Origin of the sequence: Streptomyces sp. NPDC102462, from assembly GCF_044765425.1 — a bacterium.
Classification (GTDB): domain Bacteria; phylum Actinomycetota; class Actinomycetes; order Streptomycetales; family Streptomycetaceae; genus Streptomyces.
Genome location: NZ_JBIWKB010000008.1, coordinates 113,808 through 171,478 on the forward strand (window position 1 = coordinate 113,808; position 57,671 = coordinate 171,478).

Consider the following 57,671-nt stretch of genomic DNA (forward strand, 5'->3'; position numbering starts at 1 on the left):
GTGGTGGCGTCCGTGCTGGACCCGATCACCGCCAGGACGTCCGGGTCGTCGACGAGCCGCTGGGCCGCCGCCGCGGCGCGCTCGGCCCGGCCCCCGTCGTCGGAGGTCGTCAGGTGTAGCGTGAACGGCCGGCCGAGGCGCGCGTTGAACTCCTCCACCGCGATCCGCGCCCCCTGCTCCTGCGCCCGCCCGGCCGCCTTCCCCGGGCCGCTCAGATCGGCCTGCACACCGATGGCCCAGCCGGGCCGGGCCGACGTGTGCCTGCCGGAGCCGTCGTGCAGCGCGGCCCAGGCGGCGGCACCGCCGCCCATGGCGAGGACGGCCGCACCCCCCGCGGCGACCGCGAGGAACCCGCGCCGCGACGGGCCGCGGTCCCGCACCGGCCCCTCGATGATCGTGGCCCCGATCTCCGGCAGGGACAGCATCTCGGCCGACCGGTCGGCGACCATGCGCACGACGGCGGCGGGCAGCCAGTCGACGGTCCCCGACGGCACGTCCTCCACCAGAGCGGCGTCCAACTCCTCCGGAGCGGGCCGGTCCGCCGGATCCTTGGCGAGGCAGCGCCGCAGCACGGCCGCCAACTCCTCGTCCACCTCGTCCAGGCCGTCGAGATCGGGCTCGTCGTGCACGGTCCGGTAGAGCAGGGCGTCCACCGCGCCGCCGCCGAACGGGGGCCGGCCCGTCGCCGCGTACGCCAGCACACAGCCCAGCGAGAACACATCGCCGGCCGGCCCGACCCGGTCGCCGTCCCCCGCCGCCTGCTCGGGGGCGAGGAACCCGGGCGTGCCGACCACCAGTCCGGTCGCGGTCAGCGCGGTCGCGTCGAGGGAGCGGGCGATGCCGAAGTCGATCAGCCGGGGGCCGTCAGCGGCGAGCAGGATGTTGCCCGGCTTCACGTCCCGGTGCACGAGCCCCGCCCCGTGCACCGCGGCCAGCGCGCGGGCCAGCGCCTTGCCCAGCACCCGCACCGCCCGCACGGGCAGCGGGCCGTGCCGGCCGACGGCCTCGGCGAGCGAGGGACCGGGCTCGAAGACCGTGGCGAGCCAGGGCGGCGCGGCGTCCGGGTCGGCGCCGGTGACCTTGACCACCCAGGGGCAGTCCACGCGCCGGGCGGCGTCCGCCTCACGGCGGAAACGGGTACGGAAGTCGTCGTCCAGCGCGTACTCGGCCCGGATCACCTTCACGGCGGCGAGCGCACCCGAGTCGGTCCGGCCGAGATAGACGACGCCCATGCCGCCCTCGCCGAGCCGGGCCAGCAGCCGGTGCCCGCCGACGAAGGACGGGTCGCCGGGGCGCAGCGAGCGGTCGATCACTTGCCGGCCCCCAGTTCGCTGCGCACCTTGGTCTCCATGGCGGCCACCGCCCGCGCCTGCGCGGTCAGCAGATCGCCCTGCGCGTACCCCTTGCCGCCCTCGACGACGACGGCGATCGTCACCGGCCCGAGCCGTACCTGGTCCCAGAAGTAGGGCGTGGCCTCCTTGCCGAGGCCGGGATTCAGATACTCGCCCATCTCCAGCAGCACATCGTCGGCGGAGGTGTTCCCGTTCGTTCCGTAACCGGAGCCGATCGAGTTCAGGCCGCGGATCCGCTCGGTGGCCCGCAGTTGCTGGTCGGGGCAGCGCAGCGCCTCCTCCAGCGTCTCGGCCATCTCCCCGTCGGCCTGGGCTGCGGTGCGGTGCACGGTGACGGTCGCGGCGGCGCGCACCTCGCCCCTGCCCCCGCCGGCCGGGAGCCGGGCATAACGGGTGAGGCTGCCGAGTACGTCGGCGGGCAGCGACGCCTGCCGCCAGACACAGTCGGGGCCCAGCACCGGCCAGTCGGCCGGATCGCTCTCGTACGGGGTGCGGCGCTCGTAGCCCGGCCCGTAACTGTCCGGCCCTGCGGTGACGGTACGCAGCAGCCGCAGCGCCTGCGACCGGGTCTCGGGCAGCCGCGCGGCATCGGCCCGGAACCGCGAACCGGCCGCATCCGCACCCGTGCCCGACTGGCCGGCCTGTGCGCCGGCATCGGTGCCGCGGTTGGCCGCGCCGCCGTTGGCCGTGCTGCCGTCGGTGGTGCTGCCATTGGCCGTGTCGCCATTGGCTGTGCCGCCGTTGGCCGGGCCGGAGCCCGCCGAGCCGTCGCCCGTCGCGGACGGCGTGGCGGCACCGGGACCGGCCCCGTTCCCCGCTTCCCCCGAACACCCGGCCAGCAGCGCCAACGCCGCACAGACCAGCACCGCAGATGCCCGTCTTCCGCGCCTGAGCGCCCCTGCGTACGTCACAATCCTCCCTCCCGCGCCGCCAAGCCCCGGCCCGCACACGGCACCGCCCGGGGTTCGCGGGCATCGATCAACTCATCTTGGCGCATGGGGAGACGGCGATGCGACGCACGAAGCATCGGGCCGGCAACAGGCGTGTAACCCTTGGACAGCGGATCTTCACAGCTGCTTCATGAGTGTCACGGGTACCACGTCGAGCACGATGAGCACCAACGCGCCCTGCGCGGGACACACTTGAACACACGCCGGGTTCGGCCCGTTGTACTCCAGCCGGAGGCGGGCCCGGTGTACGACACCCACGACGACGCTCTCGCACCCGGCGCCGCGTTCTCCGCCGACGACAGCCAGGCCGCGGCCCCCGACGCCGCCCACGGCACCCGGCTGCGCAACACCGACGACCTGTCCGACGCGGCGAATGCCTACCCGCTGCTCCCGTCCGGCGCGGCCGCCTTCAGCGGCGACGGAAAGTACGTAGCCCGCGACGCCGCCGCCACCGGCTCCACGCCCGACGGCTCCCGCCTCTTCGCGGTCACCACAACGTGGCCGGCGGCCAGTTCTCGCTGCACATCTTCCGGCCGCCAGCGGTGCACCACGACCCCCGGCGACCTGACCCACCGCACCGCCGAGGACATCACCCACACCGTGCCCTGCCGGACCGCGCCGTGCTCAAGGGCGTATGGACCGACCGGTTAGGCACCGGCACCCTGTCGTCGGTGACGGTCGCCGCGGACGCACTCCCGACCGCGCCGGCAACGATCCGCATCACACGCTGATCCCGCCGACCCTGCTGATCCCGACGGGCATCGGCTCGGGCGCCCTGCCACGTATGGGACGCCCGAGCCGACCCTTCGCGCAGGGGCGGACCCGCAACGGGGGGTGAAACAAGCCCGCCCTGCACACCGGCGCCCGCGAGCCTCCCCCCGGAGTGCAGGCGCCCGACCCCGCACGGGGGTCACTTAGTCCAGCGCGACGCGCGAAGGCCGCGTCACGGGCGCGAGCGAAAAGTCGCAGGAAACCCACCCATGTGAAGCCCACCACGCACGACACCCACGCCCCCTCACCGCCAACCCCACGACCCACGACCACTGGGACGACGCCAACCACCGCGCGCCCACGGTCCCTTGGATCACGGCCCACACGATCTCCACGAATTCTCCGCATCCCCTACAGCCGCGCCCCGTGGGCACTACAGTCACCCGTGTGCGGCTCGTCACATAGTGCTGCACATCAGGCAACTGGGGCGGGGGCGCTCTCACGCCCGGTGTGCATCGTGTTGGGGGGGCTTTATGCGGGAGATGGTCAAGGGCTCGAACGTATCTCTGTCAGCCCTGAGCGAGAACGTCGGTTCGGTGATCGTCGGGCTGGGCTGGCGGAGCCCGACCGGAGAAGGGGATGCCGACGTATCCGTCCTGTTGCTGGACGCGAACGGCAAGGTCCGCAGCGACGCGGACTTCTGCTTCTACAACAACCCGGTCGCCGCCGACGGGAGCGTGCAGCTTCTGGGCAAGACACCGACGGCCGACGGCAGCGAGGACGGGATCAGCTTCGACCTGACCGCGGTCCCGTCCGGGATCGACCGCATCGTCGTGGCCGCCAGCCGGTACGAGGGCGCCCGCTTCGCAGAACTGGAGGGCGTCAGGCTGTCGTTGGCGGACGGTGGCGGTGAGGAACTGCTCCGCTTCTCCATCGAGGGCGCCGACGCGATGAGCGCGATCATCTTCGGCGAACTGTACCGGCGCGGGCAGGAGTGGAAGTTCCGCGCGGTCGGCCAGGGCTACGACACCGGCCTCGCCGGTCTGGCGACGGACTTCGGGGTCGACATCGAGGACGACGCGGCGGTCGATATCGAGGACGGCGCGGCGGCAGAAGAGGCACCGGCCGACGCCGCCGTAGACGAGCAGGTGGGCACGACGGCACCGGCACCGACGCCGGCCGACGGGCCGACACCGCCGGGGCCCCTGGAGGCGGCGGTCCCCGCTCCGCGCCGCCCCGAGAGCGAGTCCGGACCGAGGAAGCCGACCGCACGGCCTCGTACCGCGAAGAAGAAGGTCACCCTGCCCAAGGCGGCCAAGAAGACGCTGGCGGAGAACGAGTCGTGGAAGGAGGCCAGACTCTTCCCCGTCTCGGTCCTCAAGAGCGACCGGGACCGTGAAATGCGAGCGACCTCGGTGCTGTTGTCGGTCATGGCGCAGGTACCGGAGTTCGGCAGGAGGCTCACCGCCGCGTTCGGGGCACCGGCCGGTCGTACGGAAACCTTCACGGAGGTCACGCTTCCGCACGGTGACACCCCGCGGCGCCCCGACGGGGTGATCCGGGTCGAGCGGGCCGGCAAGCTGTGGACGGCGCTGGTCGAGACGAAGACCAACGGCAATGCCCTCAAGGCCGATCAGGTACAGGCGTACGCGGACATCGCCGCGCGCCGTGGCTACGAGGCCGTGATCACCTTGTCGAACGACGTCGCGTTGGAGGGCGGCCCGCTCGTCGACGTGAAGATCGACGGACGGCGCAAGCACAAGGTGGCCCTCTGGCACCTGTCATGGGCCGAAGTCGCCCATCAGGCCCAGATGTTGATCCGGCACGAGGGCGTAGGCAACGCGGCGCACGCATGGCTGCTCCAGGAACTGCTGCACTACGTGCAGCACGAGAACTCCGGCTGCCACGGATTCCAGAACATGGGCCCGGCCTGGGTTCCGGTACGCAACGGAATCGACGACGAGACCCTGTGCCAGGGAGACCCCCGCGCACTGGAGGTCGTCGAAAGCTGGGAACGGCTCATTCGCCAGGTCTGTCTCCGGCTGGGCGGCGAACTGGGCCAGAAGGTACTGCCCGTCCAACGCGCCGGACGCGGAACCGACCCGAAGGCGCTGCGGGACCGCCTCGCCGATCAGCTCTGTCTCGAAGGGAAGCTCGAAGCGAAGCTGCGCATCGAGGGCATGCCCGGCGTCCTGGCGATCAGCGCCGACCTGCGTACGGGCAAGCTCCGCACCTTCACCGAGATCCCCGTACCCGAGCAGGGTTACCCCCTGGCATGGGCGAAGCGGCTCGTCCGCCGCCTGGCCGAGGCACCGGCGGACCTCCACATCGAAACCCTCGTCGAAGGAGAGACGGGCGGCCCACGCGGAACGCTCGAACGGCTCCGCCCCGAACCCGCGGACATGCTGCCCAAGGACAACGGCACCCAGATCACCGGCTTCCGCCTGTCCCTCTTCAGGGGAATGGGAAGCAGCCGCGGCAACGCGGAATCCGGCTTCATCCGCAGCGTCGACGACGCGGTACACCGCTTCTACACCACAGTGGTCGCCCACTTGGACGGCCCCACCCCCCACCGAACACCCACCAGAAAACCCACGACAACAACCTGAACCCACCACCGATCCCGGCTGACGAGCGGCCGGGATGGGGACGCCTTCAGCCGGTGGTCGTCCTGGTCGTGTCGGACCGCGGGACGGGCGGGGCGGATTCGGCGCCGGAGCCGGACTGCGCGCTGGACTGGGATTCCGCGCCGGAGTCGGATTCCGCCCTTGACTCGGATTCCGCGTCGGAGCCGGATTGCGCGTCGGAGCCGGGCGGGGCCGGTTGGGCCAGGGTGCCGGCGACGAGGAGGACGCCCAGGATGAGCAGCAGCGGCACCACCATGGCCGCCCGGTAGGAGACGGCCGCCCCGACGGCCCCGACCAGGGGCGGCCCGATCAGGAAGCCCACGTAGTTGAAGAGGTTGACGCGGGCCACGGCGCTGTCCACCGTCCCCGGCAGCCGCTGCGCACCGACCACGAAGAGCTGGGGCATGATCACGGACAACCCCGCGCCGAGAACGGCGAAACCGAACGCACCGGTCACGGGTTCCGGTGCGGCGGCGATGACGGCGAACCCCACCGCGGAGAGCAGGACACCCGCCCGTACCACGGCCACCGCTCCCCACCGCTGCACCCAGCCGTCCCCGAGACCACGGCCCACCAGGGTGGCCGCCATGTAGAGGGCGTACGGCACGGTCGCCATCGCCTCCGAACTGTGCAGGGTGTCCTCAAGGAACTTGGCGCTCCAGTTGGTGGCGGTGGAGTCGGCGACGACGGCCACGGTCATGATCAGGCAGAGCGGCAGCAGCGGCTTCCAGGGGACTCCGCGTGGCCGAGCGGACCGCGCGGCCGGTTCAGCCGCGGCACGGCCGCCCGCCACCGCGCCCGGCCCGCCCGGCTGCCGGGTCAGACGCGGTCCGGCCGACACCGCGAACGGCAGCAGCAGGGCGACCGAACCGGCGAAGAGGACGAACAGCGAGAGGTGCCAGTGGGCTCCGGCCCAGGCGAGCAGGGCGCCGACGATGCCGCCGAGGCTGGCGGAACCGTGGAAGCCCAGCATGATGCTGCGACCGTAGCCGCGCTGGATCCCCACGCCCGTCATGTTCAGGCTCGCCTCCATGGCACCCACCAGCAGCCCGAACACGCCCAGACAGGCCACGAGTTGCCAGACGGCCTCGCCCGCCCCGACCCCGACCAGACACAGACAGATCAGGGGCTGGAGGACGCGTACCACCACGGGGGCGGGAACCCGGCGTACCACGCGCGAGACGGTGACGCTGCCGACACCGGCCAGGACCGGCACGGCCGCGAGGAACAACGGGAGCGCGGCGTCGCTGAGCCCGTACCGGTCCTGGACCGCCGGGATGCGGGTGACCAGCAGGGCGAAGACCGCGCCGTGGACGAGAAAGACCAGGAGCAGCGCGGCGCGCGCCTGCCGCAGCCGTACCGGGATCTCCATGGCACCCCCTTAGGTGTTCGCCACCACTCACCCGAGGGCAGCACCGACGTGACCATAGGGACCACCGCTGAAGCGCCACTTGAGCGGCAAGACCGTCAGGTCCGCCGCCCCCACACGGATCTCGAAGTCGGGACGCGCCTTGAGAGCCCGATAGCCGCAGCACGGGCACGCGAGAAGGGCGCCCTCCATACCCGGCGGCGGTTCGACGGCGCCCCGAAGGGGCGCGGGGAACTGCGCGACCAGCCACGACGGTGCCGCAGACGACCGACGGCCCATCGCGGCACATCCAGCGGAGCGCCTAGGCTGATGTCCAGTCAAGTACGCAACCCGAGCAGGCGGAAACCGTGGAAAGTCTCACCGAGGCCAACCTCAGGGCGCTGGCCGGTGCCCGTTCCTTCGAGCGCGGGCTCGGATACCTGGACGCGGTGTCCGGAGTCGAGGTCGGCGACGGCCGGATCACCGCGACCGTTCACGGCACGGAGCGGTACGAGGCGGAGCTGACCCTGGACGGCCCCGGCGGCCTGGCAGGCACGTGCGACTGCCCGTACGGCCTGGAAGGCAACTTCTGCAAGCACCTTGTGGCCCTCGGCCTGACGGCGCTCGCCCAGCGGGCGAGCCTGCCGCGGCAGCGCAAGGCGGCCCGGAAGCGCACGCAGGATCTCGACGGCTGGCTGTCCGCCCTGTCCAAGGACGAGTTGCTCACTCTGCTGCGGCAACAGATGGACGAGGACCGGCAGTTGCGGCGACGCCTGGAACTGCGGGCAGCGAGCGCCCGCGGAGACCTGGCCACGGTCCGGGCCCGCATCCGCGACCTGCTCGACATCGGCCCCTTCACGCAGTACGGGTACGTCGAGTACGCCGACGCCCGCGCCTACGCCGACCAGGCCAAGCAGGCCGTGTCCGCGATCGGCGCGCTGACCGGCTCGGGCCGGGCCGCCGAGGCGATCACCCTGGTCCGGGAGGCGATGCGGCTGCTGGCGGAGGCGGCGGAGAGCGTGGACGACTCCGACGGCCGGCTCGGGCAGATCGGCGCCGACCTCGCCGATGCCCACCTCGACGCATGCCGTGCGGCGCGCCCCGACCCCGGGGAACTCGCGCGCTGGCTGGTCGGCCATGCGCTCGGCGACTTGGACGACGGCCTGACCGACATCGATCCGCTCGACTACGAGGACGTACTCGGCGCAGAGGGAATGGCCGTCCTGCGGGAGTCGGCGGTCGAGGCATGGCGGCGCAACCGTACCGGCTGGGCCGAGAAGTACCTGATGGAACGCCTGGCCAAGGCGGGCGGGGATGTCGACACGGTAATCGCCGTCCAGGCGGCCGACCTCGCACCGAACGGCCACACGCACCTGCTCATCGCTCGTGAGCTGGATACCGCCCGACGCCCGGACGAGGCGCTGCGCTGGGCGGAACGCGGCATCCGGGAAACCCGGGACCTCGCCGCCGTCGACACCGCACTGGTCGACTACCTCTGCGGCCGCTACGCCCAGGCGGACCGGCTGTCGGACGCCCTCACCGTGCGCCGCGACCACTTCGGCGCCCGCCGCTCCCTGCTGGCGTACCAGCAACTGCGGTCCGCCGCGCAGGCCGCGCACTGCTGGCCGGCCGAGCGCGAGCGGGCGCTGACCCTGCTGCGCGCCGATGCGGAGCAGCGGAAGGCGGGCCGGTACGACGGCCCGGTCCTGGTCGACGCGCTGCTCGATGACAAGGACGTAGACGCCGCTTGGCGGGCCGCCGCCCGGACCGGCGCCCAGGACCGGCAGTGGCTCGCCCTCGCCGACCAGGCGCGCGCCGACCGTCCCGCCGACGCGCTCGGTGTCTACCTGCGCCTGGCCGAACCGCTGGCCAACCAGACCGGAAACCCGGTCTACGAGCAGTTGGTCGACCTCCTGCTGAGCATCCGAGACTGCCACCGCCGCCTGGGCACGCCGGAGGAGTTCACCGCGTACGTCACGGCCCTGCGCACGGCCCAGAAACGCAAACGGAACCTGATGCGCCGCATGGACGACCACGCCCTGTGAGCCCGGAGTATCCGGAATCAGTGGAACACCACGGCGTGACCACCGGCGACGCTCGCCAGGCAAGCCTGGCGGAGCTGGCCCCAGGCCCACTTCTCCGGTCCGAACGGATCGTCGTCCGAGAGACCGACGGATACGTCCTGTGCAACGGGCTCCGGATGCGAGGAGTGTGCGTCGGCGAGGCGGATACCCAACGCAGGCGCGAGGCCGTTCAGTTCGGTCAGGAGCAGTTGGCTGGAGCCGACCATCCCGGCGCCGGCGACCCCTGACTCCGGTGGGAGGAAGAGCGGATCGGCGAAGTCGACGGGGACGTAATAGCCGGCGTTGTCCGCGTGACACAGCAGGTGGGAGACGAGCAACGAGGTCTCGTCGTCGATCCTCGCAAGGTCACGGTGCCATGCCTCGCTGTCGGACTGCGGGACGGGAACCACGGGCTCTCCCCGGCCGGCGAGGACAAGGACGCGACGCAGCCGGGTCAGATACCCATACGGGAACCCGCCGGAGAAGACATGAGGGCTCGGCGGAGCAACGACCTCCGGTTCCGCCCACTGCACCCGCTCAGCACGCAACGCCCGACCAAGCCGGACGAAGCCACGACGGTGGTACTCATACCCTTCCGGGTCGTTACGCGCCTGGTCATAAAGCAACCCAACGGAGATCGAAAGTCCCATGCCCGAAGCGTAGTGACCGGGCGTGACAATGCGAGACGGCGAAGACCACCAGGGTGTCCTCACCCCAGGCCCCGGCCGCCCTCTGCCGCGAGCCTCTTGGAGGCCCTGGGCACGATGAACCTGGGTCGCTGATCCTGAGCGCTGCACCGCCGGTACGGACCGTGGCGCCGGGCCACGGTCCGAAGGCCTGCTTGCCGGGCCGTGCGCTGTACTCGTCCGGGCCGCCGGGGGCTTCGTCGCGTACCAGCCGCCCGCCCTCGGCATCTGGTTGCTGGTAGCACCTGCCGCGTCGAGTTCCGTTTCGCCAGTGGTCGGCTGCCACATGTGTCTCGTCCGATTCGCGCTCTACGCATGTGCCGCCGAGCGGAGCGGCAGTTGCAGGCTGACCCCGAGCCGCCAGAGCCCCCGGAGGAATGGCCGGATGCGGGGTAAGGGCCCATGCTTCCGTAACAGCTCACCGAGTGGGGAAGGCGAGTCGCAGAACGATCTCGCCGTCGTCGATCTCCCCGGTGGGCTCGAACCCGAACTTCTGATAGAAGGGCCACGGTTCGCCGTCGCCGGGCTCGTAGCTGGTCAGTAGCTCGGTGGCGCCGTCCGCACGAACCAGGGCGGCGATCTGCGTGAGCGTCTCTCGGCCGACCCCCCGCCCCTGGTGCCGTTTGTCGACGAGGAGGCGCCAGATGAAGTGCCGCCCCTTGTAGGGACCAGCCGGCGGCTTCCACGAGAGCATGACGAACCCGACTGGCTCGTCGCCGCGGTACACGGCGCGGTACCAGGGATTGGTCTCCGGTTTCTTGGTCGCCTCCTTGAGCGACTTGGACACGGAGGCGACGAACTGCTTCTGATCACGTCGGACGCGGAGGGCACGAACAGCATCCCGGTTGTCGTCGGTGATCTCCCGCAGATGCACGCCTGGGGACCTCATGCCACACCCTTCCGCATCCGGCAGCTGCGCCATCCGGGCCAACCTGAAGAGCCGCCACAGGGCGGCATTCCCATGCGTCCGCCTTATCGAGGACGCCAGGTTGGACGCCATCGCAGCGTATTGGACACAGGCGATCTGGAGCAGAACTGGCACGCCGGGCTGTGACCGCGTCCAAGGCACCGTCGGCGCGTGATCATTCGACCTGAGTCCGGTTGCGGCGCCCTTCGTCAGCCAGACGGGCTGACCTGGGCAGACGCTCCAAGATCCTGTCCGCAGACAGTCCACAGCCCCCGTCGTAGCGCCGCTCAGCGCTGCATACGCCTGCACATGCAAGCACACCGCGTCCCCAAGCGAGCTAGAATCTAAGTAAGATTCAATCTACGTAACATCGAACATGCGTTTTATGCCGCTGAGAGCGGGTGGCCGATGGAATTCAAGGGCAGGGCAGCCGATCTGGATCTGCTGGCTCGACAGCTGGGCCTGGTGATCGAGGGCGCGGGTGCTACCCGTGGGCAGGCCGTGATCATGACCGGTCGGCGCCGGGTCGGGAAGTCTCGCCTGGTCCAGGAGTTCTGTGACCGGTCGCGGATTCCATATGTGGTCTTCCAGGCGACCCGGGGCCGCAACGCGATGGCCGAGCGGGCGGACTTCGCTGGGGCGCTCGCCCAGTCCGCCCTACCGGGGGCGGAACTGGTGGCCGGGCTGCAGGCCGCGGATTGGAATCAGGCGCTGCGCTCACTGGCCGTCGCGGCTCCGGACGACGCCCCGAGCATCGCGGTGATCGACGAGGTGCCGTGGCTGGTCGAGCAGGACGCGGAGTTCGAGGGGGCTCTGCAGACCGTCTGGGACCGTCACCTGTCCGCCAAGCCGGTCCTGCTCATCCTGGTCGGCAGTGACATGTCGGTGATGGAGGCGCTGCAGTCGTACGGCCGCCCGTTCTTCGGGCGGGCGGCGAAGATGACCGTACGGCCGCTGCACCTGGGCGATGTGCAGGCCATGACCGGGTTGGATGCGGCGGACGCGGTGGACGCGCTGCTGATCACGGGAGGCTTCCCGGAAATCGTTCAGTCGTGGCGGCCAGGGGCCGGCCGGGTGGACTTCCTGCGCGAGGCCGTGGCGAATCCGCTGTCTCCGCTGCTGGTGGCGGGCGAGCTGTCGCTGTTGGGGGAGTTCCCCGAGGCGTCACACTCGCGGGCGGTGCTGGAGGCGGTGGGCAGCGGCGAGCGGACCTTCTCCACGATCGCGGCACAGGCCGGGGGAACAGGTGCCCTGCCATCGGGCACGCTGTCCCCGCTGCTGAACACCCTGCAGGCCAAGCGGGTTCTGGCGGCCGACCTGCCACTGTCCGCGAAGGCCGACACCAAGAACAAGCGCTACCGCATCGCCGATCCGTATCTCCGGTTCTGGCTGGCCTTCCTGCAGCGGGGGATCCCGCTCATCGAGCGCGGCCGGGGCGACCTCGCCCTGGAGCGCATCGAGCGGTCCTGGACCACCTGGCGCGGGCGTGCGGTCGAGCCGCTCATCCGCGAGTCGCTGCTGCGGCTGCTGCCCGACGAGCGCTGGCCGGAGACAGAGGCCGTCGGCGGCTGGTGGAATCGGCAGAACAACCCCGAGATCGACCTGGTGGGCACCGATCGTGAACCCGTGGCAAGCGCGGTGCACTTCGTCGGCTCCATCAAGTGGCTGGAGTCCCAGCCGTTCGGCCGGCGTGAATACGACGCACTGGCTCGGGATGTGCTCGCGGTGCCCGGTGCCGGACCGGACACCCCGCTGGTCGCGGTGTCCCGCAGCGGTGTCGCCGACGGTCTACCGCTCGCGGCCCACTGGGGGCCTGAAGACCTGGTCCGCGCCTGGCAGTAGCGGCGAGACGGGGGTACGCGCCTCAGGATGCCCAGTGCCGGTACGCCTCCACCCGGGCCCACCCCTCGGGCGCGGGTTCGGGCAGCGGTAGGTTGAGAAGGCCGATCGCCTGACGGTGCCGACGGCGTCCGCACAGGGCGACGATGCCGCTGACGGACCGGAGCCGGACGGTGGTGTAACCCGGCCCACCACCTCAAGACACAGCGTCTGCTCCGGCTCACGATCCATCATCCCGGCGGCCAACCACGCCTCAACCGCGAGGACATTCCTGACTTCCAGAGGCTGCTTGCGGCGGCCACGGCTCTTCGGCATGCCATCGAGTCTGGCAGAGCAGAGCAGAGCGGGATGCGGACCGGACGATCGAGGACAGCCCCCGCTGGAGTGACTGCACGGGCGCGCCGCCGAGGTTCCAACGACCGCCGTGGCCTGAATGGCCCTCTTTCGTCATGAAAGCTCTCCCCGCACCCTTCGATCAGGCGCGACACACCCATGCTGCGGGACCGACGGGGGAGCCGTGATGGCCAGAACGGTCTACGTACCGGTACTGCCGACCACCCGAGCCGCCAGGCGGGCCTATGAACATGTGGACGCGACGGTAAGGCGCCGGATCGAGCCGTTGTGGACCTTGGTACCGCGTGTCGGGCCTGAGCGTCTTCGGGACGCACCTCCGGTGTCCGAACCGGAGACCGACGAGACCCTGCTGAGTGACTGGCTCACCCCGCGCGTGAACGACCTCATCGAGACGATGGGCGACAACCCTGGTTGGGTCGACGCGGCCCACGTCGAGCGTTTGATCCACGGGTCCGCGGACAGCCTGTGGCACTTGGCCGTCGGAAGCCGCCTGCGCCTGGTCACCGGGCCCGAGCGCGCCCCAAGGCATCAGCGCTACGCCGCCGACCTCGCTTTCCTCAGTGGTCGCAGCCTCGGTATACGGCTCACGCTCCACGAGCCGCTGGACCCGCACGGCAGCCTCCGCCCGCAGCTCCTCGACCTGATCGACCGCCTCTGCCTGCCACCCTCCCGCCTCGACCTCATTCTGGACCTCGGACCGGTCACGGACGCCGGGGAAGCCGTCAAGACCGCCCTCATCGCGATCGACCTCCTCGGCGCCCTCGTTCCGTGGCGCACGCTCGTCCTCGCCGCCGGCGCCTTCCCCCGGGTCATGGACGACATCGACATGCAACCCACCCGTACCGCCGTGCGCCACGACCGGCGGCTGCACCACCTGGTGCGCACCGCCCGCCCGGAGTTGACGAGGCGGATCGTGTACGGCGACTACTCCGTGGAGCACGCCTGCAGCGCCAACATCGCCCCCGTCCGGCAACCGGGCCCGGGCTGGAGCCTGCTGCGCTACACCACACCGGACGGCTTCCTCATCGCCCGAGCACCGACCAGGGGCCCCGACCACGTCTCCCGGGTACGCGCCCAGGCCCGCTGGATAGTCGAGCACAACGGCTTCCGCGGACTCGGTGATCCGGGCCACGCCGAAGGCGAGCGCTGGCTGCGCGCCTGCGCGTACGGTGACGGCTCGAAAGGCTCCGGCAATGCCGAGACATGGCTCCGGGCGGGGCACACACAGCACATGGACTTCGTCGGCCGGCTGCTGACAGGTGCTTTGTGAGGCACCGAAGCCGCGAAAACGGCCCCGCCACGACGAGCAGGCGTTGCTTTTTGCCTGGGCCAGGGCAGCTCCAGGGGGCATGGCATCGCGTGCACCCGGCAGAGAGGCATCGAGTTGCCCGCGCCTGGCGAGCCAGCCTGGGCAGCCTTCCCCTCCTGCGGGTTTCGGGCGGACAACACGTTTCTGACCTGCGGCGACGCCTGAGAGCAGGATTCGAACCTGCGCACACGGCTCCGGAGGCCAGCAGAGACCGTTGCGCTTTTGGAGCGCTGACCTGCGGGGGAAGCGTGGTCGCGGTCGCTGCTGGCGAAGATCATTACGCCCCTATTACGTGGGCGGCCTGTCGGGCGGTCGGTACGGCCCGTATGGTCGAAGCATGATCTCGGGCAGCAGCGGGGCACCTGACGGCGGCGGCACGGAGTTCACGGCGGAGGGGCTGGCGCCCGTCCTCCGGGAGGCGTGCGCGACGGCCGGACTTGACCACCGCGGCGCCGAGTTGCTGCGGCTCGGTTCGAACGCGGTCTACCGCCTGACGACGTCACCGGTCATCGTCCGCATCGCGCGTGACCCGTCGGTGTTCGCAGAGATGGAACGCGCCGTGGGCGTTGCCCGTTGGCTTGAGTCGCAGGACTTCCCAGCCACGCGCGTGACGGCTTCGGTCGCCCAACCGCTTGTCGTCGGCGGTCTGGTGGTCACCATCTGGGAGAGCGTCCAGGAGAACGAGGAGTACGCGACGGTCGGCGAGTTGGCCGACCTCCTGCGCCGCTTGCACTGGCTCGAAGAACCTGAATCCCTGGGGCTGCCGTACTTCGATCCACTGGCCAAGGTGGCGGCGTCCCTGGAAGGTCTTGACGGCATCCCGGGGGAGGACCGTACGTTCCTGGAGGAGCGAGCGGCGCGTCTCGCCAAGGACTACGACCGGCTGGACTTCGTCCTTCCCTTCGGCCTGATCCACGGCGACGCCAGTATTGGCAACATCCTCCGCCATCGGGACGGGCACGCCGTGCTCATCGATCTGGATGGCTTCGCCCTCGCCCCGCGCGAGTGGGACCTGATCCAGACGGCCATCTTCTACGACCGGTTCGGCTGGCACACAAAGGCAGAGTACGCCGAGTTCGTGCACCGGTACGGCTTCGACCTGATGAACTGGCCGGGGTACGAAACGCTTGCTGACCTGCGTGAGCTGATGATGGTCGCCTGGCTCGGTCATCAGGTCCCGACGAACGAGCGGGCTGGTGCCGAATTCGCTCGGCGAGTGCGGTCTCTCCGTAGAGGGGAGGGCCGTGACGAGTGGGGCCCGTTCTGAACTGAACGCGCGGCGGCCTGCGCTCAAACACCGAAGCGACCGCCCGAGGCAATCCACAGCCTGTGCTCTCTGACTTGCTCGGTGAACGTCTGCACGTGCGCGCTGTCGCCGGCCACTGCGAGATTCCGCCGGAACTCGGCGAGATAACTGACGCATCGGGCCGACTTCAGCTGCTCGCCCAAATCAAGCGCGTCGAGTGCCACGCGGCATGCCTCCTCGACGTCTCCGGCGCGCAGGTGGGCGTCGGCCAGAACCATGGTCGCGAAAAAGTCGCTCCGTACGTGGCTGCCGCTCATGGCGTTCTCGGCGTGGGCGACGGCCTGACGGGCGCTGTTGACGTCTCGGAAGCAGTGGGCGGCCTCGGCGGCAAGCTCGGCTTCGTCGAAGTAGCTGATCCACTCCGGTTCGTCGTCGTTGTTCCGGCTCTCCAGGGCGTTCGTGGCCGCGCTCAGGGCGGCTTCGCAGGCTCCTACGTCCCCCGTTCGGGCGAGAGCACGGGCCTCCATGGCGTGGAACTGGGCGCGCAGCGTCGGCGTGGCCACGGGAGCGATGCCCATGAGCGCCGCGCGGGCGAGGGTGGCCGCCTCGGTGTAGTGCCTGAGAAACGTCGCCTGGTGACTCATGGCCGACAGAATGCTGCCGGCGAGCCGGCGGTCATTGGCGTCCTGGGCCAGTCGAAGGGCCTGGAGAAAATACCGCTGTGCCAAGCCGTGGTAGCAGGCGTCGTAGGACATCCAACCGGCAAGGAGCGTTGCTTCGGCCACGGTGGAGAAAAGCGCCCGGCCAACCTGCTCCGTGTACTGGCCGCGCAGGATCGGCGTCACTTCGGTACTGAGGTACTGGACGGCCGCGTGCCGTGCGTGGTCGCCGCCGAAGCGGTCGTCCAGTTCGGCGAACATATCCGCGGTCGTCTTGATGGCCGCTACGTCCCCGAGACCGACGCGCATTCCGTCTCGGCGCTGCCGGGGAATGCCTGGCTCGGGCGCCACCAGCCAGCGGAGCGAGGCTTCGTTCCATGCGGGTTCGGACGGCTGGGCCTGTAACAGGGGCTCGTAACGGTTGAGGTCGGCGCGCCACAACTGCCCTACGGTCTCGATCGCGCCCTCTGGACTTGCCGGATACGTGACGTCCAACAGCCCTGTCTCGGGTTCGCCCTCGTGGTTCAGCCCGAGTTCGGCAGCGCTGAGGCCGTATACCTCGCACAGCAGCGGGCCATAGAAGTCGTCCGGGACGCTGTGTCCGTTCTCCCAACTGGCGATACGGCGTTTCACACTGGCGTCGGACGGGAGGTGGTGGCCACGACGGGCGGCAGCCTGACGCAATTCGCGTACCAACCGCGGCTGACTCCAGCCCCGATCCATACGGGCCTGCCGTAAACGAATACTGGTGGGCTGCATCGAAGACGTGATGTTCCCTCCTCGCGCGCGCAATCGCGAAACCGGGCCTCACAGCGCTCTGACTTTACAACCGAACGTAAGCGTGGTGCATCGTCGGGCGCTGCAAGTAATCGGCGTACCCCTGACGGCTGCTCGTGACGGGGGATGACGCGTCCACGAATGACGCGTCATCCCCCGTCACCTCTCGTCATCTGCCCTGGTCAGGGTGGTGACCGTGAGGCTGGACACAGGGCGGCAGCGGCCGCAACTGAGTCCGACCGAGGTGAGATGACGTGCAGAGGATGACCAGGAGGGGCGTCGAATGGCTCTCCGCGGCGGCAGACGATCCGGCTGCGTGCAGGGCCACCTGGGAGGATGACCCCCGCTCGCCGTACATGCTGCCGACTGGCCGGTACTTCGACGTGGTGACGGTAGACCAGCGAACGGGAATCGAGACATTCGATCAACTGCTACGCCGGGGCCTTCCGTTCGGCCCTACAGTGCTCGACCACAAGGCACAACGGGTCGGCTTCTTCCTCGGCTCGCAGAGTCAGGAGACCTTCGTCCATCACCTCGAAAGAGAAGCGGGCACGCCACCTGCTTACCGCTACCTGAGCCGAGACTCGGTCGTCGTTGTCCCGGGACCCATGCCCCTGCGCGGCGACCGTTACGAGTGGCTCCGCGCCCCGACCCGGCGACCGATGGCCAACCCGCTCCGCCCGGTGGCCCTGGCGACCATGCTCGTTGCCTCCGCCGAGTTGCTTGCCCGCGTGGACCGCTACGGCGAGCGCTACCCGTCCGCGGCTGCCTTCGCCCTCACCGCCATCGAGAGGGCTGCGACCGATGCGGGATGACCCCACTCACCGGCACGACGCTGCCTCCTGGTCGCCGCTGAACAGCGACGGTTGGTACGCCGCGCGCAATGCCACGACGGCTCTGCGGGATGCCCTGATCCGCGCCGGTCTGGAAAAGGATTTCCCCTATCTCCGGGCCGAATTGAACGCCTTCGGGCATGGCCTGGTCGAACTCGGGCGTGTGTCGCCGGCCACCGCGGAGCGACTGGCGGAACTGCTCCGGCTGGCGCTGACATCGGGGGTGCAACGCCTGGGGGAGAGCCGCGACGAAACCGCCGAACACCGCACAGGAAGGGACTGAGCCATGACCGACCGACGGGGAGCCGTCGCCAAGCGCGCCGAGAACCTGATGCCCGACGTGCCCTACGTCCGCGGCTGGGCGCAGGCTCGACGCAGCGCCGGCATCTTGGCCGAGCAACTGACCGTCCTGGGCCTGGAGGCGGACTTCCCCGGACTCGCGGCCGACGTGAACGTCTCGGGGGACGGCCTGGTACGCCTCGGCACCATCCGCCCGGAAGCGGCGGAGAGTCTGGCCGAACTGATCGTGTCGAGCCTGGCGGTAGAGATGAAGTTGCACGCCGATTCGTTGACGCAGGGGACGGGGACTGCCTATCGCAATGCGTCGGCTGCCTGAACGCTGCGGCTCCGGTACTCCGGCCGATTGCGGTACGAGCCTGCTCCCGCGACCGGTCCGCTCCGCCCCGTACGTCACCGTTCCCCCGGCGGTGATGTACGGGGCTTCTTGCTGCTCGCGCCTTGCTTTCTTCGGCGTCGGTCTGCCGCTTCGGCCGGGACCGGCGCCCCAGCGCCGCAGCCCGGACGAAGCGGCAGACCAAAGGATTCAGGGGATGGCATCCAAGAGCGTGCCCGCCTCCGCATTTGAGGACATCAGCTTGGGAAGCTAGGGGCGCTTAGGGAAGGTTGCCGGTCTGACCTGCGGCTAAGCGGTGTCAGGACTTTGACGTCCGTTGTCCTGATCCCCGGTATTCCCCGTGGTTCCCCGCACGACCTGGCACGGGTCTTGCACGGCCTCTTCGTCCAGCAGTACGGCAAGTTCCCTCAGGTCGTTCGCGACCATGACCTGAGCGAGGCGTCCGGCAACGGCCACGACTTCTGGCCAGACGGATGCCTGGAGACACTCCGTGTCGGTGTCGTTGGGTGCCTCGGCCGCGGCGGTGTTGAGCGCGATGCCGAGCTCTCGCATGAGAGCGACCTCTTCCTCAGTTCTGAGACTGACGCCGAGGTATCGCTCGGGTTCGTCTGCATCGCAGAAGTCGTCGAAGAGCGTGTGGAAGACGTGGTCCATGTTCTCGAACACAGAAGGGTCGAGCCACACGTCCCGCTGCCATGGTGGATTGGCCAGAGCCAGGACCACGGGTACAACGTGGACTCGATGGTTCGCTATGAGACGGGCGTCATCGCTCACGGAGCCGAGCCTAGCGATCGGACCCCGAGGAGGCGTCAGCGTTCTCGGGGAGCTGGCGCTTAGAAGATGCGGGCAAGCCTTGGCAGGTCCACCCGATCGGCCTACGCCGGCACCGTGCAGGGCCGTCAGACGCCACTGCCGTCCGCCGTCGTTGCCGTCAATGCTGTCGTCAGCCGTCGGGGTCTGAGCTGCGCACAGGCACCCGACGAGCCCAGTGCCCGCAGTGACGATCGCAACGAGCACGGCGCTTCGCCACTGGTGGCAGGCCCGGGCCTCTGCGCGGCCTACAGGCCGTTGCAGCGCGCCGACTTGGTCGTAAAGCAGTCGATTTGGCTGACAGGTGAGACAAGTACCCAGGCGGGCCGCTAGCTTCATGCTGTGGATCAGAGCATGCATGGCTTGATCGGCCTCAGTGGCGCGGAGTGGCAGGACCTGTGCACGCGAGTGCTCAGGATGCAGCATGGGGCCGACCTTGTCCCCGTCCCAGACACGGGTGGAGACCACGGACTTGAGGCGTACACACTAAGTGGTCACCTATTCCAGTGTTACAGCCCCCAAGAGCCACTGTCCCATCAGAAACGATACGAGAAACAACGCGACAAGACCACGAGGGATGTCGGTAAGTTCATCGATAACGCCGATAAGCTCAAAAAGCTCTTCGGTGAGCACGTGAAGATCAACCGCTGGATCATCATGTGCCCTTATATCGACAATAAGGATCTCGTAGCTCACTGCGCATCGCAAACGAAAAGAATTCGCGATGCGAACCTTGACTATGCCGACCCTGAGATCCACGTCATATGCCAGACAATGGAAGACTACGAGCTCAGCTACAAGAGGGTAGTCAACGCGCAACTCGCTCGCATGCATCTACCGCCGCTCTCCGAGCCGGACTACAGTTCAGTCGATAGTGCTGGCGTGGATAAGATGCGCGAGAAGCTCGGTAAAGTGCACAGATTGCGCGACGAGTCACGCAGAAGTGAGTACGTAAGGGGTCTCCTGCACTCGTACATCAACAGTCAGGAATTTCGCGGGTACATCAAGCTTCATTACACCGAAATCCATACACTGCTTGAGTCGGAACTGGACGACCTGGAACAGCGTCTCGTAATGGAGTTCAGTCTAGATGACAGCCGTCCTGCCACGCTGCTGCAGCGCGTCCTACTAGAGACTGAGAGCAGGGTGAGGGCATGTGCGCCCGATACCGCTTCAGGTGACTCGCGGACGCTGGCCCAAGGGCAGGTCGCAGAGTGGCTGATGAGGTGCCCTCTGGACTTTTACGAAGATCTGGCATCCTAGGGAGCTGATATGATCTCCGAATTTCTGGGTGCCGACGACGAACTCGCCAACGCACGGATCGAGTTCCGCAGCCAACCTCACCCGATCCCAGCTGATGCACGCGTTGCCTATAAGCTTGCCCAAGTTGCGATAGTGCTGAGCGCCTTCAATAGGAACAGTGCGACCATTGAGAATCTTCATCTGTTTACATGGTCGCTGCAGAGTAAACGCGCGGGTCAAATGCTTTTGTCGTGGTGGTCCGGCAGTAGATACGCGAATACTGTCACTCAGAGGTCCGATCCTCACCTTCCTGTAGCGCTCAACGTCGGGCTCATTCGAGGAATCGTGAGCATCACGGGTACGAGCCATAATCGTGTCACTCTCCAGCCTCCCGGTGTTCTGTTCGCTCAACAAATTGAACTTGATGAGGAACTTATGAGCGCCGAGAAATCCTACATCCGTCAATTCAAAAAGCTAAGTGACGCGGCAGTTGCGCGACGGCTCACGCGCGCTTCCTAATGGTCAGGCTGAGGGGTTTGAGATGAAGACCAGGATTCGAGCAGTCAAGCTGCGGGTCCACAGCGCAGCTGGGCCCGCTGGCGCAACCGTTCCTTTCGCACCCGGCCTGAACGTCTTGCGCGCCAGTAACAGTCGTGGAAAGACGCAATCACTGCAGGCCATCATTTATTCACTGGGGCTGGAATCTATGTTCGGCCCTAATTCGGGAACGTCACTTGGTAGTGCATTAACGACCCAGATCTCCTACGGAGAACCAGAACGCGCCGTAGCGGTTGCATCGAGCTGGTGCGCAGTAGAGCTAGAGAACGCGAACGGAATCATCACTGTTCAGAGAGCTGTCAAGAACAGTCGAGTGCAGCCGAATCTGGTTCGCGTATGGCGAGGCGCTGCCGTCACAGACGGCTTAGCAGATCTTCGACACGAAGAATATTTCGTGCGAGAATCAGGTTCTGCGAGAAACCCGCGGGGCTTTCATCGCTTCCTGGCGGAGTACTTCGGTTGGCAGCTGCCTGTCATTCCTAAGTACACAGGTGGCGAGGCGTTGCTCTACCCTGAGATTATTTTCCCTTTCCTGTATGCGGATCAGCGCTCATGGGGATCCGCAGGACCTCGGCCCGTTACCCAGTATCAACTGCGCGAGCCAACGCGACGAGCTGCAGAGTTCCTTCTCGGATTCGCTGGACCCGAAACGGCAGCTCAGCGATATCGTCTTGAGGATAGACTCAAGAAGCTGCGTAGTGATTGGGGTAGCAAGCTAGCGGCGGTGGGGGCTACGGCCTCTGCTGCCGGCGGACGGGTCATTGGCCTGCCAGAGTTGCCTGTCGGGGCTAGGGCTCGGAGTGGCTCTAGGCCGACGCGCCCAACAGCAACTGCAGAAGCTCGCTTACAGGTTCTTGTGGACGAGGAATGGGTCAGCGACGAGGAATTGATGCTGGCTCTGCGGGAGGCCGCTGCCCCTGAGCCAGCGCCGCAGGTAACTGATATTGGGTACGACTTGATCCGGGAGCGGCTGTCGGAGCAGGAAAGGGAGCTGACGCGGCTCACCACGATGGCTAAGATCGTTGAACAGAACCTGACGCTGAACGAAAAGCAGGTCGCGATTCTCGATGACCGAATCAGCGCAATGTCCGACGAGAAGCTTAAGAATCAGGACGTCAAGACACTGCTGAGGCTGGGAGCGTCTAGCAATGTACTTGATCTCGATGCAACTGATTGCCCCACCTGTCATCAACCACTGTCAAATGTTGAAGTTGAGCATGTCGGCCCAGTTCTAGATGTCGACGCTACGATCTCTCTGCTGTCATCTCAGATCAGGACATTTGAAGAGATGCGGCGCCAGGCGCGGGAAGCGGCGACGGAAAGCCGAGTGTCCTATCGAGCCATTCAAAGGTCCGTGGACATTTGCCGGATGGAGATCAAGGCGCTTCATGGTGATCTAGTGGTGCCTGGTGAGTTCCCCAGTTCAGGGGATATTGCGAAGCGGGTTGCCGCAGAAGTTCGTCTGTCTGAGTTCACCAGAGCGAGGGAGGCTGTACAGGACCTCCTTGTTGAGATGCAAGAGCTGGCGAATGAAATTTTCGAGGTTCGTTCTGAGCTCTCAGACCTACCGAATGTGACACCGCAAGAGGACTATCGCCGACGCGACATGCTACAGAGATCCGTGAGAGAGCAGCTAACTGACTTCGGTTTCAGTAGCTATGATGCCGCCCTGGTAAGCATTGACGAGGAGACGCTTAGGCCTGAGCGAGAAGGGCTCAACCTCGACACGGATGCGAGTGCGAGTGACGTTGTCCGCACGAAGATCGCATACCTGAACGGGATTCGAGAAGTAGCCAACTTGTTGCGAACTCAGCATCCGGGTTTTCTGATGTTGGACGAGCCCCGCCAGCATGAACTGGACGAGGACCACTTTCGGGCGACGCTTCGAAGGCTTGCGGAGTGCTCTGATGTCGGTGACCAAGTAATCGCAACTTCCGCTGCTTCCGTGTCGACGCTTTCCGCAATGCTCGGCTCGGCTTCGGCCAACGTGATCGACCTGGGCAGCCAGCGACTGATCCGGCCGACGGCTGGAGAAGACCCCATGGACTATTAGCGTTGGTGCCAGCTTCCTCAGCCGTGCTCGTTTTGGTCGGCGGAGTCTTAATGGCTCAGTCAAGGCCCCGCCTGCTGTCAGGCGTCGTCGGCGGTGTCCTTGGCAAGCAGGTCCAAGGCGTCGTTGTGGAACCGGCGTTCGGCGTCGCGGCACGGGGCGCTGAAGAAGGCCCGCTGGGCTTCGGCAAGATCGCAGTCCAAGAGGCCCATGGTGACGAACACGGCTTCCGCTCCATGGCACCCGTTGTTTTTGAGGAACTGCTGGAGGACGTCCGTATCGCCACTCGCCTCCCAGATGGGCCGAGCAGTTTCCCGCATGGCGGCGATGCGCGCTGATCGTTCTGCGTCGAAGCCCACTGGACCCGCCTCTCTGCGTTGGCTCGCAGGCTATCGCCAGGGAGGTGGGGAGCGCTGCCTCAAGTGAGCTTCTTCGAGCTGGCCACCGATCAGGTGACGGCCTACGAGCGCGACGAGCGAGGCCCCCGAGCCGTTGATCGAGATGTCTGACGTTTCAATCACGCTGCTCGGGGGCCTCGTTGGTCATCCATCCTGCCGCACTCGACCTGCCTCATGCACTCGTGGAGTGGGTGACCATGCTCGTCGTCACCCGTGAGGGCGGCTGGCGCTGCAAGCTCCGTCCGTCTCAACCCGCGATGGTGGCACTGGTGTACCTGCGCGAACACACCCCCCTGGCGAAGACCGCTGCCGGGTTCGGGATCAGCGAGTCCACCGCCCACGCCCACACCAGCACGGTCATCCACCTGCCCGCCGAACGTGCGCCGGGACTGCTGAAGGTCCTGCGCGAGGCCGATACGGACGTCGTACTGCTGGACGGCACGCTCACCGAGTGCGACAGGGCCGGCGACGGACGGGCCGACTACCCCCACAAGCACCGCCGACACGGAGTGAACGTGCAGGTGGTCACCGATCCGGGCGGCCGGCCGCTGTGGCTCTCACCTGCCCTGCCGGGCCGAGCCCACGACCTGACCGCGGCCCGCACGCACCGGGTCACCCGCATCTGCGGGCGCCAGGGCATCCCCGTCCCGGCCGACCCCGCCCACCAGGGCGGCGGCCCCTGGGTGACCACGGGCATCAAACGCAGGCCACTGCAGGAACTCACCCTCACCGAGAAGACCGTCAACCGGGCCCTGGCCGTGCCACGGGCACCAGTCGAACCCGGCGCCGCACGCCTGAAGTCCTGGCGGATCTTCGGCAGATCCCGATGCAGCCCAAACCGCATGACGTCAATCGCCAAAGCCGTACTCACCCTGGAGCGGCAACGCTGAAGAAGCTCAATGACCCGAGAAGGGGACTTTCCGTGTCTGACTACGTCATCCGCTCCGGTGACCGTGCCGCCTTCCTGGTCGGCCTCCGGGAACTGGTCGACTTCCTGAGGGCCAACCCGGCAGTCGTCGTACGGGGCAAGACTGACCGGGCGAGCGGGCGACGGCTGCGGGTGGTCTCGGGGGTGCCTTTACTACGCGGCCATGCGGCTGGTGAGGCACTGGGCTCCGGCGCTCCGACTGCACGCTTCCGGCGTCCGGATGGGGCCAGATCGAGCTCGCCGAGACGCGTCCCACGGCGGGGAGGACGGGGACCGACTCTGGCGAGGCGCACGATCGGCGTGGCCTGAAGCAGCGGGGCCATGGTGAGGTGCGCATCGTGCCGATTCCGTCTTCGCTGGTTCGGCTCCTCCGTGAGCACGTGAAGGAGTTCGGTACGGCGAAGGACGGTCGGCTGTTCTCCAGCGAGCGGGGCAACGTGATCGCGGCCTTGCCGTACCCCTGCGGGTGGAAGCAGGCACGGGGGACAGGCGCTCGTCCCCGATCAAGTCTCCTCGGTTTTGGCCTTCTGCCCGTACGACCTGCGCCACGCAGGCGTGTCCCAATGGCTCAACTCCGGTGTACCGGCGCCAGGGGTCGCCGCTCGCGCGGGCCACTCGGTCGACGTCCTTCTGACGATCTACGCCAAGTGCAGCGACGGCCAGGAGCAGGAGATGAACGACCGGACCATGCGAGGACTAGTAGAGGGGGGAGGAGGAGGGAGAAGCGCTGAACGACTTGCGCAGCCCCGAGCACCTACTGCTCGGGGCTGTCGTCTGTGGCGGGCTGGTTCAGGGAGACAAGTGTCAGTCGTTTAGCGCTTCTACGTGATCAGTGACGGCGGGCCGACGACACTCGGAAAGCAGTCGCTGAGCTGCGAACTCCCACTCAAGATCACTTAACTATTACAGCGTGATCACTGTCATCCGGCTGCAGAGCACTGCATCTGGTGGCACATACGCGAAGACCCCGTCCCAGTTGCTTCCACTGGTCACGGGGTCTGTCAAGCACTCATGCATTTTGCAATGTGAGTGCCCCCGGCAGGATTCGAACCTGCGCACACGGCTCCGGAGGCCGTTGCTCTATCCCCTGAGCTACGGGGGCGTGTCGGGTGTGGAGCTGTTGCTCGTTGCGACGGGTAGAACCCTAGCAGGTCTTCCGGGGTGATCAGGAACGGGTTTGGCGTGGGTGGGGCGGTGGGGGGCTCCCTCGGACGGGTGGAAGTGGGGAAAAGCCGGACGCGGTGGCTGGTCCCGACCTACTCTCGTGGTGTGCCAGGCGCTTCGGGGCGGGTGCTTGTTGTGGACGACAACAAGGTCATCCGACAGCTGATCAGGGTCAATCTCGAACTGGAGGGTATCGAGGTCGTGACCGCGGCCGACGGTGCCGAGTGTCTGGATGTGGTTCATCAGGTGCGGCCCGACGTCGTGACTCTCGACGTCGTGATGCCCCGGTTGGACGGGTTGCGTACCGCCGCTCAGTTGCGGGCCGATCCGCGTACGCATGATCTTCCTCTTGCCATCGTCAGTGCCTGTACGCAGAACGAGGTCGAGGGTGGGCTCGACGTCGGTGTCGATGCCTTCCTCTCCAAACCCTTCGAGCCCGCCGAGCTGGTACGGCTCGTGCGGCGCCTGCTTGAGCGGGGGCGCGAGGGGAGCGGGCGTCAGGTGGCTGGCGGGGGTGTGGGTGGGTCCCGCGGTGGTGATCTTGGTGGGGACGTCGATGCCGGGGCGGAGATCGGTGGGGTGGTGGGTGGTCCTCCGCTTGAGGGCGGTCTGGAAGCGGGGGATGTCGAGGGAGGGGCGCGTACCCCTGACTCCGAGTTCTCCGGCTGACTTCGAGTTCTCCGGCTAGCCCGCGGGAGGACCAGTGGGTGAGTACGTGCGTGGAGTGGATTGGTGTGAGGTGGAGTGGATGGAACGGTTCGTGCGGCCTTGGCCCGTGGGGGCTGTGCGGGGGTGGGGAGCGGGGAGCGCGGCGAGGGCATGAGCATGAGAAGGCGTGAGCGTGAGAGGCATGGACATGAGGTGAGTTGGGTCGTCTCGCCGTAGCGTTGCCTTCGTCGCCCCGTTGGCTCGCCTTCCCTCGCCCGTCGTCCTGTCGCCCGTCGGCCCGCCGGCTCGTCTCCTCGCCGTCCCGCCGCCCGGCCTGTCCGTCGACCCATCGGCTCGCCCCCGTCGGCCCGGCGCTCCGCCGGCTCGTCTCCTCGCCGTCCGGCTGGCTCGTCATCCCGTTGCCCCGCCGCCCGGCCGTCCGTTGCTCCGCCGTCCGGCCGCCCCGTCGCCCGGCCGGTCCGTCGACCCGTCGGCTCGCCTCCCCTCGCCTGTCGTCCTGTCGCCCGTCGGCTCGCCGACTTGTCTCCTCGCTGTCCGGCCGCCCCGTCATCCCGCCGGCCCGCCGTCCGGCCGCCCCGTCGTCCTGCCGCCCGGCCTGTCCGTCGACCCTCGACTCTCCTCGTTCGTCGGCCCGTCGTCACCATCGCCTCGCCAGCTCGCCAGCTCGCCAGCTCGCCAGCTCGCCAGCTCGCCAGCTCGCCAGCTCGCCGTTCCGTCGGCCCGTCGGCCCGCCGTCCCATCGCCCGTAGGCTCGCCGCCAAGTCGGCCCGTCAGCCCGGGGTGCCTATTGGCTCGGGGTGTTTTGGGTGTTCGGCGGGTGTGGGTGCGTTGTGGTTGGTTGTGCCGTTCCCTGCGCCGCCTCCGGGGCGCCTAGCCGCTCGGGGGCGGGAGATCGGCGGGTGTGGGGCGTCGCCTCGGCGTTCCGGTTCCGCGGTCTCTGGAGCGGCGCGTCTCCGGGCCTGTCGGCGTCGCGTCGGGTTCGGCTGCGGTGTGTGTAGCGCGGGGCATGGTCGAACCTGTTCGACTGGCCACCCCCTTCCTCCCCTACGCTTGTCCCGTGACCCCCGTCGAGCTGTCCCGTACCGTGCTGGGCGCGGTGCGTCGTGCTGTGGACGGGGGGGAGCTGAGCGTGACCGTGCCTGAGCGGGTCGTGGTGACCGTGCCCGGGCCCGGCGGGTGTGGGGACTATGCCACCAACGTCGCCCTGCAGCTCGCCCGGTCGGCCGGGAAGCCCGCTCGGCGGGTCGCCGAGATTCTGCGGCCGTATCTCGTCGGCGCCGAGGGGATCGGGGACGTGGTCGTCACCGGTCCCGGGTTCCTCAACATCAGCTTTGAGCCGGGCGCGGCATCCGTCGGTGCGCTCGTGCGTGAGATCCGGGACCGGGGGGCCGCCTACGGTCACGGCGACGCGCTCGCCGGGCAGATCGTCGCGTTGCGGGTGCCGTACGAGGCGCGGGCCGAGGTGGTCGCCGACGCGCTGGTGCGGATCGTGGCGGCCCAGGGCGGCCGGGTCGAGATCGAGCACGGTGAGCCGGTGAACCTGCGTCCCGTGCCGGCCCCGGAGGACCCCGCACCGCTCGGACCCGACGCCGCCCGCTGGGCGCTGCTGTACCCCGCCCCGCACGACCGGCCCCGGATCACCGCCGACCATCTGGTCCAGCGCGAGGGCAATCCCCTCTTCCGGGTCCGTTACGCGTACGCCCGCACCCGGGCCCTCACCCGCAACGCCGCCCGCCTCGGCTTCACCGCCGAACCCGGCGACGACCTGACCCCCGGCGAGGACCGCATCTCCGGCGAGGGCCGGATCTTCGGCGACGACCTGACCGGCCCGACGGTCACACATACGGCCAACACACCAGCCATGGCCACCAGCACAGCCACACCAGCAGGAGCCGGCAGCACAACCACCAGCACGGTCACCTCGACCCACCCCCCCGCCGCACACACCCGCGGCATCCTCGCCACCCACCCCCCGGCCACAGCCGTGCGCCCGCTTCTCGTCGCCCTCGCCGATCACCCCCGTATCCTCCGCGCCGCCGCCCTGCACCGCGGTCCGGACCGGATCGCGCGGCATCTCGTCGCCGTCGCCGATGCCGCGCTGCCGTTTCTGCTGACCGTTCTGCCGCACGGCGACGAGAAACCCTCGGCCGCCCACCGCGCCCGGCTCGCGCTTGCCGAAGCCGTCGGGACGGTGCTGGCCGGCGGCCTGTCCCTGCTCGGCATCGATGCCCCCGACCACCTCTGAGTGCCCCGGTGAAAACCCTGGAGAGCACCGGAGCAAGCCTTGAGAGCCTGAGAGTCAGAGAGCCACTGTCATGAGTCGTTCCGCACATCCCGCCGGGCCCCGGCACGCCGACGTCCTCCCGGAGGGCCACTACTCCGCCCCGCCCGCCGACCTCAACGCGCTCGACACCAAGGTGTGGGCGCACACCGTCGGCCGCGGCGCCGACGGTGTCGTCACCGTGGGCGGCATCGACGTCAAGCGGCTCGCCGAGGAGTTCGGCACGCCCGTGTACGTCCTCGACGAGGAGGATTTCCGCACCCGGGCGCGGGCCTGGCGCACCGCCTTCGGGCACGACGCCGACGTCTTCTACGCCGGGAAGGCGTTCCTGTCGCGGGCCGTGGTGCGCTGGCTGCACGAGGAGGGGCTCAACCTGGACGTGTGCTCCGGGGGCGAGCTGGCCACCGCGCTCTCGGCGGGCATGCCGCCCGAGCGGATCGCCTTCCACGGCAACAACAAGTCCGCCGAGGAGATCGAACGGGCCGTGCGGGCGGGCGTCGGCCGGATCGTCCTCGACTCGTTCCAGGAGATCGTGCGGGTCGCGCACATCGCGCAGTCCCTGGGAAAGCGGCAGAAGGTCCAGATCCGGGTCACCGTGGGCGTCGAGGCCCACACCCACGAGTTCATCGCCACCGCGCACGAGGACCAGAAGTTCGGCATCCCGCTGGCCGGCGGGCAGGCCGCGGAGGCGGTGCGGCGGGCGTTGCAGCTCGACGGGCTCGAGGTCATCGGGATCCACTCCCACATCGGGTCGCAGATCTTCGACATGTCCGGCTTCGAGGTCGCCGCCCACCGGGTGGTCGGCCTGCTCCAGGACATCCGGGACGAGCACGGTGTGGAACTGCCGGAGATCGACCTGGGCGGCGGGCTCGGGATCGCGTACACCAGCGACGACGACCCGCGTGAGCCGCACGAGATCGCCAAGGCGCTCACCGAGATCGTCTCCCGCGCCTGTGAGGCCGCCCGGCTGCGCACCCCGCGCATCTCCGTGGAGCCCGGCCGCGCCATCGTCGGACCGACCGCGTTCACGCTGTACGAGGTCGGCACCGTCAAGCCGCTCGACGGGCTGCGGACGTACGTCTCGGTGGACGGCGGCATGTCCGACAACATCCGGACCGCGCTGTACGACGCCGAGTACAGCGTGGCGCTCGTCTCCCGGGCGTCGGATGCCGGGCCGATGCTGTGCCGGGTCGTCGGCAAGCACTGCGAGAGCGGGGACATCGTGGTCAAGGACGCGTTCCTGCCGGCCGATCTGGCACCCGGTGACCTCATCGCGGTCCCGGCGACCGGCGCCTACTGCCGGTCCATGGCCAGCAACTACAACCATGTGCTCAGGCCGCCGGTGGTCGCGGTGCGCGACGGTGCGGCCCGGGTGATCGTGCGGCGCGAGACGGAGGAGGACCTGCTGCGGCTCGACGTCGGGTGAGCCCCGCGTCGGGTCGGAATGCGGCAGCGGACGACGACGGCGTCCGCGGGGCCGGAAGATCTCCGGTTTTCCGGCTCGGCACAATGAAATCGACGTCTCACGATCCGGACGAAGGGGAGAAACCGCCGTCCGGTGAGTGAGACTGGTCCCACCGTAGACGGTATGAGGAAACGAGGTCGGATGATGCGTACGCGTCCGCTGAAGGTGGCGCTGCTGGGCTGTGGGGTTGTCGGCTCAGAGGTGGCGCGCATCATGACGACGCACGCCGACGACCTCGCCGCCCGCGTCGGAGCGCCGGTGGAACTGGCGGGTGTGGCCGTGCGCCGTCCCGACCGGGTGCGCCAGGGCATCGACCCGGCCCTGATCACCACCGATGCCACCGCCCTGGTCAAGCGCGGGGACATCGACGTCGTCGTGGAGGTCATCGGCGGCATCGAGCCCGCCCGCACCCTCATCACCACGGCCTTCGAGCACGGCGCCTCCGTCGTGTCCGCCAACAAGGCGCTGCTCGCCCAGGACGGCGCCGCCCTGCACGCGGCGGCCGAGGAGAACGGCGAGGACCTGTACTACGAGGCCGCCGTCGCCGGTGCCATCCCGCTGATCCGGCCGCTGCGCGAGTCGCTCGCGGGGGACAAGGTCAACCGTGTGCTCGGCATCGTCAACGGCACGACCAACTTCATCCTCGACAAGATGGACTCCACGGGGGCCGGCTACCAGGAGGCGCTGGACGAGGCCACCGCCCTCGGGTACGCGGAGGCCGATCCGACCGCCGATGTCGAGGGCTTCGACGCCGCGGCCAAGGCCGCCATCCTCGCCGGTATCGCCTTCCATACGCGCGTGCGCCTCGACGACGTCTACCGCGAGGGCATGACCGAGGTCACCGCCGCCGACTTCGCCTCGGCCAAACAGATGGGCTGCACCATCAAACTGCTCGCCATCTGCGAGCGGGCCGAGGACGGCGGGTCGGTCACCGCGCGCGTGCACCCCGCGATGATTCCGCTGACCCACCCGCTCGCTTCCGTGCGCGGCGCGTACAACGCCGTGTTCGTCGAGTCGGACGCCGCCGGGCAGCTGATGTTCTACGGTCCCGGTGCGGGCGGCGCGCCCACGGCGTCCGCGGTCCTCGGTGACCTGGTGGCCGTCTGCCGCAACCGGCTGGGCGGGGCCACGGGGCCCGGCGAGTCGGCGTACGCGGCGCTGCCCGTCTCGCCCATGGGCGAGGTCGTCACGCGCTACCACATCAGCCTCGACGTAGCCGACAAACCGGGTGTTCTCGCCCAGGTCGCCACCGTGTTCGCCGAGCACGGTGTTTCCATCGATACGGTTCGGCAGCAGGGCAAGGACGGGGAAGCGTCGCTCGTCGTCGTGACCCACCGCGCGTCGGACGCGTCCCTGTCCGGGACCGTCGAGGCGCTGCGCAAGCTCGACACCGTGCGGGGTGTCGCCAGCATCATGCGGGTTGAAGGAGAGTAACCAGCAATGACCCACCAGTGGCGCGGAATCATCGAGGAGTACCGGGACCGGCTGCCGGTATCCGACAGCACGCCGGTCGTGACGCTCCGTGAGGGCGGCACGCCCCTCGTGCCCGCGCAGGTGCTCTCCGAGCGCACGGGCTGCGAGGTCCACCTGAAGGTGGAGGGTGCGAACCCGACGGGGTCCTTCAAGGACCGCGGCATGACCATGGCCATCAGCAAGGCCAAGGAGGAGGGGGCCCAGGCGGTCATCTGTGCCTCCACCGGCAACACCTCCGCCTCCGCCGCCGCGTACGCGGTGCGGGCCGGGATGGTCTCGGCCGTGCTGGTCCCGCAGGGCAAGATCGCGCTCGGCAAGATGGGCCAGGCGCTGGTGCACGGCGCGAAGATCCTCCAGGTCGACGGCAACTTCGACGACTGCCTCACGCTCGCCCGTAACCTGAGCGACAACTACCCGGTGGCGCTGGTCAATTCGGTCAACCCGGTGCGTATCGAGGGGCAGAAGACGGCCGCCTTCGAAATCGTGGACATGCTGGGCGATGCCCCGGACATCCATGTGCTGCCGGTCGGCAACGCGGGCAACATCACCGCGTACTGGAAGGGTTACCGGGAGTACGCCGCCGACGGGGTGGCGGCCGGGACCCCGCGGATGTGGGGCTTCCAGGCGTCGGGCAGCGCCCCGATCGTGCGCGGCGAGATCGTCAAGGACCCCTCGACCATCGCCACCGCCATCCGCATCGGCAACCCCGCCTCCTGGCAGTACGCGCTGCGCGCCCGGGACGAGTCGGGCGGCCTCATCGACGAGGTGACGGACCGTGAAATCCTGCGCGCCTACCGGCTGTTGGCGGCGCAGGAAGGCGTCTTCGTGGAGCCGGCGTCCGCCGCGTCGGTGGCCGGCCTGCTGAAGGCCGCCGAGCAGGGCCGGGTCGACCCCGGTCAGCGCATCGTCTGCACGGTCACCGGAAACGGCCTCAAGGACCCCGACTGGGCCGTCGCGGGCGCCCCGCAGCCGGTCACCGTCCCGGTCGACGCGGCCTCCGCGGCCCAGCGGCTGGGGCTGGCCTGACGGCCTCGGCGGCCGAACCGGCACCCCCTTCGGCCGGGTCGGCCGGGTCGCCTTGCCGGCGTCCTGACCCGGGGACTCCCTAGGACCTGACCCGGGGACTCCCTAGGAGGGGTGCACGGGGGGCTTGCGACACGCATCGTGCGCCTCCCGTGCGCCCTATGTCGCCGCAGAACCTTCCTTCGATAGGCTGTACAGAATCCGCCTGCCGCATATGCCGCGCATACAGCGGTGCCGCGTCGTCTCCGCGGCCCGAGGTCACGTACGTACGCATCGAATGTCATTCGACAAGCACGCAGCTCAAGGAGAGTCATCGAGCGATGGCCGGTCCAGCGTTCCGCGCCGCCGCCGTCCGGGTGCGCGTTCCCGCCACCAGCGCCAACCTCGGCCCGGGCTTCGACGCCCTCGGCCTCGCGCTGGGGCTCTACGACGACGTGGTCGTCCGGGTCGCCGACTCCGGACTGCACATCGACATCGCGGGCGAGGGCAGCGAGACGCTCGCCCGTGACGAGAACCACCTCCTCGTACGCTCCCTGCGCACCGCCTTCGACCTGCTGGGCGGACAGCCCCGGGGCCTGGAGATCGTCTGCGCCAACCGCATTCCGCACGGCCGGGGCCTCGGCTCCTCCTCCGCCGCCATCTGCGCGGGCATCGTCGCCGCGCGGGCGGTGACCATAGGCGGCGAGGCCCGGCTCGACGACCCCGCGCTGCTGGAACTGGCCACCGAGATCGAGGGCCACCCCGACAATGTGGCGGCGTGTCTGCTCGGCGGCTTCACCCTGTCCTGGACCGAGGAGGGCGCCGCCCGGGCCATCAGGATGGAGCCCGACAATTCCATCGTTCCGGTGGTTTTCGTGCCCGGGAAGCCGGTTCTCACCGAGACCGCGCGCGGCCTGCTGCCGCGCACCGTGCCGCACGTCGACGCCGCCGCCAACGCGGGCCGCGCCGCACTGCTCGTCGAGGCCCTGACCAGGCGCCCCGAGCTGCTGCTGCCCGCCACCGAGGACCGCCTCCACCAGGAGTACCGCGCACCGGCGATGCCGGAGAGCGCCGCGCTGGTGGAGCGGCTGCGCGCCGACGGGATCCCCGCGGTGATCTCCGGCGCCGGACCCACCGTCATGGCGCTGGCCGACGCCGGCACCGCCGACAAGGTGCAGGCCCTGGCGGGCGTCGGCTGGGCCGCCAACCGGCTGGGCCTTGACCTCCAGGGAGCGAGCGTGCTGCCGCTTGCGACCTGACACCCGGTTGCCGGATTTGGAGAGGGGGAATGTTTGTTGGATCCGGTAGTGTTAACCTCAAGTCTGCACCCGACCCCACCATGGCGAGGTGCTTCGTGTCCCCGTCCGGGACAGACATTCTTCCGGGAGCCTCCCAAGCCACTTCGTGTCCTGTACGTCGTACCTGGGCAGTACGCCGCACTAGGGCATTGAGCGGATTGCCGGGCACGCTCCGGAATCGGTGCGACCACGCCACGTGACACTGGGTGCCACGGCTCAAGGAAGCGCCATCACCAGAAATCTCTTCCGCCGCTTTGGCGGACCACCGCCCCGGCACGGTCCACACAGCAAGGGCCGAAGCCGGACAGCACAACCGGTCGCCGAGCCAGACAGGCCGACGTCCGCTCCAGGGAAGGACCCTTCGTGAGCGACACCACCGATCTGATGGGCGCACGTGTCGAGGAGACCGCTGCCGCGCCCGCCACGGACGCCTCCGCGCCTGCCAGCGGTGCCGGCTCCCGGCGGCGCCGCGGTACCGGCCTTGAGGGCATGGTGCTGGCCGAGCTGCAGCAGGTCGCATCCGGCCTCGGCATCAGGGGCACGGCGCGCATGCGCAAGAGCCAGCTGATCGAGGTCATCAAGGAGGCGCAGGCCGGGGGCAGCCCCGCCGGGGCAAGTGCCCCCGCGGCCAAGGCGGACGCCACCGAGACCAAGCCGAAGCGCCGGGCCACCTCCCGGACCCGTACGGGCGAGGAGGCGGGCAAGAAGACCGAGGCCAAGGCCGAGGCCCCCGCCGACAAGGCCGTGGCCCAGCAGCAGATCGAGATCCCCGGCCAGCCCTCTCCCAAGGTCTCGGCCCCCGCCGAGCAGGCGGGCGCCGATGACGGCGCCCCCGCCGAGCGCCGGCGGCGCCGCGCCACCGCGGATGCGGGCAGCCCCGAGACCGTCGTCGCCGAGGCGAAGACCGAGACCAGGGCCGAGACGCCGGCCGCCAAGCCCGCGACATCGGCCGAGCAGGCCGGCGGCTCCGCGCAGGGCGAGGCCAAGGGCGACGGCGGCGACGGCGAGGGCCGTGGCCGTCGCGACCGCCGCGAGCGCGGGCGGGACCGTGACCGTGACCGCCGGGGCAAGGGCGACGAGCAGCAGGGCCAGGGCCAGGGCGGCCGGCAGCAGAACCAGCAGGGCGGTCGCCAGGACCGGCAGCAGCAGCAGGACGACGACGACTTCGAGGGCGGGCGCCGGGGCCGGCGCGGACGCTACCGTGACCGGCGTGGACGCCGTGGCCGTGACGAGATCGCCGAGCCGCAGCTCGCCGAGGACGACGTCCTGATCCCCGTCGCGGGCATCCTGGACATCCTCGACAACTACGCCTTCATCCGTACGTCCGGTTACCTTCCGGGTCCGAACGACGTGTACGTCTCCCTCGCCCAGGTCCGCAAGAACGGCCTGCGCAAGGGCGACCACATCACCGGCGCGGTCCGCCAGCCCAAGGAAGGCGAGCGGCGCGAGAAGTTCAACGCGCTGGTCCGCCTGGACTCCGTCAACGGCATGGCCCCCGAACACGGGCGCGGCCGACCGGAGTTCAACAAGCTGACCCCGCTGTACCCGCAGGACAGGCTCCGCCTGGAGACCGACCCCGGCGTCCTCACCACCCGGATCATCGACCTCGTCTCGCCCATCGGCAAGGGCCAGCGCGGTCTGATCGTGGCCCCGCCGAAGACCGGCAAGACCATGATCATGCAGGCGATCGCCAACGCGATCACCCACAACAACCCCGAGTGCCACCTGATGGTCGTCCTCGTCGACGAGCGTCCGGAAGAGGTCACCGACATGCAGCGGTCGGTCAAGGGCGAGGTCATCTCCTCGACCTTCGACCGCCCGGCCGAGGACCACACCACGGTCGCCGAGCTGGCCATCGAGCGGGCCAAGCGGCTGGTGGAACTGGGCCACGACGTCGTCGTGCTGCTCGACTCGATCACCCGTCTTGGCCGCGCCTACAACCTGGCCGCGCCGGCCTCCGGCCGCATCCTGTCCGGTGGTGTCGACTCGACCGCCCTGTACCCGCCGAAGCGGTTCTTCGGTGCGGCCCGCAACATCGAGGACGGCGGCTCGCTGACCATCCTCGCCACCGCCCTGGTGGACACCGGGTCCCGCATGGACGAGGTGATCTTCGAGGAGTTCAAGGGCACCGGCAACATGGAGCTGAAGCTCGACCGGAAGCTCGCCGACAAGCGGATCTTCCCGGCGGTGGACGTCGACGCGTCCGGTACGCGTAAGGAAGAGATCCTGCTCGGCAACGAGGAGCTGTCCATCGTCTGGAAGCTGCGGCGGGTGCTGCACGCGCTCGACCAGCAGCAGGCGATCGAGTTGCTGCTCGACAAGATGAAGCAGACCAAGTCGAACGTCGAGTTCCTGATGCAGATCCAGAAGACCACGCCTACGCCCGGAAACGGCGACTAGCCGCTCCGCTTGGTTTGGCCGGGGCCGCGGCGCCGTTGGTCGTCTGTGGTTCGGGCGACTGCGGGTGGGCTGTGGCTTGTCGCGCAGTTCCCCGCGCCCCTTGGGGGTGCTTTGGGTCGGTCCCCGTCATTGAGTGACGGGGGCCGGCCTTTTGGCGCTGATAGGAACGGGTGTGCTGTCTTGCACCCCTTCCAACGCTTGTTCAGCTGGGGGGACTTCCTTGCTTACCACCATGTCCGGTGGACGTCACAGACGCCGGATACGCATCGGGCTGCCCGTCGCCGCCGTCGGCGTCACCGCCGCCCTCGCCGCCACGCTGCTGACCACCTCCGCGGGCGCGGCCACCGCCCTGCCGACCCCGACCGTCGAGCCGGCCCTCGCCACACCCTCGCTCGCCACGCTGGAGCAGCGCGTCGCGGGCGCCCTCGCCGGCGACGACACCGCGGGCCGGCCGGTCAAGAAGGCGTCGCTGAGCGCGGACACCCGCGCCACCGGCATCGACCCGAAGATCATCGGCGGCAGCCAGACCACCATCACCTCGGCCCCGTGGATGGCCCAGCTCTGGTACTACGACGACCGGGGCACCGCCGCCGAGAGCGACGACATCGGCTTCTTCTGCGGCGGCGCGGTCGTCTCGCCGACGAAGATCCTGACCGCCGCGCACTGCGTCAAGGGCTACAACTGGAAGGCCAACGGCGCCATCGTCACCGGCACCGCCCAGCTGCCGACCAGCGACGCCTCCGGCGGCACGGACCTGCACGGCGGAACCGTCACCGGCGTACTGCGCCAGTGGAACCACGCGTCGTACAGCGCGAGCACGCTCAACAACGACATCGCGGTGCTCACCCTGGGCGCCCCGGTCAAGGCCACGCCGATCCGGATGACGACGTCCGGCGACACCGCCTCGTACGCGTCGGGCACCAGCGCCAAGGTGTACGGCTGGGGCCGCACCAGCTCCACCTCCGACGACATCTCGCCGACGCTGAAGACGGCCACGCTGCCCGTCCAGTCGGACACCACCTGCGCCCGCGCCTACGGCACCGACTTCGTCAAGGGCCACATGGTGTGCGCGGGCAAGCCCGCCACCGGCAGCGACACCGGCACCACCACCGCCTGCAACGGCGACTCCGGAGGCCCGCTCGTGGTCGGCGGCCGTATCGTGGGCGTCGTCTCCTGGGGCGTGACGGACTGCGTCGCCAAGGGCGCCTACAGCGTCTTCAGCAAGGTCAGCACCTACGTCGGCGCCGCCTACGCGCAGGTCGACGACGCGAACCTCAGCCACACCGACAACAAGGCCGACGTCTGGATGCGCGCCGCCGCCACCAAGACCGGCTACGAGAAGGACTCCAAGGGGTCCTCGTTCGCCGCCCGCATCTCCTGGGGCAACTGGAACGGCGTCAACGTCGTCCTGCAGACCGACCTCAACCGCGACGGCATCCAGGACCTGGTGGTCCGCGACAGCGGCACCGGCGACGTCTACTGGACGCACTACGTGATCGCCAGCGGCTCCTGGGCGCAGACGAAGATCTTCACCGGCTGGAAGACCCGTACCCGGATCATCACGCCCGGTGACGTCACCGGCGACTACCTGCCCGACGTGCTGTCCGTCGACTCCGGCGGGACCCTGTGGATCTACCCGGGCAAGGGCAACGGCACCTTCGGCTCGCGTGTGAAGGTCGGCACGGGCTGGAACCAGTACAACATGGTCCGCGGCCACGGCGACTTCAACGGCGACGGCAAGGCCGACCTGCTCGCCCGCAAGAGCAGCACCGGGGACCTGTACCTGTACAAGGGCACCGGCAAGGCCGGCAGCGGGGCGTTCTCCGCCCGGGTCAAGGTCCGCAGCGCCTGGACCGGCTTCAACGCCTTCGACGCCGTCGGCGACTTCACCGGCGACGGCAAGGCCGACTTCCTGGCCCGCACCAAGAGCGGCACGCTGTACCTGTACAAGGGCAGCGGCAAGGGCACCAGCGAGATCTTCACCACAAGGGTCTCGCTCGGCACCGGTTACCAGCAGTACGACATCTGGGGCTGAAAGCCCAGGTGAGCGCCGGGCCCGTCCGGCCCGCACCGCCACCCGCTGTGCCCGCCCTTGCACAGGGCGGGCACAGCGCGTCATGCAACCCTGTCCCCGGTTTCGCCGTCTGACCAGGCGGAGCGACGATGGTGCGACAGGCATCGTGACCGTCCCCGGAAGCAGGGGGTAACCGAAGCACCCGAACAGGACCGAGGAGCACATGTCCGCCGAGAGCACGCCGGGGCCCGGCATACCCGAGTCCGGCACCAAGCGGTCCCGCCATCGCAGGACGCGCAAGCACAGCAAGGCCCTGCTGATCACGGCCTGGACGGCCGCGGGCATCGTGGTGCTGGGCGGCACGGGCGCCGGGTACGTGTACTTCAAGCTCAACGGCAACATCAAGAGCGTCGACATCAACCAGGCCCTGGGCACCGACCGGCCGACGAAGGCCGACAACGGCTCCGAGAACATCCTGGTCCTCGGCTCGGACTCGCGTTCCGGCTCCAACGAGAAGCTCGGCGGCGGTGCCGACGACGGCAGCGCCCGCTCCGACACGGCGATGATCGTGCACATCTACGAGGGCCACAAGAGGGCCAGTGTGGTCTCCGTGCCCCGCGACACGCTGGTCGACCGGCCCGAGTGCACCGACACCGACGGCGGCAGCCACCCGGCCGCGAACGGCGTGATGTTCAACTCCGCCTACTCCACCGGCGGGGCCGCCTGCGCGGTCAAGACCGTCGAATCCCTCACCGGCCTGCGCATGGACCACTACCTGGAGGTCGACTTCAGCGGCTTCCAGAAGCTCATCGACGAACTGGGCGGGGTCACGGTCACCACCAGCCAGGACATCAACGACCCGCAGAGCCATCTCGACCTGACCGCCGGCACCCACCAGCTGACCGGTGAGCAGGCGCTCGGCCTGGTCCGCACTCGGCACGGCGTCGGCGACGGCTCCGACCTCGGCCGCATCCAGCTCCAGCAGGCGTTCGTCAAGGCGCTGGTCGAGCAGGTCAAGCAGATCGGTGTCCTCAGCGATCCGACGAAGCTGTACGGTCTCGCGGACGCCGCCACCAAGGCCGTCACCACCGACTCCGACCTCGGCTCGGTCAACTCGCTCGTCAGCTTCGCGAACGGGCTCAAGGGCATCAGCGCGTCGCACATGACCATGGTCACGATGCCGGTCCAGTACGACCCCGCCAACCCCAACCGGGTCATCCTCGACAAGACCAGATCCCAGCTGGTCTGGACCGCCCTGAAGAACGACACCCCGATCCCGAAGTCAGCCACCCACCAAACAGCAACAGGCAAAGCCAACAACGTCATCACCACCCCCTGACCCCCCCGGTGCCCCGCAAGGGGCGCGGGGAACGGCGCGCCCAGCCACATCAAACCGGCACCCGCCCACGGCGAACTCGCGGCACCCCGTCGGCCGCCCCCACTCGGCCGCCCGGCGAATGACGACGCCCGCCCCCCAGGGGCGCGGGGAACTGCGCGCTCAGCCACGATGAAGGCCGCCACCCGCCCGCGGCGCCAAGGCGGCACCCCCTTGGGCGCGCCAGCCACAATGAACCGGCACCCGCCTGCGGCGAGGCAGTGGCACCCCGTCGGGCGCCCCCACTCGGCCGCCCGGCGAATGACGACGCCCGCCCCCCAGGGGCGCGGGGAACTGCGCGCTCAGCCACAATGGAGGCCGCCACCCGCCCGCGGCGCCAAGGCGGCACCCCCTTGGGCGCGGCCCACAATGAGCGCGCCAGCCAGAATGAACCGGCACCCGCCCGCGGCGAAACCGCGGCACCTCCTTGGGCGCCCGGAATAGAAGAGCCGCGTACCCGGTTTTGGGGGATGGCCCCAGTCCTGGCAGACTGGGACGTCGGCTCCGGTTCACGCCCCGCACCCCGCGGCAGCGACCCGGCGCCCTCCCGAAACCTAGGAGACACCTTGAAGCGCGACATCCACCCCGCGTACGTCGAAACGCAGGTCAGCTGCACCTGTGGCGCGTCGTTCACCACTCGCAGCACCATCGAGTCCGGCACCATCCGGGCCGAGGTCTGCTCCGAGTGCCACCCGTTCTACACGGGCAAGCAGAAGATCCTCGACACCGGTGGCCGTGTGGCCCGCTTCGAGGCCCGCTTCGGCAAGGCTGCCGCCGGCTCCAAGAAGTAGCGAGCCCCCATCCGCCGGTCCACGGCCGTGCCCCTCACCGGGGCACGCCCGGGACCGGCGTTTTTGGTCGCCCGCCTTCCCCTTTTCCGAGCAGTACAGGAGCCCCAAGATGTTCGAGGCCGTCGAGGAACTCGTCGGTGAGCACGCCGACCTGGAGAAGCGGCTCGCCGATCCGTCGGTGCACGCCGACCAGGCCAACGCGCGCAGGCTCAACAAGCGCTACGCCGAGCTGACTCCGATCGTCGCCGCCTACCGCTCCTGGAAGCAGTTCGGCGACGACATCGACACGGCCCGTGAACTGGCCGCGGACGACCCGGAGTTCGCCGCCGAGGTCAAGGAGTTGGAGAAGCAGCGCGAGGAACTGACCGAGAAGCTGCGCTTGCTGCTGGTCCCGCGTGACCCCAGCGACGACAAGGACGTCATCCTGGAGATCAAGGCGGGCGCGGGCGGCGACGAGTCGGCCCTGTTCGCCGGTGACCTGCTGCGCATGTATCTGCGCTATGCCGAGCGCGTCGGCTGGAAGACCGAGATCATCGACTCCACCGAGTCCGAGCTGGGCGGCTACAAGGACGTCCAGGTCGCGGTGAAGTCGCGTGGGCAGACCGAGCCGGGGCAGGGCGTATGGGCCCGGCTGAAGTACGAGGGCGGGGTGCACCGGGTGCAGCGGGTGCCCGCCACCGAGTCGCAGGGCCGCATCCACACCTCGGCGGCCGGCGTCCTGGTCACCCCCGAGGCCGAGGAGGTGGACGTGGAGATCAACCCCAACGACCTCCGTATCGACGTCTACCGGTCCTCGGGACCGGGCGGCCAGTCCGTCAACACCACCGACTCCGCCGTGCGCATCACGCACATTCCGACCGGAGTCGTCGCCTCCTGCCAGAACGAGAAGAGCCAGCTGCAGAACAAGGAGCAGGCTCTGCGTATCCTGCGCTCCAGGCTGCTCGCCATGGCACAGGAGGAGGCGGAGAAGGAAGCCGCCGACGCCCGGCGCAGCCAGGTCCGTACCGTCGACCGCTCCGAGAAGATCCGTACGTACAACTTCCCGGAGAACCGCATCTCGGACCACCGTGTCGGCTTCAAGGCGTACAACTTGGACCAGGTCCTGGACGGCGAACTCGACGCGGTGATCCAGGCCTGCGTCGACGCGGACTCGGCGGCGAAGCTGGCCGCGGCCTGAGGCGCCCAGGACGACCGGACGACGTAGCGAACACCGGAGGACGAGCGTGCAGCGACCTTTTGGGGGGCGACCCCCGACCTCCCGCAGCGTGCTGCTCGCGGAGGTGGCCCAGGCCACCCAGCGGCTGGCGGACGCCGGCGTGCCCTCGCCCCGCAACGACGCGGAGGAACTCGCCGCGTTCGTGCACGGTGTGAAGCGGGGTGAGCTGCACTCCGTGAAGGACTCCGACTTCGACGCCCGCTACTGGGAGGTCGTCGCCCGCCGCGAGCAGCGCGAGCCGCTTCAGCACATCACCGGACGCGCCTATTTCCGGTATCTGGAGCTTCAGGTCGGGCCCGGGGTCTTCGTGCCGCGGCCGGAGACCGAGTCGGTGGTCGGCTGGGCCATAGACGCCGTGCGCGCCATGGACGTGGTCGAACCGCTCATCGTCGACCTGTGCACCGGCTCCGGCGCCATCGCGCTGGCCCTCGCCCAGGAGGTGCCGCGCTCGCGCGTGCACGCCGTCGAGCTGTCCGAGGAAGCCCTCCGGTGGACCCGCAAGAACATGGCGGGCTCCCGGGTCGACCTGCGCCAGGGCAACGCCCTGGACGCCTTCCCGGACCTGGACGGCCAGGTCGACCTCGTCATCTCCAATCCGCCGTACATTCCGCTCACCGAGTGGGAGTACGTCGCCCCCGAGGCCCGTGACTACGACCCGGAGCTGGCGCTGTTCTCCGGTGAGGACGGCCTCGATCTGATCCGAGGCCTGGAGCGCACCGCGCACCGGCTGCTGCGGCCCGGCGGCGTCGTGGTCATCGAGCACGCCGACACCCAGGGCGGCCAGGTGCCGTGGATCTTCACCGAGGAGCGGGGCTGGGCCGACGCGGCCGACCATCCCGACCTCAACAACCGCCCCCGGTTCGCGACCGCCCGCAGGGCCCTGCCGTGACGCCGACGCGCGCGGTGGCCCGGCCGGGCGGGCCGGCCGAGGGCATTCCGGAGGCGAACCGAGCGACAACAGAAGGAGACCGCTAGACATGGCACGGCGATACGACACCAATGACGCCACCGACCGTACGACGGGTCTGCGTGAGGCCGCGTCCGCCGTCCGCCGGGGCGAACTCGTGGTGCTGCCGACCGACACCGTCTACGGCATCGGCGCCGACGCGTTCTCCGCGGAGGCCGTGGCCGACCTGCTGGAGGCCAAGGGCCGGGGCCGCAACATGCCCACGCCCGTCCTCATCGGTTCCCCGAACACCCTGCACGGCCTCGTCACGGACTTCTCCGAGATGGCCTGGGAGCTGGTCGACGCGTTCTGGCCGGGCGCCCTCACGCTGATCGCCCGGCACCAGCCGTCGCTCCAGTGGGACCTCGGCGACACCCGGGGCACGGTGGCCGTGCGGATGCCGCTGCACCCGGTCGCCATCGAGCTGCTGACCGAGGTCGGCCCGATGGCCGTGTCGTCGGCGAACCTCACCGGCCACCCGGCGCCGGAGGACTGTGACGCCGCCCAGCAGATGCTCGGGGACTCCGTGTCCGTCTACCTCGACGGCGGCCCGACCCCCGGCAATGTGCCGTCGTCCATCGTGGACGTCACGGGTGACGTGCCGGTGCTGCTGCGCGAGGGCGCGCTCACCCCGGACGAGCTGCGAAAGGTCGTACCCGACCTTGAGGTGGCGAATTGACGGCCCCTGAATCCCCCAAGGTCTCGGCTGCGCTCGACCAGGGGGGACCCCCATGCGTGGCATAGGAAACGGGGACAGCAGCGCGGAGGAGACGACGACCTTCGGATTCCCGCGCGACACCTTCCGCATCCTCCATGTCAGCACCGGCAACGTGTGCCGCTCGCCCATCACCGAGCGGCTGACCCGCCATTTCGTGATGGAGCGGCTGGGCATCCTGGGTGGCGGGCTGATCGTGGAGAGCGCGGGCACCTGGGGTCATGAGGGCGCGCCGATGGAGGCCAACGCGGAGGCCGTGCTGGCCGAGTTCGGCGCGGACGCCTCCGGCTTCACCGGCCGGGAACTCCTCGACGAGCATGTGATCACGGCCGACCTGGTGCTGACCGCCACCCGTGACCACCGGGCCCAGGTCATCTCCATGGGCCATTCGGCCGGGCTGCGGACCTTCACGCTGAAGGAGTTCACCCGGCTGGTGAGGGCGATAGACACGACGACGCTGCCGCCGCTGGAGGACGGCCTGGTGGTGCGGGCCCGCGCGCTGGTCCGGGCGGCCGCTGCGCTGCGCGGCTGGCTGCTGGCGCCCACGGCCGAGGCCGACGAGGTCTACGACCCGTACGGCGCGCCCCTGACCTTCTTCCGGTCGGTCGGCGACGAGATACACGAGGCCCTGGACCCGGTGGTCACGGCCCTCACCGGGGTCCCCGCACGGATGTAGCCGACCGCGCACCCCTTCCGCGCCGGGCCTACATTGGACGTACGTCACCGTCGACCGCCCGGGAGTCCGTCATGTCGGTCACCCACACCCTCGTAGAGGCCGATGTGCTGCGCGGGCAGGACCCCGAGCTGGCCGAGATCCTGCTGGGCGAGCTGGCCCGGCAGTCGACCACCCTGCAGCTGAGCGCGGCCGAGAACTACGCGTCCCCGGCCGTGCTGGCGGCGCTCGGCTCGCCGCTCGCCAACAAGTACGCGGAGGGCTACCCGGGCGCCCGCTACCACGGCGGCTGCGAGCTGGCGGATGTCGCCGAGCGGCTTGCCGTCGATCGGGCCAGGGAGCTGTTCGGCGCCGCGCACGCCAACGTCCAGTCGCACTCCGGCTCCTCCGCCGTGCTCGCCGCGTACGCCGCCCTGCTGCGGCCGGGCGACACGGTCCTCGCCCTCGGGCTGTCCTACGGGGGCCATCTCACGCACGGTTCGCCGGCCAACTTCTCCGGCCGCTGGTTCGACTTCGTGGGCTACGGGGTGGACGCGGAGACCGGGCTCATCGACCGGGACCAGGTGCGGGCGCTGGCCCGCTCGCACCGGCCCAAGGCGATCGTGTGCGGTTCGATCGCCTACCCGCGCCACCTGGACTACGCGTTCTTCCGTGAGGTGGCCGACGAGGTCGGCGCGTACCTCATCGCGGACGCCGCCCATCCGATCGGGCTGGTCGCCGGGGGAGTGGCGCCCAGCCCGGTGCCGTACGCCGACATCGTGTGCGCCACCACGCACAAGGTGCTGCGCGGGCCGCGTGGCGGGATGATCCTGTGCGGGGCCGAACTGGCCGAGCGCGTCGACCGGGCCGTGTTCCCGTTCACCCAGGCCGGGGCCCAGATGAACGCCGTCGCCGCGAAGGCCGTGGCCTTCGGTGAGGCGGCACGGCCGGCCTTTGCCGCATACGCCCGGCAGGTGGTGGCCAACGCGCGGGTGCTGGCGGCCCGGCTGGCCGCCGAGGGGCTGGTGGTGACCACCGGAGGCACGGACACCCATCTGATCACCGCCGATCCGGCGCCGCTCGGCGTCGACGGCAAGGCGGCGCGGGGCCGGCTCGCCGCCGCCGGGCTGGTCCTGGACTGCTGTGCGCTGCCCCACGGGGAGGCGCGCGGGCTGCGGCTGGGCACCGCCGCGCTGACCACGCAGGGCATGCGGGAGGCGGAGCTGGACCGGATCGGGGCGCTGCTCGCGGGGGTGCTGCGCGGTGATGCCGACCCGGTCGGGGCCCGTGCGCAGGCGCGTGAGCTGGCCGGTCGATTTCCGCCGTATCCCGGCTGAAGCGGATTTCCGCCGTATCCCGGCCGAATGCGGGTAGGCGCGGGGTCGTGCGTCTGTCGCACAGCCACGCGTGCAACCATCGTCGCTACCCGGAAGTCCCCATACATATGCGTCCCTCGCTAGGGTGTGGGGCTGTGATGGCCAGCGAGACCTGTGGGGAAGCCTGTGCGTGAATACCTGCTGACGCTCTGCATCACGGCCGCGGTGACGTACCTGCTGACAGGGCCGGTACGGAAGTTCGCGATCGTGGCCGGGGCGATGCCGGAGATCCGGGCGCGTGACGTGCACCGGGAGCCCACTCCGCGCCTCGGCGGGATCGCCATGTTCTTCGGCCTGTGCGCGGGCCTGCTGGCGGCCGACCATCTGACCAACCTCAACGAGGTCTTCACCAAGTCCAACGAGCCGCGGGCGCTGCTGTCCGGGGCCGCGCTGATCTGGCTGATCGGTGTCCTGGACGACAAGTTCGAGATCGACGCCCTGATCAAGCTGGGCGGGCAGATGATCGCGGCGGGTGTGATGGTCATGCAGGGTCTGACCATCCTGTGGCTGCCCATCCCGGGTGTCGGCAATGTGGCGCTGACCCCGTGGCAGGGCACGCTGCTGACGGTGGCGCTGGTCGTCATCACGATCAACGCGGTGAACTTCGTGGACGGTCTGGACGGCCTCGCGTCGGGCATGGTGTGCATCGCCGCCGCGGCGTTCTTCCTGTACGCCTACCGGATCTGGTACTCGTACGGCATCGAGGCCGCCGCCCCGGCCACGCTGTTCGCGGCCATTCTGATGGGCATGTGTCTGGGCTTTCTGCCGCACAACATGCACCCCGCGCGGATCTTCATGGGTGACTCCGGCTCGATGCTGATCGGCCTGGTGCTGGCCGCGGGTGCGATCTCCGTCACCGGGCAGGTCGACCCGGACGCGCTGGCCCTGTTCACCGGCTCCGAGAAGGCGGCGGTGCACCAGACGGTGCCCGTGTACATCCCGCTGCTGCTGCCGCTGACGATCATCGCGGTGCCGGCCGCCGACCTGGTGCTGGCGATCGTGCGCCGTACCTGGCGCGGCCAGTCGCCGTTCGCCGCCGACCGCGGGCATCTGCACCACCGGCTCCTGGAGATCGGCCACTCGCACAGCCGGGCGGTGCTGATCATGTACTTCTGGTCGGCGCTGATCGCCTTCGGGGCGCTGGCCTACTCCGTGAACTCCGCGTCGATGTGGATCGTGCTCGGTGTGGTCTTCCTCAGCGCGATCGGCCTGGTGCTGCTCCTGCTGCCGCGGTTCACGCCCCGCGCCCCGCGCTGGGCCGAGCACTTCGTGCCGCCGCGCTACCGGCGCAGGCGGGTGCCGGCGGCCGTGGCAACCTGCCCCGGCACGGCGCCGGTTGAGGAAGAAGAGCGCACTCCGGTGACCGCCGGGGTCAACGGGGCGAGCGCCGTCGGCCCTCGTTCGCGCCTCCTGGACGGGCGCAACGCGGGTACGTCCCGCTGACGCCCAAGGTAAGAATCTGACGAGAGCATTGCCAACTCGTGGGGGAGCAAAAGCCCCAATACCAGACAACTGGGCGGGGATTTTGCACATACGCGCACTGTCACCCTCATGTGTGACAGCGAGCACACCTACCAGGTAAAGACCTCACCAAATAGTTTGTGATACGGTTCACGAGAACCCCGGACACGGCCGACGGGCCCCAGTGCCACAGTCCAATGGTGTGAGGTCCCGCCCACTCAGCCCGGGGCTACGCTCGTCCATGACGACACCCCTCGCCCCCTGTGAAAAGCGGAGTTGCCGCCATGCCGTCCAATGACGTCCGGACCCTGGCCCAGGCCGCCGTGCCCACGGCTGCCGTCGGCGCGCTCGCCGCCGTCGTCAGCGCGGTGGTCGCGGGCGGCAAGGGAGCCATCGGGGCGGGCGTCGCGACGCTGGTGGTGATCCTGTTCATGGGACTGGGCCTCTACGCCCTGCAGCGCACCGCCGCATCGCTCCCGCACCTGTTCCAGGCCATGGGACTGATGCTCTACGCGGCGCAGATCCTGCTGCTGTTCGTGTTCGTCGCGGCGTTCAAGAACACCACGCTGTTCAACCCCCGGGCCTTCGCGCTCACGCTCGTCCTGGCCACCCTCACCTGGATCGCGGCCCAGACGCGTGCGCACATGAAGTCCAAGATCCTCTACGTCGAACCCGGTTCGGCCGCCCCCGTGAGCGGTGACAGGCCGGAGAAGACCGGGCACTCGTCGTGAGAGGTAGGGCCGGGATAAAGGCGCATGAGAGATGCTGCTATCGTCCGGTGCCAACTGCGGCATCGCGGGCGCGGGCATCCGAGCTGACGCCTGCTCAATCGCGAGGCGAGATGTCCCCCAGCCGCCCCCACATCCGTAACACCAGTCCGGTGCCGAACCGCGGCCGTGCGCCGCGCCGACACAACGAGGTTGCCGTACACATGCGCCACGCAGAAGGAGCCCGCGGTGAGTGCTGACCCGACGCAGGTGCTCGCCTTCGAGACCGACTGCCACATCTTTGACGGCTGTGGCTTCCCCGCTCCGGGCCTGCACTCGTTCCTGTTCGAGCCCCTTTGGGGCGACGCCGACAGCAACCTGTACTTCAACAAGACGATGCTGCTGGCGCTCCTCGGCTCGATCATCATCGTCGGATTCTTCTGGGCCGCCTTCCGCCGGCCGAAGGTCGTGCCCGGCAAGCTCCAGATGGTGGCCGAGTCGGGCTACGACTTCATCCGGCGTGGCGTCGTGTACGAGACGATCGGCAAGAAGGAGGGCGAGAAGTACGTCCCGCTGATCGTCTCGCTGTTCTTCTTCATCTGGATGATGAACCTCTGGTCGATCATCCCGGTCGCCCAGTTCCCGGTGACGGCGATCATCGCCTACCCGGCGGTGCTGGCCCTGATCGTCTACGTCCTGTGGGTCTCGCTGACCTTCAAGCGGCACGGCTTCGTCGGCTTCTTCAAGAACGTCACGGGCTACGACAAGTCGCTGGGCGCGGTGCTGCCGCTCGCCATGACCATCGAGTTCTTCTCGAACCTGCTGGTGCGGCCCTTCACCCACGCGGTCCGGCTCTTCGCGAACATGTTCGCGGGCCACACCCTGCTGCTGCTCTTCACGATCGCCAGCTGGTACCTGCTGAACGGCATCGGCATCGCCTACGCCGGCGTCAGCTTCCTCATGACCATCGTGATGACGGCCTTCGAGCTGTTCATCCAGGCACTGCAGGCGTACGTCTTCGTGCTGCTGACGTGCACCTACATCCAGGGCGCCCTCGCCGAGCACCACTGAGCGCCCGTACCACCCCCTGATCGTCCGGTGGCCAACCCCCACCGGTCCGTAAAGAAGAAGGAAGAACTGGCATGTCCCAGACCCTTGCCGCCGTCTCCGGCTCGCTCGGTTCCATCGGTTACGGCCTGGCCGCCATCGGCCCCGGCGTCGGCGTCGGCATCATCTTCGGCAACGGCACCCAGGCCCTGGCCCGCCAGCCCGAGGCGGCCGGCCTGATCCGCGCCAACCAGATCCTCGGCTTCGCCTTCTGTGAGGCGCTCGCCCTCATCGGCCTGGTCATGCCGTTCGTCTACGGCACCTGATCGGCCGACCGATCAGCGACAGCCCCCTAGACGAAAGGCACTGACATGAGCCCGATGCTCATTCTGGCGGCCGAGGAGATGGAAAACCCCCTCGTCCCGCCGATCCCCGAGCTCGTCATCGGCCTGCTCGCCTTCGTCATCGTCTTCGGCTTCCTCGCCCGGAAACTCCTTCCGAACATCAACAAGGTTCTGGAGCAGCGCCGCGAGGCCATCGAGGGCGGTATCGAGAAGGCCGAGGCCGCGCAGACCGAAGCCCAGAGCGTCCTTGAGCAGTACAAGGCCCAGCTCGCCGAGGCCCGGCACGAGGCCGCGCGGCTGCGCCAGGAGGCGCAGGAGCAGGGTGCCGCGCTCATCGCCGAGATGCGCGCCGAGGGCCAGCGGCAGCGTGAGGAGATCGTCGCCGCCGGTCACACCCAGATCGAGGCCGACCGCAAGGCCGCCTCGGCCGCGCTGCGCCAGGACGTCGGCAAGCTCGCCACCGAACTGGCCGGCAAGCTCGTCGGCGAGTCCCTTGAGGACCACTCCCGGCAGAGCCGCGTCATCGACCGCTTCCTCGACGAGCTCGACCAGAAGGCCGAGGCGGCGCGATGAACGGAGCGAGCCGCGAGGCACTGACAGCCGCACGTGAGCGTCTTGACGCGCTGACGGACGCCACGTCCGTGGACGCGGCGCGGCTCGCCGACGAGCTGGCGGCCGTCACCGCGCTGCTCGACCGCGAGGTGTCGCTGCGTCGGGTCCTCACCGACCCGGCGCAGCCCGGCGAGGCCAAGGCCGAGCTGGTCCGGCGCCTGGTCGGCGGCCAGATCAGCGGCCCTGCCGCGGACCTGGTGTCCGGTATGGTGCGCTCCCGCTGGTCGCAGCCGCGCGACCTGGTGGACGCGCTGGAGGAGCTGGCCGATGTGGCCGACCTCACGGCCGCGCAGCGGGTGGGCCGGCTCGACAGCGTGGAGGACGAGCTGTTCCGGTTCGGCCGGATCATCTCCTCCAGCACCGAGCTGCGTGCCGCGCTCACCAACCGCGGCGCCGGCACCTCGGCCAAGACCGAGCTGCTGCACCGGCTGCTCGGGGGCCGGGCCGACGCGACCACCGAGCGTCTGGTGACGCGCCTTGTGACCGCGCCGCGTGGACGTAGCCTGGAAGCGGGAATCGAATCCCTGTCCAAGCTCGCCGCCGAGCGACGGGACCGCACGGTCGCCGTCGTCACCTCGGCGGTACCGCTGAGCGACACCCAGAAGCGGCGCCTGGGCGCCGCCCTGGCGAAGCTCTACGGCCGCACGATGCACCTCAACCTCGATGTGGATCCGGCGGTCGTCGGCGGTATCCGGGTGCAGGTCGGCGACGAGGTCATCAACGGCTCGATCGCGGACCGGCTGGAGGACGCCGCCCGCCGCATGGCGGGCTAGCAGCAACTCAACAAGCAGTACGTACTGATGGCGGCCCTGGTTGGGCCGTGCAGAGGATTCACCTCCAGATGGGGGGAGTCCCCATCCCCCCAAGTGAAACTTCGGGCCCAACAAGGAGAGCAGGGAACCCAGATGGCGGAGCTCACGATCCGGCCGGAGGAGATCCGGGACGCGCTGGAGAACTTCGTCCAGTCGTACAAGCCGGACGCGGCCTCGCGCGAGGAGGTCGGTACGGTCACCCTTGCCGGCGACGGCATCGCGAAGGTCGAGGGCCTGCCCTCGGCCATGGCCAACGAACTGCTGAAGTTCGAGGACGGCACCCTCGGCCTCGCGCTGAACCTGGAAGAGCGCGAGATCGGTGCCATCGTCCTCGGTGAGTTCAGCGGCATCGAGGAGGGTCAGCCGGTGCAGCGCACCGGTGAGGTCCTTTCCGTCGCGGTCGGCGAGGGCTACCTCGGCCGCGTCGTCGACCCGCTCGGCAACCCGATCGACGGCCTCGGCGAGATCGAGACCGACGGCCGCCGTGCCCTCGAACTGCAGGCCCCCACGGTCATGCAGCGCAAGTCGGTGCACGAGCCGATGGAGACGGGCTACAAGGCCGTCGACGCGATGACCCCGATCGGCCGCGGCCAGCGCCAGCTGATCATCGGTGACCGCCAGACCGGCAAGACCGCCCTGGCCGTCGACACGATCATCAACCAGCGCGACAACTGGCGTACCGGCGACCCGAACAAGCAGGTCCGCTGCATCTACGTCGCCATCGGCCAGAAGGGCTCCACCATCGCGTCGGTCCGCCGCGCGCTGGAGGAGAACGGCGCGCTGGAGTACACGACCATCGTCGCCGCCCCGGCGTCCGACCCGGCCGGCTTCAAGTACCTGGCGCCCTACACCGGCTCGGCCATCGGCCAGCACTGGATGTACCAGGGCAAGCACGTCCTGATCATCTTCGACGACCTCTCGAAGCAGGCCGACGCCTACCGTGCCGTGTCCCTGCTGCTGCGCCGCCCGCCGGGCCGTGAGGCCTACCCGGGTGACGTCTTCTACCTGCACTCCCGGCTGCTGGAGCGCTGCGCCAAGCTCTCCGACGACATGGGCGCCGGCTCGATGACCGGTCTGCCGATCGTCGAGACCAAGGCCAACGACGTGTCGGCGTTCATCCCGACCAACGTCATCTCCATCACCGACGGCCAGTGCTTCCTGGAGTCCGACCTGTTCAACGCCGGTCAGCGCCCGGCCCTGAACGTCGGTATCTCGGTGTCCCGCGTCGGTGGCTCCGCCCAGCACAAGGCGATGAAGCAGGTCTCCGGCCGGCTCCGCGTGGACCTCGCCCAGTTCCGTGAGCTGGAGGCGTTCGCCGCGTTCGGTTCCGACCTGGACGCCGCGTCCAAGGCCCAGCTGGAGCGCGGTCAGCGCATGGTCGAGCTGCTGAAGCAGGACCAGTACCAGCCGATGGCCACCGAGGACCAGGTCGTCTCCGTCTGGGCCGGCACCACCGGCCGGATGGACGAGGTGCCGGTCGCCGACATCCGCCGCTTCGAGAAGGAGCTGCTTGAGTACCTGCACCGCAAGGAGCAGGGCCTCATGACCTCCATCAAGGAGGGCGGCAAGATGTCCGACGACACGCTGACGGCCGTTGCCGACGCGATCGCGGACTTCAAGAAGCAGTTCGAGACCTCCGACGGCAAGCTGCTCGGCGAGGACGCTCCGGCCGCTGCCGCCAAGTGACGTAAGGAAGGGACCTGACTCATGGGAGCCCAGCTCCGGGTCTACAAGCGTCGCATCCGATCCGTCACCGCGACCAAGAAGATCACCAAGGCGATGGAGATGATCGCCGCCTCGCGCGTCGTCAAGGCGCAGCGCAAGGTGGTGGCCTCCACGCCGTACGCGCAGGAACTGACCCGCGCGGTCACGGCGGTCGGCACCGGTTCGAACACCAAGCACCCGCTCACCACGGAGGCGGAGAACCCGACCCGTGCCGCGGTCCTGCTGCTGACGAGCGACCGCGGTCTGGCCGGCGCCTTCAACTCCAACGCCATCAAGGCGGCGGAGCAGCTGACCGAGCGCCTGGAGCGCGAGGGCAAGCAGGTCGACACGTACATCGTCGGCCGTCGTGGGCTGGCCCACTACCACTTCCGTGAGCGCAAGGTCGCGGAGTCGTGGACCGGTTTCACCGACGAGCCGACGTACGCGGACGCCAAGAAGGTCGCGGCGCCCCTGATCGCGGCCATCGAGCAGGACACGGCGGACGGCGGTGTGGATGAACTCCACATGGTCTTCACCGAGTTCGTGTCGATGATGACGCAGACGGCGCTGGACGCCCGGCTGCTGCCGCTGCGCCTCGACGAGGTGGCGGAGCAGCGGCCCAGCGGCGAGATCCTTCCGCTGTACGACTTCGAGCCCTCGGCGGAGGACGTCCTCGACGCCCTGCTGCCGCGCTACGTGGAGAGCCGTATCTACAACGCGCTGCTCCAGTCGGCCGCTTCGAAGCACGCCGCCACGCGGCGCGCGATGAAGTCGGCCACCGACAACGCGGGCGAGCTGATCAACACGCTCTCCCGGCTTGCCAACGCGGCCCGCCAGGCCGAAATCACCCAGGAAATCAGCGAGATCGTCGGTGGCGCGAGCGCCCTGGCCGACGCGACCGCGGGGAGTGACCGCTAATGACCACCACTGTTGAGACCGCGACGGCTACGGGCCGCGTCGCCCGGGTCATCGGCCCGGTCGTCGACGTGGAGTTCCCCGTCGACGCGATGCCGGACATCTACAACGCCCTGCACGTGGACGTCGCCGACCCGGCGAACGAGGGCGAGAGGAAGACGCTGACCCTGGAGGTCGCCCAGCACCTGGGTGACGGCCTGGTCCGTACCATCTCCATGCAGCCCACCGACGGTCTGGTCCGCCAGGCCCCGGTGACGGACACCGGCTCCGCCATCTCCGTCCCCGTCGGCGACTTCACCAAGGGCAAGGTGTTCAACACCCTCGGTGAGGTGCTGAACGTCGACGAGACCTACGACGGCGAGCGCTGGCCGATCCACCGCAAGGCCCCGAACTTCGACGAGCTCGAGTCGAAGACCGAGATGTTCGAGACGGGCGTCAAGGTCATCGACCTGCTCACCCCGTACGTCAAGGGCGGCAAGATCGGCCTGTTCGGCGGCGCCGGCGTAGGCAAGACGGTGCTCATCCAGGAGATGATCTACCGTGTCGCCAACAACCACGACGGTGTCTCCGTGTTCGCCGGTGTCGGTGAGCGCACCCGTGAGGGCAACGACCTCATCGAGGAGATGACCGACTCGGGCGTCATCGACAAGACCGCCCTGGTCTTCGGTCAGATGGACGAGCCCCCGGGCACCCGTCTGCGCGTCGCGCTGGCCGGCCTCACCATGGCCGAGTACTTCCGTGACGTCCAGAAGCAGGACGTGCTGTTCTTCATCGACAACATCTTCCGCTTCACGCAGGCCGGTTCCGAGGTCTCCACGCTGCTCGGCCGCATGCCGTCCGCGGTGGGCTATCAGCCGAACCTGGCCGACGAGATGGGTCTCCTTCAGGAGCGCATCACCTCGACCCGCGGTCACTCGATCACCTCGATGCAGGCGATCTACGTCCCCGCCGACGACCTGACCGACCCGGCCCCGGCCACCACCTTCGCCCACCTCGACGCGACGACGGTGCTCTCCCGTCCGATCTCCGAGAAGGGCATCTACCCGGCCGTGGACCCGCTGGACTCCACGTCCCGGATCCTGGACCCGCGCTACATCTCGCCGGACCACTACGGCGCCGCGATGCGCGTCAAGACGATCCTGCAGAAGTACAAGGACCTCCAGGACATCATCGCGATCCTCGGCATCGACGAGCTGGGCGAGGAGGACAAGCTGGTCGTCCACCGGGCCCGCCGGGTGGAGCGCTTCCTGTCCCAGAACACCCACGTCGCCAAGCAGTTCACCGGCGTGGACGGCTCGGACGTGCCGCTCGACGAGTCGATCGCCGCGTTCAACGCGATCTGCGACGGTGAGTACGACCACTTCCCCGAGCAGGCGTTCTTCATGTGCGGTGGCCTGGAGGACCTGAAGGCCAACGCCAAGGAGCTGGGCGTCTCCTGAGCCCCGTGCTCGTCCGAGAGGGGCGCGGATCCAACCCTTGCGGGGGTGGGGTCCAGCCCCTCTCTCCGCGCCCATGAGAGCCCATTAGAATTGACCCCACACCCGGCACCCTGGCCGGGTGGTGACCCGAGGAGCCCCCCTTGGCTGCTGAGCTGCACGTCGAGCTGGTCGCCGCCGACCGTAAGGTCTGGTCCGGTGAGGCCACCCTGGTCGTCGCGCGCACCACGTCCGGCGACATCGGCGTCATGCCCGGTCACCAGCCGCTGCTCGGTGTGCTGGAGTCGGGCCCGGTGACCATCCGTACGAGTGATGGTGGAACGGTCGTCGCCGCGGTGCACGGCGGTTTCATCTCGTTCGCGGACGACAAGCTGTCGCTGCTGGCCGAGATCGCCGAACTGTCGGACGAGATCGATGTCCAGCGCGTGGAGCGGGAGTTGGAGCGCGCCAAGGCGGAAGGCGATGCCGTCGCCGAGCGGCGTGCGGACGTCCGCCTGCGTGCGGCGACGACGCGCTGACCGAGGACGCCTCCCAGTCCTCTAGGCTCTGGGGGAGCGTCGTGCGATGACGTCACTCAGCCGCGGTGGGTACCGGAGCAATCCGGTACCCACCGCGGCTGAGGCAGATGTGGGTGATTTTTCCGTTCCGTTACCTAGGAGACGAGGAGGTCGGTGCCGATGGTCCTCGCTCTGACTGTGTGCGGAGTCGTGGTAGCGCTCGTGGTGGTGGGGCTGTTCCTGTTCGGACTGCGACGCCGGCTCATCCAGCGCTCCGGGGGGACGTTCGACTGTTCGCTGCGCTGGGACGTGCCGGAGAAACCCGACACCAGCGGCAAGGGATGGAGCTACGGCGTCGCCCGCTACAACGGCGACCGCATCGAGTGGTACCGCGTCTTCTCCTACGCCTACCGCCCGCGGCGGGTCCTGGAGCGTTCCGCGATCGAGGTGGCCGGCCGCCGGGTCCCGGAGGGCGAGGAGGAGCTGGCCCTGCTCTCCGACGCGGTGATCCTGGCCTGTGCCCATCGTGGCACCCGCCTCGAACTCGCCATGAGCGACGACGCGCTGACCGGTTTCCTCGCGTGGCTTGAGGCTGCCCCGCCCGGCCAACGGGTGAATGTGGCCTGAGCCGCATTCACCCGTTGGGTGGGGTCCCGGACGAGGTCCCGGTGAGCGTCAATGCCGCTCACCGCGCGTTGTTCCGGCGAACCTTCTTGCGGGCGGCCTTACGACAGGCCGCTGTTGATGGCGCTCACCAGCTCACCGTTGCCGGTGTCACCGCTGAACTCCCACATGAACGTGCCGCCGAGACCCTGTGTCTTGACCCACGCCATCTTCGTGGCGATGGTCGCCGGGGTGTCGTACGACCACCAGTTGTTGCCGCACTTCGCGTACGCCGTGCCCGCGACGGTGCCGGTGGCCGGGCAGGACGTCTTGAGCACCTTGTAGTCCTCGATGCCCTGTTCATAGGTGCCGGCCGCCGGTCCGGTGGCCGTGCCGCCGGGGGCGTCCTGGGTGACCCCGGTCCAGCCGCGTCCGTAGAAGCCGATGCCGAGGAGCAGCTTCTTCGCGGGTACGCCCTGCGCCTTGTACTTGGCCATCGCGTCGGCGGCGGTGAAGCCGGCGGTCGGGATGCCGCTGTAGGAGGTGAGCGGGGAGTGTGGGGCCGTCGGGCCCTGCGCCGCCCAGGCGCCGAAGAAGTCGTACGTCATCACGTTGTACCAGTCGACGTACTGCGCGGCGCCCGCGTAGTCGGTGGCGTCGATCTTGCCGCCGGAGGAGCCGTCGGCCGTGGTGGCCGCGGTGACCAGGTTCTTGGCGCCGAACTTGGCCCGCACCGCCGACATCAGGTTCTTGAAGGCGTCACGCCCGCTGCTGTCGCAGCTCAGGCCGCAGGCGTTCGGGTACTCCCAGTCGATGTCGATGCCGTCGAAGACGTCGGCCCAGCGCGGGTCCTCGACCAGGTCGTAGCAGGACTGCGCGAAGGCCGCCGGGTTCCTGGCCGCCTCGGTGAAGCCGCCGGACCAGGTCCAGCCGCCGAAGGACCACAGCACCTTGAGGTTCGGGTACTTGGCCTTCAGCTGCCGCAGCTGGTTGAAGTTGCCGCGCAGCGGCTGGTCCCAGGTGTCGGCGACGCCGCTGACCGACTGGTCGGCGGTGAAGGCCTTCTCGTAGTCGGCGAAGGAGTCGCCGATCGCGCACTTGCCGCCGGTGACGTTGCCGAAGGCGTAGTTGATGTGCGTGATCTTGGCCGCGGAGCCGGACGTCACCAGGTTCTTGACCTGGTAGTTGCGGCCGTAGATGCCCCACTCGGTGAAGTAGCCGAGCTTGACCTTGTCGCCGGTGGGCGGGGGAGTGGTGCCGCCGGTGGTGTGCACGGCGACCGCGCCGCTGGCCGGGCCGGTCTGGTCGGCGGTGTCACGGGCCCGGACGGTGTAGGAGTAGTCGGTGCCCGCGGTCAGGCCGGTGTCCGTGTACGAGGTGGTCGTCACGGTGGCGACCTTGGCGCCGCCGCGCAGGACGTCGTAGTTCTTGATGCCCTTGTCGTCGGTGGCCGCCGACCAGGACAGCTTCACCGAGGTGTCGGTGATGCCGGAGGCCGTCGGGGTGCCCGGTGCGGACGGCGGGTTGTCGCCGGGTACCGTGGTGCCGTCACAACTGCCGCCGTTCAGCTTGCAGTTGGCGGGGGAGCCGGAGCCCGCGCCGTTGAAGCCGAAGGAGACCGAGGCGCCCGGGGCGAGGGTGCCGTTGTAGGACTTGTTCTTGGCGGTCCAGTGGGTGCCGGACGATGTGACGTCCGCGTCCCAGGCGGAGGTGACGGACGTACCGGAGGGGAAGTCCCACTCGACGGTCCAGGAGTTGATGGTCGTGGTACCGGTGTTCTTGACGGTCCACTTGCCCTCGAAACCGGTTCCCCAGTCCTGGGTCTTGGCGTAGGTGGCCGTGGCGGTGTCGGCCGCCTGGGCGGGACCGGCGAGGCCGACCAGTCCGGCGAGGGGGAGCAACAGGGTCGCGAACCCTGCCGCGGCTCTGTGTCTGAAGCGCATCGCGCGCCTCCTCTTCTGTTGTCGGCCACCAGGGCGCCAGAACCGGTGACCGGGGTGTCGGGGTGTGACTGAGCCTTCACGCCCACAGTGCCGCGAGAATAGAAAGGTCTGGACCACGGGTCAATAGGTCTGGACCACTACGGGTGCGTCGGTCAGATCCCCAACTCCTGCGCCAGCACCGCGGCCTGCACCCTGCTGCGCAGCTCCAGCTTGGCCAGCAGACGGCTGACGTGGGTCTTCACGGTCGCCTCGGCCATGGCCAGCCGCTCCGCGATCGCCGCGTTGGACAGCCCCTCGCCCAGGCACGACAGGACCTCACGTTCCCGCCGCGTCAGCGCCTCGAGCACCGCCGGATCGGCCGTCGAACCGCGCACCGGCCCGGCGGCGAACTCGGCGATCAGCCGCCGGGTGACCGCAGGAGCGACGATCCCCTCCCCGCGCGCCACCGTGCGCACCGCCGTCAGCAGATCCC

The 57,671-nt window shown here is 69.1% G+C and carries 49 protein-coding genes and 1 tRNA gene (2 of these 50 cut by a window edge); 39 read left to right on the forward strand and 11 right to left on the reverse strand.

Annotated features, from left to right (window positions below):
- Both ACIRFL_RS09825 and ACIRFL_RS09830 read right to left on the reverse strand, forming a co-directional pair.
- Window positions 1-1,310, reverse strand: the 5' portion of a protein-coding gene (locus tag ACIRFL_RS09825) for an ABC transporter substrate-binding protein (RefSeq protein WP_404026159.1). 832 nt of this gene lie to the left of the window's left edge; the window shows 1,310 of its 2,142 coding nt (coding positions 1-1,310); it begins with the start codon at window positions 1,308-1,310; the stop codon falls past the left edge of the window.
- Window positions 1,310-2,263, reverse strand: a complete 954-nt coding sequence (locus tag ACIRFL_RS09830) for a hypothetical protein (protein ID WP_404025954.1) — start codon at window positions 2,261-2,263, stop codon at window positions 1,310-1,312. Before ACIRFL_RS09830 ends, ACIRFL_RS09825 begins: the two co-directional genes overlap by 1 nt.
- Window positions 2,264-2,545: 282 nt before the next feature.
- Between ACIRFL_RS09830 and ACIRFL_RS09835 the strand changes: the two genes are divergently transcribed.
- Window positions 2,546-2,953, forward strand: coding sequence for a hypothetical protein (locus tag ACIRFL_RS09835; RefSeq protein ID WP_404025955.1), 408 nt, complete (start codon window positions 2,546-2,548; stop codon window positions 2,951-2,953).
- Between the two features lie 593 nt (window positions 2,954-3,546).
- Window positions 3,547-5,622, forward strand: a complete 2,076-nt coding sequence (locus ACIRFL_RS09840) for a TerD family protein (protein WP_404025956.1) — start codon at window positions 3,547-3,549, stop codon at window positions 5,620-5,622.
- A gap of 46 nt (window positions 5,623-5,668) precedes the next feature.
- Here ACIRFL_RS09840 and ACIRFL_RS09845 read toward each other — a convergent pair whose 3' ends face one another.
- Window positions 5,669-7,012: an MFS transporter gene (locus tag ACIRFL_RS09845; RefSeq protein WP_404025958.1), complete on the reverse strand. Its 1,344-nt coding sequence runs from the start codon at window positions 7,010-7,012 to the stop codon at window positions 5,669-5,671.
- Between the two features lie 344 nt (window positions 7,013-7,356).
- Here ACIRFL_RS09845 and ACIRFL_RS09850 point away from each other — a divergent pair, with 344 nt between their 5' ends.
- Window positions 7,357-9,033 carry an SWIM zinc finger domain-containing protein gene (locus ACIRFL_RS09850; protein ID WP_404025960.1) on the forward strand — a complete coding sequence of 559 codons (1,677 nt, stop codon included), beginning with the start codon at window positions 7,357-7,359 and terminating at the stop codon, window positions 9,031-9,033.
- Window positions 9,034-9,050: 17 nt separating this feature from the next.
- Here ACIRFL_RS09850 and ACIRFL_RS09855 read toward each other — a convergent pair whose 3' ends face one another.
- A complete protein-coding gene (locus ACIRFL_RS09855; RefSeq protein ID WP_404025961.1) occupies window positions 9,051-9,461 on the reverse strand; it encodes a hypothetical protein in 411 nt (136 codons plus the stop codon).
- Between the two features lie 694 nt (window positions 9,462-10,155).
- Window positions 10,156-10,626 (reverse strand): GNAT family N-acetyltransferase, encoded by a 471-nt coding sequence (locus tag ACIRFL_RS09860; protein ID WP_404025963.1) that lies wholly within the window; start codon window positions 10,624-10,626, stop codon window positions 10,156-10,158.
- A 426-nt stretch (window positions 10,627-11,052) separates the two neighbouring features.
- On the opposite strand from ACIRFL_RS09860, the gene ACIRFL_RS09865 reads away from it, so the two are divergent.
- The 3 genes from ACIRFL_RS09865 (at window position 11,053) to ACIRFL_RS09875 (ending at window position 15,413) form a co-directional block, all read left to right on the forward strand.
- Window positions 11,053-12,486, forward strand: coding sequence for an ATP-binding protein (locus ACIRFL_RS09865; RefSeq protein WP_404025964.1), 1,434 nt, complete (start codon window positions 11,053-11,055; stop codon window positions 12,484-12,486).
- Between the two features lie 517 nt (window positions 12,487-13,003).
- A complete protein-coding gene (locus ACIRFL_RS09870; protein WP_404025967.1) occupies window positions 13,004-14,107 on the forward strand; it encodes a hypothetical protein in 1,104 nt (367 codons plus the stop codon).
- Window positions 14,108-14,483: 376 nt separating this feature from the next.
- Window positions 14,484-15,413, forward strand: coding sequence for a phosphotransferase family protein (locus ACIRFL_RS09875; protein WP_404025968.1), 930 nt, complete (start codon window positions 14,484-14,486; stop codon window positions 15,411-15,413).
- A 23-nt stretch (window positions 15,414-15,436) separates the two neighbouring features.
- Here the strand turns inward: ACIRFL_RS09875 and ACIRFL_RS09880 are convergent, their stop codons facing one another.
- Window positions 15,437-16,684: a hypothetical protein gene (locus tag ACIRFL_RS09880; protein ID WP_404026161.1), complete on the reverse strand. Its 1,248-nt coding sequence runs from the start codon at window positions 16,682-16,684 to the stop codon at window positions 15,437-15,439.
- A 407-nt stretch (window positions 16,685-17,091) separates the two neighbouring features.
- On the opposite strand from ACIRFL_RS09880, the gene ACIRFL_RS09885 reads away from it, so the two are divergent.
- From ACIRFL_RS09885 to ACIRFL_RS09895, 3 genes are read left to right on the forward strand one after another with little or no spacing between them, the layout of a single operon-like run.
- Window positions 17,092-17,643 (forward strand): bifunctional DNA primase/polymerase, encoded by a 552-nt coding sequence (locus tag ACIRFL_RS09885; protein ID WP_404026163.1) that lies wholly within the window; start codon window positions 17,092-17,094, stop codon window positions 17,641-17,643.
- On the forward strand, window positions 17,633-17,944 hold the full coding sequence (locus tag ACIRFL_RS09890; protein WP_404025970.1) for a hypothetical protein: 312 nt from the start codon (window positions 17,633-17,635) through the stop codon (window positions 17,942-17,944). The genes ACIRFL_RS09885 and ACIRFL_RS09890 overlap by 11 nt, the downstream gene beginning before the upstream one ends.
- A 3-nt stretch (window positions 17,945-17,947) precedes the next feature.
- Entirely contained in the window at window positions 17,948-18,277 is a 330-nt protein-coding gene (locus ACIRFL_RS09895; RefSeq protein ID WP_404025972.1) for a hypothetical protein, read from the forward strand.
- Between the two features lie 306 nt (window positions 18,278-18,583).
- On the opposite strand, the gene ACIRFL_RS09900 is transcribed toward ACIRFL_RS09895, so the two are convergent.
- Window positions 18,584-19,069, reverse strand: a complete 486-nt coding sequence (locus ACIRFL_RS09900; RefSeq protein WP_404025973.1) for a hypothetical protein — start codon at window positions 19,067-19,069, stop codon at window positions 18,584-18,586.
- 378 nt (window positions 19,070-19,447) lie between these two features.
- Between ACIRFL_RS09900 and ACIRFL_RS09905 the strand changes: the two genes are divergently transcribed.
- The 3 genes from ACIRFL_RS09905 to ACIRFL_RS09915 all read left to right on the forward strand — a co-directional run bounded on the left by ACIRFL_RS09905 (window position 19,448) and on the right by ACIRFL_RS09915 (window position 22,958).
- Window positions 19,448-20,368 (forward strand): hypothetical protein, encoded by a 921-nt coding sequence (locus tag ACIRFL_RS09905; protein WP_404025975.1) that lies wholly within the window; start codon window positions 19,448-19,450, stop codon window positions 20,366-20,368.
- Between the two features lie 9 nt (window positions 20,369-20,377).
- Window positions 20,378-20,866, forward strand: a complete 489-nt coding sequence (locus ACIRFL_RS09910) for a hypothetical protein (RefSeq protein ID WP_404025976.1) — start codon at window positions 20,378-20,380, stop codon at window positions 20,864-20,866.
- Window positions 20,867-21,761: 895 nt separating this feature from the next.
- The gene (locus tag ACIRFL_RS09915) at window positions 21,762-22,958 is read left to right on the forward strand and encodes a hypothetical protein (RefSeq protein ID WP_404025978.1); all 1,197 of its coding nucleotides are present in this window, start codon (window positions 21,762-21,764) and stop codon (window positions 22,956-22,958) included.
- 77 nt (window positions 22,959-23,035) lie between these two features.
- Here ACIRFL_RS09915 and ACIRFL_RS09920 read toward each other — a convergent pair whose 3' ends face one another.
- Window positions 23,036-23,314 carry a hypothetical protein gene (locus tag ACIRFL_RS09920; RefSeq protein WP_404025980.1) on the reverse strand — a complete coding sequence of 93 codons (279 nt, stop codon included), beginning with the start codon at window positions 23,312-23,314 and terminating at the stop codon, window positions 23,036-23,038.
- 179 nt (window positions 23,315-23,493) lie between these two features.
- Between ACIRFL_RS09920 and ACIRFL_RS09925 the strand changes: the two genes are divergently transcribed.
- A complete protein-coding gene (locus ACIRFL_RS09925) occupies window positions 23,494-24,243 on the forward strand; it encodes a transposase family protein (protein WP_404025983.1) in 750 nt (249 codons plus the stop codon).
- A 1,068-nt stretch (window positions 24,244-25,311) separates the two neighbouring features.
- Here ACIRFL_RS09925 and ACIRFL_RS09930 read toward each other — a convergent pair.
- Window positions 25,312-25,383: transfer RNA gene (locus ACIRFL_RS09930), tRNA-Arg, on the reverse strand.
- 119 nt (window positions 25,384-25,502) lie between these two features.
- On the opposite strand from ACIRFL_RS09930, the gene ACIRFL_RS09935 reads away from it, so the two are divergent.
- From ACIRFL_RS09935 to ACIRFL_RS10060, 26 genes are all read left to right on the forward strand, one after another.
- A complete protein-coding gene (locus ACIRFL_RS09935) occupies window positions 25,503-26,114 on the forward strand; it encodes a response regulator (RefSeq protein ID WP_404026166.1) in 612 nt (203 codons plus the stop codon).
- A gap of 1,057 nt (window positions 26,115-27,171) precedes the next feature.
- A complete protein-coding gene (nrtL, locus tag ACIRFL_RS09940) occupies window positions 27,172-28,359 on the forward strand; it encodes an ArgS-related anticodon-binding protein NrtL (RefSeq protein ID WP_404025986.1) in 1,188 nt (395 codons plus the stop codon).
- Window positions 28,360-28,429: 70 nt separating this feature from the next.
- Window positions 28,430-29,821: a diaminopimelate decarboxylase gene (gene lysA / locus ACIRFL_RS09945; protein WP_404025989.1), complete on the forward strand. Its 1,392-nt coding sequence runs from the start codon at window positions 28,430-28,432 to the stop codon at window positions 29,819-29,821.
- A 180-nt stretch (window positions 29,822-30,001) separates the two neighbouring features.
- Entirely contained in the window at window positions 30,002-31,294 is a 1,293-nt protein-coding gene (locus ACIRFL_RS09950; RefSeq protein ID WP_404026167.1) for a homoserine dehydrogenase, read from the forward strand.
- 6 nt (window positions 31,295-31,300) lie between these two features.
- On the forward strand, window positions 31,301-32,359 hold the full coding sequence (gene thrC / locus ACIRFL_RS09955) for a threonine synthase (RefSeq protein WP_404025991.1): 1,059 nt from the start codon (window positions 31,301-31,303) through the stop codon (window positions 32,357-32,359).
- A 317-nt stretch (window positions 32,360-32,676) separates the two neighbouring features.
- The gene (thrB, locus tag ACIRFL_RS09960; protein WP_404025993.1) at window positions 32,677-33,594 is read left to right on the forward strand and encodes a homoserine kinase; all 918 of its coding nucleotides are present in this window, start codon (window positions 32,677-32,679) and stop codon (window positions 33,592-33,594) included.
- A 402-nt stretch (window positions 33,595-33,996) separates the two neighbouring features.
- On the forward strand, window positions 33,997-36,033 hold the full coding sequence (gene rho / locus ACIRFL_RS09965) for a transcription termination factor Rho (protein ID WP_404025995.1): 2,037 nt from the start codon (window positions 33,997-33,999) through the stop codon (window positions 36,031-36,033).
- 232 nt (window positions 36,034-36,265) lie between these two features.
- Window positions 36,266-38,068, forward strand: coding sequence for a trypsin-like serine protease (locus ACIRFL_RS09970; protein WP_404025998.1), 1,803 nt, complete (start codon window positions 36,266-36,268; stop codon window positions 38,066-38,068).
- Between the two features lie 202 nt (window positions 38,069-38,270).
- Entirely contained in the window at window positions 38,271-39,386 is a 1,116-nt protein-coding gene (locus ACIRFL_RS09975) for an LCP family protein (RefSeq protein WP_404026001.1), read from the forward strand.
- Window positions 39,387-39,988: 602 nt separating this feature from the next.
- A complete protein-coding gene (gene rpmE, locus ACIRFL_RS09980) occupies window positions 39,989-40,213 on the forward strand; it encodes a 50S ribosomal protein L31 (protein ID WP_014675000.1) in 225 nt (74 codons plus the stop codon).
- Between the two features lie 109 nt (window positions 40,214-40,322).
- On the forward strand, window positions 40,323-41,390 hold the full coding sequence (gene prfA, locus ACIRFL_RS09985) for a peptide chain release factor 1 (protein WP_404026004.1): 1,068 nt from the start codon (window positions 40,323-40,325) through the stop codon (window positions 41,388-41,390).
- Window positions 41,391-41,478: 88 nt separating this feature from the next.
- Window positions 41,479-42,318, forward strand: a complete 840-nt coding sequence (gene prmC, locus ACIRFL_RS09990) for a peptide chain release factor N(5)-glutamine methyltransferase (protein ID WP_404026005.1) — start codon at window positions 41,479-41,481, stop codon at window positions 42,316-42,318.
- Between the two features lie 88 nt (window positions 42,319-42,406).
- Window positions 42,407-43,054 carry an L-threonylcarbamoyladenylate synthase gene (locus ACIRFL_RS09995; protein ID WP_404026008.1) on the forward strand — a complete coding sequence of 216 codons (648 nt, stop codon included), beginning with the start codon at window positions 42,407-42,409 and terminating at the stop codon, window positions 43,052-43,054.
- A 52-nt stretch (window positions 43,055-43,106) separates the two neighbouring features.
- Entirely contained in the window at window positions 43,107-43,766 is a 660-nt protein-coding gene (locus ACIRFL_RS10000; protein ID WP_404026010.1) for a protein-tyrosine-phosphatase, read from the forward strand.
- A gap of 71 nt (window positions 43,767-43,837) precedes the next feature.
- Window positions 43,838-45,079 (forward strand): serine hydroxymethyltransferase, encoded by a 1,242-nt coding sequence (glyA, locus tag ACIRFL_RS10005; protein WP_404026012.1) that lies wholly within the window; start codon window positions 43,838-43,840, stop codon window positions 45,077-45,079.
- 165 nt (window positions 45,080-45,244) lie between these two features.
- Window positions 45,245-46,561, forward strand: a complete 1,317-nt coding sequence (locus tag ACIRFL_RS10010; RefSeq protein WP_404026014.1) for an MraY family glycosyltransferase — start codon at window positions 45,245-45,247, stop codon at window positions 46,559-46,561.
- A gap of 302 nt (window positions 46,562-46,863) precedes the next feature.
- On the forward strand, window positions 46,864-47,310 hold the full coding sequence (locus ACIRFL_RS10015; protein ID WP_404026017.1) for a hypothetical protein: 447 nt from the start codon (window positions 46,864-46,866) through the stop codon (window positions 47,308-47,310).
- Window positions 47,311-47,535: 225 nt separating this feature from the next.
- On the forward strand, window positions 47,536-48,357 hold the full coding sequence (atpB, locus tag ACIRFL_RS10020; RefSeq protein WP_404026019.1) for a F0F1 ATP synthase subunit A: 822 nt from the start codon (window positions 47,536-47,538) through the stop codon (window positions 48,355-48,357).
- A 71-nt stretch (window positions 48,358-48,428) separates the two neighbouring features.
- Window positions 48,429-48,659, forward strand: a complete 231-nt coding sequence (atpE, locus tag ACIRFL_RS10025; protein WP_028804225.1) for an ATP synthase F0 subunit C — start codon at window positions 48,429-48,431, stop codon at window positions 48,657-48,659.
- Window positions 48,660-48,704: 45 nt separating this feature from the next.
- On the forward strand, window positions 48,705-49,250 hold the full coding sequence (locus ACIRFL_RS10030) for a F0F1 ATP synthase subunit B (RefSeq protein WP_404026023.1): 546 nt from the start codon (window positions 48,705-48,707) through the stop codon (window positions 49,248-49,250).
- Window positions 49,247-50,062, forward strand: a complete 816-nt coding sequence (locus ACIRFL_RS10035; protein WP_404026025.1) for a F0F1 ATP synthase subunit delta — start codon at window positions 49,247-49,249, stop codon at window positions 50,060-50,062. The genes ACIRFL_RS10030 and ACIRFL_RS10035 overlap by 4 nt, the downstream gene beginning before the upstream one ends.
- Before the next feature lie 132 nt (window positions 50,063-50,194).
- The gene (gene atpA / locus ACIRFL_RS10040) at window positions 50,195-51,787 is read left to right on the forward strand and encodes a F0F1 ATP synthase subunit alpha (protein WP_404026027.1); all 1,593 of its coding nucleotides are present in this window, start codon (window positions 50,195-50,197) and stop codon (window positions 51,785-51,787) included.
- Window positions 51,788-51,808: 21 nt separating this feature from the next.
- The gene (locus ACIRFL_RS10045; RefSeq protein ID WP_404026030.1) at window positions 51,809-52,723 is read left to right on the forward strand and encodes a F0F1 ATP synthase subunit gamma; all 915 of its coding nucleotides are present in this window, start codon (window positions 51,809-51,811) and stop codon (window positions 52,721-52,723) included.
- Entirely contained in the window at window positions 52,723-54,159 is a 1,437-nt protein-coding gene (atpD, locus tag ACIRFL_RS10050; protein WP_404026032.1) for a F0F1 ATP synthase subunit beta, read from the forward strand. The genes ACIRFL_RS10045 and atpD overlap by 1 nt, the downstream gene beginning before the upstream one ends.
- 140 nt (window positions 54,160-54,299) lie before the next feature.
- Window positions 54,300-54,674 carry a F0F1 ATP synthase subunit epsilon gene (locus ACIRFL_RS10055; protein ID WP_351739899.1) on the forward strand — a complete coding sequence of 125 codons (375 nt, stop codon included), beginning with the start codon at window positions 54,300-54,302 and terminating at the stop codon, window positions 54,672-54,674.
- A 159-nt stretch (window positions 54,675-54,833) separates the two neighbouring features.
- Window positions 54,834-55,280: a DUF2550 domain-containing protein gene (locus ACIRFL_RS10060; RefSeq protein WP_404026034.1), complete on the forward strand. Its 447-nt coding sequence runs from the start codon at window positions 54,834-54,836 to the stop codon at window positions 55,278-55,280.
- A 98-nt stretch (window positions 55,281-55,378) separates the two neighbouring features.
- Here ACIRFL_RS10060 and ACIRFL_RS10065 read toward each other — a convergent pair whose 3' ends face one another.
- Together ACIRFL_RS10065 and ACIRFL_RS10070 are read right to left on the reverse strand one after the other, a co-directional pair.
- On the reverse strand, window positions 55,379-57,199 hold the full coding sequence (locus ACIRFL_RS10065; protein ID WP_404026036.1) for a glycosyl hydrolase family 18 protein: 1,821 nt from the start codon (window positions 57,197-57,199) through the stop codon (window positions 55,379-55,381).
- A 152-nt stretch (window positions 57,200-57,351) separates the two neighbouring features.
- On the reverse strand, window positions 57,352-57,671 hold the end of the coding sequence (locus tag ACIRFL_RS10070) for a response regulator (protein WP_404026038.1). The gene runs 322 nt beyond the window's last position; the window shows 320 of its 642 coding nt (coding positions 323-642); its start codon lies off the right edge, out of view; its stop codon occupies window positions 57,352-57,354.

Coding starts and splice junctions, on each gene's coding strand:
- ACIRFL_RS09885 (WP_404026163.1), top strand. CDS start 17,092: ATGACCAGGAGGGGCGTCGAATGGCTCTCCGCGGCGGCAGACGATCCG.
- ACIRFL_RS09860 (WP_404025963.1), bottom strand. CDS start 10,626: ATGAGGTCCCCAGGCGTGCATCTGCGGGAGATCACCGACGACAACCGG.
- ACIRFL_RS09870 (WP_404025967.1), top strand. CDS start 13,004: ATGGCCAGAACGGTCTACGTACCGGTACTGCCGACCACCCGAGCCGCC.
- ACIRFL_RS10065 (WP_404026036.1), bottom strand. CDS start 57,199: ATGCGCTTCAGACACAGAGCCGCGGCAGGGTTCGCGACCCTGTTGCTC.
- thrC (WP_404025991.1), top strand. CDS start 31,301: ATGACCCACCAGTGGCGCGGAATCATCGAGGAGTACCGGGACCGGCTG.
- prfA (WP_404026004.1), top strand. CDS start 40,323: ATGTTCGAGGCCGTCGAGGAACTCGTCGGTGAGCACGCCGACCTGGAG.
- atpA (WP_404026027.1), top strand. CDS start 50,195: ATGGCGGAGCTCACGATCCGGCCGGAGGAGATCCGGGACGCGCTGGAG.
- ACIRFL_RS10000 (WP_404026010.1), top strand. CDS start 43,107: ATGCGTGGCATAGGAAACGGGGACAGCAGCGCGGAGGAGACGACGACC.
- ACIRFL_RS09970 (WP_404025998.1), top strand. CDS start 36,266: ATGTCCGGTGGACGTCACAGACGCCGGATACGCATCGGGCTGCCCGTC.
- ACIRFL_RS10030 (WP_404026023.1), top strand. CDS start 48,705: ATGAGCCCGATGCTCATTCTGGCGGCCGAGGAGATGGAAAACCCCCTC.
- ACIRFL_RS10045 (WP_404026030.1), top strand. CDS start 51,809: ATGGGAGCCCAGCTCCGGGTCTACAAGCGTCGCATCCGATCCGTCACC.
- ACIRFL_RS09910 (WP_404025976.1), top strand. CDS start 20,378: ATGATCTCCGAATTTCTGGGTGCCGACGACGAACTCGCCAACGCACGG.
- ACIRFL_RS09865 (WP_404025964.1), top strand. CDS start 11,053: ATGGAATTCAAGGGCAGGGCAGCCGATCTGGATCTGCTGGCTCGACAG.
- ACIRFL_RS09895 (WP_404025972.1), top strand. CDS start 17,948: ATGACCGACCGACGGGGAGCCGTCGCCAAGCGCGCCGAGAACCTGATG.
- ACIRFL_RS09875 (WP_404025968.1), top strand. CDS start 14,484: ATGATCTCGGGCAGCAGCGGGGCACCTGACGGCGGCGGCACGGAGTTC.
- lysA (WP_404025989.1), top strand. CDS start 28,430: ATGAGTCGTTCCGCACATCCCGCCGGGCCCCGGCACGCCGACGTCCTC.
- glyA (WP_404026012.1), top strand. CDS start 43,838: ATGTCGGTCACCCACACCCTCGTAGAGGCCGATGTGCTGCGCGGGCAG.
- atpE (WP_028804225.1), top strand. CDS start 48,429: ATGTCCCAGACCCTTGCCGCCGTCTCCGGCTCGCTCGGTTCCATCGGT.
- ACIRFL_RS10035 (WP_404026025.1), top strand. CDS start 49,247: ATGAACGGAGCGAGCCGCGAGGCACTGACAGCCGCACGTGAGCGTCTT.
- ACIRFL_RS09890 (WP_404025970.1), top strand. CDS start 17,633: ATGCGGGATGACCCCACTCACCGGCACGACGCTGCCTCCTGGTCGCCG.
- ACIRFL_RS09845 (WP_404025958.1), bottom strand. CDS start 7,012: ATGGAGATCCCGGTACGGCTGCGGCAGGCGCGCGCCGCGCTGCTCCTG.
- thrB (WP_404025993.1), top strand. CDS start 32,677: ATGGCCGGTCCAGCGTTCCGCGCCGCCGCCGTCCGGGTGCGCGTTCCC.
- ACIRFL_RS10060 (WP_404026034.1), top strand. CDS start 54,834: ATGGTCCTCGCTCTGACTGTGTGCGGAGTCGTGGTAGCGCTCGTGGTG.
- ACIRFL_RS09975 (WP_404026001.1), top strand. CDS start 38,271: ATGTCCGCCGAGAGCACGCCGGGGCCCGGCATACCCGAGTCCGGCACC.
- ACIRFL_RS09840 (WP_404025956.1), top strand. CDS start 3,547: ATGCGGGAGATGGTCAAGGGCTCGAACGTATCTCTGTCAGCCCTGAGC.
- ACIRFL_RS09950 (WP_404026167.1), top strand. CDS start 30,002: ATGATGCGTACGCGTCCGCTGAAGGTGGCGCTGCTGGGCTGTGGGGTT.
- ACIRFL_RS10015 (WP_404026017.1), top strand. CDS start 46,864: ATGCCGTCCAATGACGTCCGGACCCTGGCCCAGGCCGCCGTGCCCACG.
- atpD (WP_404026032.1), top strand. CDS start 52,723: ATGACCACCACTGTTGAGACCGCGACGGCTACGGGCCGCGTCGCCCGG.
- ACIRFL_RS09995 (WP_404026008.1), top strand. CDS start 42,407: ATGGCACGGCGATACGACACCAATGACGCCACCGACCGTACGACGGGT.